This window comes from Variovorax sp. J22G73 (assembly GCF_030317035.1).
In the GTDB taxonomy this organism is placed as follows: domain Bacteria; phylum Pseudomonadota; class Gammaproteobacteria; order Burkholderiales; family Burkholderiaceae_C; genus Variovorax.
This window is the reverse complement of record NZ_JASZYK010000017.1, coordinates 56,839-111,762: the sequence shown is the minus strand read 5'-3', so window position 1 is coordinate 111,762 and position 54,924 is coordinate 56,839. Positions and strand designations below refer to the sequence as shown.

50 protein-coding genes (1 of these 50 only partly in view) are annotated in these 54,924 nt (G+C 68.1%); 27 read left to right on the top strand and 23 right to left on the bottom strand.

The genetic code is table 11. The features are described from left to right. Window positions 1-73: 73 nt before the first annotated feature. From pdxR (QTI51_RS35225) to QTI51_RS35210, 4 genes are all read left to right on the top strand, one after another. Window positions 74-1,522, top strand: a complete 1,449-nt coding sequence (gene pdxR / locus QTI51_RS35225; RefSeq protein WP_503011573.1) for a MocR-like pyridoxine biosynthesis transcription factor PdxR — start codon at window positions 74-76, stop codon at window positions 1,520-1,522. A gap of 108 nt (window positions 1,523-1,630) precedes the next feature. Further along, complete coding sequence (locus QTI51_RS35220; RefSeq protein WP_286517648.1) at window positions 1,631-3,301, top strand: OPT/YSL family transporter; 1,671 nt, start codon at window positions 1,631-1,633, stop codon at window positions 3,299-3,301. Window positions 3,302-3,342: 41 nt separating this feature from the next. Then, window positions 3,343-4,416 (top strand): S-methyl thiohydantoin desulfurase domain-containing protein, encoded by a 1,074-nt coding sequence (locus QTI51_RS35215; protein ID WP_116914249.1) that lies wholly within the window; start codon window positions 3,343-3,345, stop codon window positions 4,414-4,416. Window positions 4,417-4,444: 28 nt separating this feature from the next. Then, on the top strand, window positions 4,445-5,236 hold the full coding sequence (locus QTI51_RS35210; protein ID WP_286517647.1) for an aspartate/glutamate racemase family protein: 792 nt from the start codon (window positions 4,445-4,447) through the stop codon (window positions 5,234-5,236). Between the two features lie 54 nt (window positions 5,237-5,290). On the opposite strand, the gene QTI51_RS35205 is transcribed toward QTI51_RS35210, so the two are convergent. After that, a complete protein-coding gene (locus tag QTI51_RS35205; RefSeq protein ID WP_286517645.1) occupies window positions 5,291-7,591 on the bottom strand; it encodes an NADP-dependent malic enzyme in 2,301 nt (766 codons plus the stop codon). Between the two features lie 207 nt (window positions 7,592-7,798). Between QTI51_RS35205 and QTI51_RS35200 the strand changes: the two genes are divergently transcribed. After that, entirely contained in the window at window positions 7,799-9,145 is a 1,347-nt protein-coding gene (locus tag QTI51_RS35200; protein WP_116914252.1) for an NAD(P)/FAD-dependent oxidoreductase, read from the top strand. Between the two features lie 29 nt (window positions 9,146-9,174). Here the strand turns inward: QTI51_RS35200 and QTI51_RS35195 are convergent, their stop codons facing one another. The 3 genes from QTI51_RS35195 to gcl all read right to left on the bottom strand — a co-directional run bounded on the left by QTI51_RS35195 (window position 9,175) and on the right by gcl (window position 12,757). Continuing rightward, a complete protein-coding gene (locus tag QTI51_RS35195; protein WP_286517642.1) occupies window positions 9,175-10,083 on the bottom strand; it encodes a 2-hydroxy-3-oxopropionate reductase in 909 nt (302 codons plus the stop codon). A 20-nt stretch (window positions 10,084-10,103) separates the two neighbouring features. Continuing rightward, a complete protein-coding gene (hyi, locus tag QTI51_RS35190) occupies window positions 10,104-10,889 on the bottom strand; it encodes a hydroxypyruvate isomerase (RefSeq protein WP_116914254.1) in 786 nt (261 codons plus the stop codon). Between the two features lie 74 nt (window positions 10,890-10,963). Then, on the bottom strand, window positions 10,964-12,757 hold the full coding sequence (gene gcl, locus QTI51_RS35185) for a glyoxylate carboligase (RefSeq protein WP_286517640.1): 1,794 nt from the start codon (window positions 12,755-12,757) through the stop codon (window positions 10,964-10,966). Between the two features lie 111 nt (window positions 12,758-12,868). Between gcl and QTI51_RS35180 the strand changes: the two genes are divergently transcribed. Then, window positions 12,869-13,771, top strand: a complete 903-nt coding sequence (locus QTI51_RS35180; RefSeq protein ID WP_286517639.1) for a LysR family transcriptional regulator — start codon at window positions 12,869-12,871, stop codon at window positions 13,769-13,771. Window positions 13,772-13,774: 3 nt separating this feature from the next. Here QTI51_RS35180 and QTI51_RS35175 read toward each other — a convergent pair whose 3' ends face one another. Continuing rightward, window positions 13,775-14,641: a LysR substrate-binding domain-containing protein gene (locus QTI51_RS35175; RefSeq protein ID WP_286517638.1), complete on the bottom strand. Its 867-nt coding sequence runs from the start codon at window positions 14,639-14,641 to the stop codon at window positions 13,775-13,777. Window positions 14,642-14,824: 183 nt separating this feature from the next. Between QTI51_RS35175 and QTI51_RS35170 the strand changes: the two genes are divergently transcribed. Beyond that, the gene (locus QTI51_RS35170) at window positions 14,825-15,670 is read left to right on the top strand and encodes a DMT family transporter (RefSeq protein WP_286517707.1); all 846 of its coding nucleotides are present in this window, start codon (window positions 14,825-14,827) and stop codon (window positions 15,668-15,670) included. Between the two features lie 13 nt (window positions 15,671-15,683). Here the strand turns inward: QTI51_RS35170 and QTI51_RS35165 are convergent, their stop codons facing one another. From QTI51_RS35165 to QTI51_RS35135, 7 genes are all read right to left on the bottom strand, one after another. Beyond that, window positions 15,684-16,826 (bottom strand): AI-2E family transporter, encoded by a 1,143-nt coding sequence (locus QTI51_RS35165; protein ID WP_116914257.1) that lies wholly within the window; start codon window positions 16,824-16,826, stop codon window positions 15,684-15,686. 94 nt (window positions 16,827-16,920) lie between these two features. Beyond that, the gene (locus QTI51_RS35160) at window positions 16,921-17,628 is read right to left on the bottom strand and encodes a GntR family transcriptional regulator (protein ID WP_116914258.1); all 708 of its coding nucleotides are present in this window, start codon (window positions 17,626-17,628) and stop codon (window positions 16,921-16,923) included. Window positions 17,629-17,666: 38 nt separating this feature from the next. Beyond that, entirely contained in the window at window positions 17,667-19,019 is a 1,353-nt protein-coding gene (locus QTI51_RS35155) for a C4-dicarboxylate transporter DctA (RefSeq protein ID WP_286517636.1), read from the bottom strand. A gap of 243 nt (window positions 19,020-19,262) precedes the next feature. Continuing rightward, entirely contained in the window at window positions 19,263-19,772 is a 510-nt protein-coding gene (locus QTI51_RS35150; RefSeq protein WP_286517635.1) for a DUF1993 domain-containing protein, read from the bottom strand. Between the two features lie 201 nt (window positions 19,773-19,973). Next, the gene (locus tag QTI51_RS35145) at window positions 19,974-21,032 is read right to left on the bottom strand and encodes a beta-keto acid cleavage family enzyme (RefSeq protein WP_286517634.1); all 1,059 of its coding nucleotides are present in this window, start codon (window positions 21,030-21,032) and stop codon (window positions 19,974-19,976) included. A 54-nt stretch (window positions 21,033-21,086) separates the two neighbouring features. After that, a complete protein-coding gene (locus QTI51_RS35140) occupies window positions 21,087-21,929 on the bottom strand; it encodes a TauD/TfdA dioxygenase family protein (protein WP_286517633.1) in 843 nt (280 codons plus the stop codon). A gap of 3 nt (window positions 21,930-21,932) precedes the next feature. Further along, a complete protein-coding gene (locus tag QTI51_RS35135; protein ID WP_116914262.1) occupies window positions 21,933-22,901 on the bottom strand; it encodes a Bug family tripartite tricarboxylate transporter substrate binding protein in 969 nt (322 codons plus the stop codon). 159 nt (window positions 22,902-23,060) lie between these two features. Here QTI51_RS35135 and QTI51_RS35130 point away from each other — a divergent pair, with 159 nt between their 5' ends. Continuing rightward, a complete protein-coding gene (locus tag QTI51_RS35130) occupies window positions 23,061-24,101 on the top strand; it encodes an AraC family transcriptional regulator (protein ID WP_116914263.1) in 1,041 nt (346 codons plus the stop codon). A gap of 6 nt (window positions 24,102-24,107) precedes the next feature. Here the strand turns inward: QTI51_RS35130 and QTI51_RS35125 are convergent, their stop codons facing one another. Beyond that, window positions 24,108-25,166, bottom strand: coding sequence for a beta-keto acid cleavage family enzyme (locus QTI51_RS35125; protein ID WP_286517631.1), 1,059 nt, complete (start codon window positions 25,164-25,166; stop codon window positions 24,108-24,110). Between the two features lie 417 nt (window positions 25,167-25,583). Between QTI51_RS35125 and QTI51_RS35120 the strand changes: the two genes are divergently transcribed. The 4 genes from QTI51_RS35120 (at window position 25,584) to QTI51_RS35105 (ending at window position 29,769) form a co-directional block, all read left to right on the top strand. After that, window positions 25,584-26,462, top strand: a complete 879-nt coding sequence (locus tag QTI51_RS35120; protein ID WP_286547692.1) for a tripartite tricarboxylate transporter substrate binding protein — start codon at window positions 25,584-25,586, stop codon at window positions 26,460-26,462. A gap of 25 nt (window positions 26,463-26,487) precedes the next feature. Further along, complete coding sequence (locus QTI51_RS35115) at window positions 26,488-27,483, top strand: AraC family transcriptional regulator (protein ID WP_116914279.1); 996 nt, start codon at window positions 26,488-26,490, stop codon at window positions 27,481-27,483. Between the two features lie 130 nt (window positions 27,484-27,613). Then, window positions 27,614-28,585, top strand: coding sequence for a quinone oxidoreductase family protein (locus QTI51_RS35110; RefSeq protein ID WP_116914266.1), 972 nt, complete (start codon window positions 27,614-27,616; stop codon window positions 28,583-28,585). Then, window positions 28,582-29,769: an acetyl-CoA C-acyltransferase family protein gene (locus QTI51_RS35105; protein WP_286517627.1), complete on the top strand. Its 1,188-nt coding sequence runs from the start codon at window positions 28,582-28,584 to the stop codon at window positions 29,767-29,769. Before QTI51_RS35110 ends, QTI51_RS35105 begins: the two co-directional genes overlap by 4 nt. A 2-nt stretch (window positions 29,770-29,771) precedes the next feature. Here QTI51_RS35105 and QTI51_RS35100 read toward each other — a convergent pair whose 3' ends face one another. Beyond that, the gene (locus tag QTI51_RS35100; protein WP_286517626.1) at window positions 29,772-31,001 is read right to left on the bottom strand and encodes a porin; all 1,230 of its coding nucleotides are present in this window, start codon (window positions 30,999-31,001) and stop codon (window positions 29,772-29,774) included. A 43-nt stretch (window positions 31,002-31,044) separates the two neighbouring features. Continuing rightward, window positions 31,045-31,605 (bottom strand): RBBP9/YdeN family alpha/beta hydrolase, encoded by a 561-nt coding sequence (locus QTI51_RS35095; RefSeq protein WP_286517624.1) that lies wholly within the window; start codon window positions 31,603-31,605, stop codon window positions 31,045-31,047. Between the two features lie 94 nt (window positions 31,606-31,699). Between QTI51_RS35095 and QTI51_RS35090 the strand changes: the two genes are divergently transcribed. The 6 genes from QTI51_RS35090 to QTI51_RS35065 all read left to right on the top strand — a co-directional run bounded on the left by QTI51_RS35090 (window position 31,700) and on the right by QTI51_RS35065 (window position 39,514). Beyond that, window positions 31,700-32,740: an AraC family transcriptional regulator gene (locus QTI51_RS35090; RefSeq protein WP_286517622.1), complete on the top strand. Its 1,041-nt coding sequence runs from the start codon at window positions 31,700-31,702 to the stop codon at window positions 32,738-32,740. A 97-nt stretch (window positions 32,741-32,837) separates the two neighbouring features. Next, window positions 32,838-35,378, top strand: coding sequence for a winged helix-turn-helix domain-containing protein (locus QTI51_RS35085; RefSeq protein WP_286517621.1), 2,541 nt, complete (start codon window positions 32,838-32,840; stop codon window positions 35,376-35,378). A 109-nt stretch (window positions 35,379-35,487) separates the two neighbouring features. Then, a complete protein-coding gene (locus QTI51_RS35080) occupies window positions 35,488-36,336 on the top strand; it encodes a TauD/TfdA dioxygenase family protein (RefSeq protein WP_286517706.1) in 849 nt (282 codons plus the stop codon). A gap of 34 nt (window positions 36,337-36,370) precedes the next feature. Further along, window positions 36,371-37,429, top strand: coding sequence for a beta-keto acid cleavage family enzyme (locus tag QTI51_RS35075; protein WP_286517620.1), 1,059 nt, complete (start codon window positions 36,371-36,373; stop codon window positions 37,427-37,429). Window positions 37,430-37,436: 7 nt separating this feature from the next. Next, window positions 37,437-38,711, top strand: coding sequence for an MFS transporter (locus QTI51_RS35070; protein ID WP_286517618.1), 1,275 nt, complete (start codon window positions 37,437-37,439; stop codon window positions 38,709-38,711). A gap of 146 nt (window positions 38,712-38,857) precedes the next feature. After that, on the top strand, window positions 38,858-39,514 hold the full coding sequence (locus QTI51_RS35065; RefSeq protein WP_286517616.1) for a response regulator: 657 nt from the start codon (window positions 38,858-38,860) through the stop codon (window positions 39,512-39,514). On the opposite strand, the gene QTI51_RS35060 is transcribed toward QTI51_RS35065, so the two are convergent. Both QTI51_RS35060 and QTI51_RS35055 read right to left on the bottom strand, forming a co-directional pair. Beyond that, the gene (locus tag QTI51_RS35060; RefSeq protein WP_286517615.1) at window positions 39,507-40,865 is read right to left on the bottom strand and encodes an FAD-binding oxidoreductase; all 1,359 of its coding nucleotides are present in this window, start codon (window positions 40,863-40,865) and stop codon (window positions 39,507-39,509) included. The genes QTI51_RS35065 and QTI51_RS35060 overlap by 8 nt on opposite strands. Beyond that, the gene (locus tag QTI51_RS35055; protein ID WP_286517614.1) at window positions 40,856-42,976 is read right to left on the bottom strand and encodes a hybrid sensor histidine kinase/response regulator; all 2,121 of its coding nucleotides are present in this window, start codon (window positions 42,974-42,976) and stop codon (window positions 40,856-40,858) included. The genes QTI51_RS35060 and QTI51_RS35055 overlap by 10 nt, the downstream gene beginning before the upstream one ends. A 123-nt stretch (window positions 42,977-43,099) precedes the next feature. Between QTI51_RS35055 and QTI51_RS35050 the strand changes: the two genes are divergently transcribed. The 7 genes from QTI51_RS35050 to msrA all read left to right on the top strand — a co-directional run bounded on the left by QTI51_RS35050 (window position 43,100) and on the right by msrA (window position 47,138). Beyond that, on the top strand, window positions 43,100-43,828 hold the full coding sequence (locus QTI51_RS35050) for an adenylate/guanylate cyclase domain-containing protein (RefSeq protein WP_286517613.1): 729 nt from the start codon (window positions 43,100-43,102) through the stop codon (window positions 43,826-43,828). 12 nt (window positions 43,829-43,840) lie between these two features. Next, window positions 43,841-44,575, top strand: a complete 735-nt coding sequence (locus tag QTI51_RS35045) for a Crp/Fnr family transcriptional regulator (RefSeq protein WP_286517612.1) — start codon at window positions 43,841-43,843, stop codon at window positions 44,573-44,575. 87 nt (window positions 44,576-44,662) lie between these two features. After that, the gene (locus QTI51_RS35040) at window positions 44,663-45,133 is read left to right on the top strand and encodes a hypothetical protein (protein ID WP_286517610.1); all 471 of its coding nucleotides are present in this window, start codon (window positions 44,663-44,665) and stop codon (window positions 45,131-45,133) included. A 128-nt stretch (window positions 45,134-45,261) separates the two neighbouring features. Next, window positions 45,262-45,531 (top strand): hypothetical protein, encoded by a 270-nt coding sequence (locus QTI51_RS35035; RefSeq protein ID WP_286517609.1) that lies wholly within the window; start codon window positions 45,262-45,264, stop codon window positions 45,529-45,531. Between the two features lie 53 nt (window positions 45,532-45,584). Further along, window positions 45,585-46,049 carry a hypothetical protein gene (locus QTI51_RS35030; protein ID WP_286517607.1) on the top strand — a complete coding sequence of 155 codons (465 nt, stop codon included), beginning with the start codon at window positions 45,585-45,587 and terminating at the stop codon, window positions 46,047-46,049. A gap of 130 nt (window positions 46,050-46,179) precedes the next feature. After that, entirely contained in the window at window positions 46,180-46,629 is a 450-nt protein-coding gene (gene msrB, locus QTI51_RS35025; RefSeq protein ID WP_116913916.1) for a peptide-methionine (R)-S-oxide reductase MsrB, read from the top strand. Further along, complete coding sequence (gene msrA, locus QTI51_RS35020) at window positions 46,626-47,138, top strand: peptide-methionine (S)-S-oxide reductase MsrA (protein WP_116913915.1); 513 nt, start codon at window positions 46,626-46,628, stop codon at window positions 47,136-47,138. The genes msrB and msrA overlap by 4 nt, the downstream gene beginning before the upstream one ends. 54 nt (window positions 47,139-47,192) lie before the next feature. On the opposite strand, the gene QTI51_RS35015 is transcribed toward msrA, so the two are convergent. The 3 genes from QTI51_RS35015 to pdxR (QTI51_RS35005) all read right to left on the bottom strand — a co-directional run bounded on the left by QTI51_RS35015 (window position 47,193) and on the right by pdxR (QTI51_RS35005) (window position 49,831). After that, complete coding sequence (locus QTI51_RS35015) at window positions 47,193-47,834, bottom strand: FMN-dependent NADH-azoreductase (RefSeq protein WP_286517604.1); 642 nt, start codon at window positions 47,832-47,834, stop codon at window positions 47,193-47,195. Then, complete coding sequence (locus tag QTI51_RS35010) at window positions 47,831-48,298, bottom strand: GNAT family N-acetyltransferase (protein ID WP_286517603.1); 468 nt, start codon at window positions 48,296-48,298, stop codon at window positions 47,831-47,833. Before QTI51_RS35010 ends, QTI51_RS35015 begins: the two co-directional genes overlap by 4 nt. A gap of 132 nt (window positions 48,299-48,430) precedes the next feature. Continuing rightward, window positions 48,431-49,831 carry a MocR-like pyridoxine biosynthesis transcription factor PdxR gene (gene pdxR / locus QTI51_RS35005; RefSeq protein ID WP_286517601.1) on the bottom strand — a complete coding sequence of 467 codons (1,401 nt, stop codon included), beginning with the start codon at window positions 49,829-49,831 and terminating at the stop codon, window positions 48,431-48,433. 212 nt (window positions 49,832-50,043) lie between these two features. On the opposite strand from pdxR (QTI51_RS35005), the gene QTI51_RS35000 reads away from it, so the two are divergent. Then, a complete protein-coding gene (locus tag QTI51_RS35000; RefSeq protein ID WP_286517600.1) occupies window positions 50,044-51,057 on the top strand; it encodes a ferritin-like domain-containing protein in 1,014 nt (337 codons plus the stop codon). A 263-nt stretch (window positions 51,058-51,320) separates the two neighbouring features. Next, the gene (locus QTI51_RS34995; RefSeq protein WP_116913911.1) at window positions 51,321-51,731 is read left to right on the top strand and encodes a hypothetical protein; all 411 of its coding nucleotides are present in this window, start codon (window positions 51,321-51,323) and stop codon (window positions 51,729-51,731) included. Between the two features lie 116 nt (window positions 51,732-51,847). On the opposite strand, the gene QTI51_RS34990 is transcribed toward QTI51_RS34995, so the two are convergent. The 3 genes from QTI51_RS34990 to glgX form a co-directional block, all read right to left on the bottom strand. Next, window positions 51,848-52,972 (bottom strand): extracellular catalytic domain type 1 short-chain-length polyhydroxyalkanoate depolymerase, encoded by a 1,125-nt coding sequence (locus tag QTI51_RS34990; RefSeq protein ID WP_286517597.1) that lies wholly within the window; start codon window positions 52,970-52,972, stop codon window positions 51,848-51,850. Between the two features lie 40 nt (window positions 52,973-53,012). Continuing rightward, on the bottom strand, window positions 53,013-53,438 hold the full coding sequence (locus QTI51_RS34985) for a ribbon-helix-helix domain-containing protein (RefSeq protein ID WP_116913909.1): 426 nt from the start codon (window positions 53,436-53,438) through the stop codon (window positions 53,013-53,015). Between the two features lie 93 nt (window positions 53,439-53,531). Further along, window positions 53,532-54,924, bottom strand: the 3' portion of a protein-coding gene (gene glgX / locus QTI51_RS34980; RefSeq protein WP_286517595.1) for a glycogen debranching protein GlgX. Its footprint extends 752 nt past the window's final position; the window shows 1,393 of its 2,145 coding nt (coding positions 753-2,145); its start codon lies beyond the right edge, outside the window — the gene reads right to left on this strand; it ends in the stop codon at window positions 53,532-53,534.

Sequence of the window (54,924 nt, the reverse complement as noted above, 5' to 3'; positions counted from 1 at the left end):
GCCAGTCTTGTCAATCTCTTCACAAGCATCGGCCGGCGCCGGTCGCCGCGTGTACGAACTGCTGCGCGGGCAGATGGCCGACGGCTCGCTGCCGGCGGGCGCGCGCGTGCCGTCCACACGCGCGCTGGCCAGCGACCTGGGCATTTCGCGCACCACGGTGACCGCGGCCTTCGAGCAACTGGCCGCAGAAGGCTTCCTGCTGACCTCATCGGGGCGGGCCGCGCGTGTCGCTACGCCGCCGGTGGCAACGCCAGCCATTCGCCCTGTGCCGGGCCGGCGCGGCAAGGCGGGACGGTCCATGTCCCTGTCTGTGCCCCTGTCCGTGTCCTTGTCCGCATATGGCCGCCGCGTGGCCGCGACCGAGATGCCCGCCATTCCGGCGTCGCCCGCGGCGGCCATCGACTTCCGCTACGGCGCCGTGGCCTCGCGCGACTTTCCGACGCTGGTCTGGCGGCGCGCCTACCAGGCCGAACTGCTGCGCAGGCAACCCAGCCTGTTCTACGTGGCGCCCGAGGGCGAGGCGTCGTTGCGCCGCGCCTTGCAGGGCTACCTCCGGCGCGCGCGGGGGCTCGTCTGCGATGCGGAGCAGATCGTGGTCGTGCACGGTTCGCAGCAGGGCATCGACCTGTGCGCGCGCCTGCTGCTGGAGCCTGGCGACGACTTCGTCTTCGAGGACCCGGGCTACCTCATGGCACGCCGCGGTTTCGAAGCCGTGGGCGCCCGCATGGCGCCCGTGCGCGTGGACGCATACGGGCTGGACACGGCCAGCCTGCCACAGGACGGCCGCGCGCGGCTCGCGTTCGTCACGCCGTCGCACCAGTTTCCGCTGGGCGGCGTGCTGCCCGTGGCGCGCCGCATGGCGCTGCTGCAGTGGGCGCAGCGCAACCGCGCGTGGGTGGTGGAAGACGACTACGACGGCGAGTTCCGCTACGGCCAACGCCCCATCGATGCGCTGCAGTCCATCGACACCGACGGCCGCGTGATCTACATAGGCACCTTCTCGAAGGCGCTGTCGCCGCAGCTTCGGCTGGGCTACCTGGTGCTGCCGGTTGAACTGGTGCCCGTGTTCCGGCACGCCAAGCGCCTGGTCGACCGCCATGCGCCCGTGCTCGACCAGCGCGTGCTGGCATCGCTGATCGACAGCGGCGCTTACGAGCGGCACGTTCGGCGTGTGCGTCGAGAGAACGAGCGCCGGCGTGCCGAGTTGCTGGCCGCCGTGGCGCGCTACATGCCGCGCGATGCGCGTGTCGACGGCACGGCGGCGGGGCTGCATGTGGTGCTGTGGCTGCCGGGCCTGAAGGCTGTGGACGAGGGGGCCTTGGCAGATGCGGCTCGGCAGAAGGGGGTCGGCGTCTATCCGCTGTCGCCGCTGTTCGCGAGCCGCAAGGGAGCGAAGGCGCGGGCTGCGGGGTTCATTCTTGGGTATGCGGGGTTGACGGTGGCGGAGATCGACGAAGGGGTTTGCGCGCTGGGCCAGGTGACGAGCGACTTCATTTCGCGGCAGGTTGCTCGCAGGGTCTAGTTCGCCAGAAGGCTGGTGAAACCCGCCTTGACAGCCTTCACGCCGGTTCTATCATTCGTCCAAATATGTTGGATCAAGTTCCAAAATATGGAACCACAAGGAATGACCATGAACCACGAGGCAACCGGCGCCATGCCGCTGCAGGCCGACAACGCAGCCCCTGCGCAGCAGCCGTCGCCGCACGAGCTGCACCCGAAGGCATTGGCCCCGGCCAACCTCGTCCTCACCGTGGTGCTTAGCGTCTTCGGCGCCATCGTCGGCATCCAGATGCTCGCCAGCCTGGGCATCACGCCCAGCACCTCGCTCATCGGCGCGCTCGCGGCCATGACGCTGGCGCGCGTGCCGCTGGCCATGTTCCGGGGCTTTCGCTCGGTGCATGCGCAGAACCTGGCGCAGACCAGCATCTCGTCGGCCACCTTCGGCGCGGCCAACAGCCTGTTCCTGCCGATCGGCATTCCCTTTCTCTTCGGCCTGCCCGACATGGTGGTGCCGATGCTGGTGGGCGTGAGCCTGGCGATGCTGCTCGACGCCTGGCTGCTGTACCGCATGTTCGACACGCCCGCCTTTCCCGCGAAGAACCCATGGCCGCTGGGCATCGCGGCGGCCGAGGCCATCAAGGCGGGCGACGGGGGCGGCAAGCAGGCCTGGCTGCTGCTGGGCGGGCTGGCCACGGGCGTGGCGGGCGCGGTGTTCAAGCTGCCGATGTCGGCCTTCGGCGTGGCGCTGATCGGCGGGCTGGGCGCGATGATCGCCTTCGGCGTGGGGCTGCTGGTGCGCGGCTATTCGGCACCGCTGTTCGGGCTGGACATCGGGGCGCTCTATGTGCCGCATGGCATGATGATCGGCGCGGGCATCGTGGCGCTGGTGCAGGTGGGGCGCGTGGTGCTGAAGAAGCGCGGTGCCACGTCGGGCAGGCAGGACACTCCCGGCACGCCGGCCGCGCTCGCGGCGCAGGAAGCACGCGGCGCCACCGCGCTGGGCCGCTCGCTGCGACTGGGCAGCGTCGGCTACCTCGCCATCATGGTGCTGCTGGCCGTGGGCACCGGCGTGTACACGGGCATGTCGCCGGGCATGCTGGTGTGCTTCGTCGTCTACGGCACCTTCGCGGCCTTCGTGCACGAGCTGATCGTGGGCATCGCGGCCATGCACTCGGGTTGGTTCCCGGCGTTCGCGGTGGCGCTCATTTCGCTGCTCATCGGCATCCTCATCGGCTTTCCGTCGGAGGCGCTGGTGGTGCTGGCGGGCTTCTCGGCCGCCACCGGACCGGCCTTCGCCGACATGGGCTACGACCTGAAGGCTGGGCACATCCTGCGCGGCGAAACCTCGGGCACCCCTTTTGAAACCGAAGGCCGGCGCGAACAGATGATCGCGGGCATGGTCGGCTTCGCCGTGGCCATCGTGGTGGTCGCTTGCACCTACCGCATGTTCTTCGCCAACCACCAGACGGCGCCCATCAACGCGGCCTACGTGGCGGCCATCAAGGCCGGCATCTCGGGCGACACGGCGCGCAACCTGGCGCTGTGGGCGCTGCCTGGCGCGCTGCTGCAGATCGTGGGCGGCGCGCGCCAGCAGCTGGGCGTGCTGTTTGCCACCGGCCTGCTCATCGCCAGCCCCATGGCGGGCTGGATGGTCGCGGCCGGCATCGGGTGCCGGCTGGTGGCGCACCGCGTGCTCGGCGCGGCCGCGCGCGAACGGCTGGAGGTGTTCGCGGGAGGGGTGATTGCCGGCGACGCGCTCTACAGCTTCTTCTCGGGCGCGGTGAAAAGCCTTCGCAAGTAGCGCCTTCTCTTCTATTTCTTCATCCACAGGACAACGAACGCATGAAACGCAATCTGACAAGCGACGACCTCCGCGCGGCCATCTGGGGCGGCGCCATCCTGGGCGGCGGCGGCGGCGGGCTCATCGAGTCCGGCGAGCGCGCGGCGCGGCTGGCGCTGCAGGTGGGCACGCCGCAGCTGTGGAGCGTGGACGAGTTCGACCCGTCGGCGCTCACCGCCACCATGGCGCTGGTCGGCGCGCCGGCCGCGCCCGACCCGCACGTGCAGCCCGCGCACCTGCTGCGCACGCTCGAGCTGCTGCGCCGCGAACTGCCCGCGGGGCAGAAGCTGGTCGGCCTGCATGCCAACGAGAACGGCGCCGAGACCACGGTCAACGGCTGGTTCCACGCCGCCATGAGCGGGCTGCCGGTGATCGACCTGGCCTGCAACGGCCGCGCCCACCCTTCAAGCGTGATGGGCGCGCTGGGCCTGCACACCGAGCCCGACTACCTCTCGGTGCAGGCCTATTCGGGCGGCGAGCCGCACCGCTATGTCGAAGGCGTGGTGTCGGGCCGGCTGGAGCAGACCTCGGCCGTGGTGCGCCGTGCCTCTGTGGAAGCGGGCGGCCTGGTGGCGGTGGCGCGCAACCCGGTGAACGTGGGCTACGCGCGCCAGCACGGCGCGCCGGGCGCCATCAGCCACGCCATTTCGCTGGGCCAGGCCTACCTCGATGGCGGCGTCGATGCGGTGGTGAACTCGCTGCACGGCCGCATCGTGGCCGAAGGCACCGTGCGCACCTACCGCTGCGAGCAGCAAGAGGGGCTGGACGTGGGCATCGTCGAGCTCGACGACCCGGCGCGCACCACGCTGCGCTTCATCAACGAATACATGCTGCTGGAGCAGCAGGGCCGGCGCGTCGCGCGCTTCCCCGACCTGGTGATGACCTTCTCGGGCGACGGCAAGCCGGTGGTGTCGGCCCACGTGCGCCAGGGCGCCGCGCTGCGCGTGCTGGTGGCGCCGCGCGCGCGGCTGCTGCTGTCGCGCACCATGTTCATGCCCGAGCTGTACCGCCCGCTGGAGAAGTCGCTGGGCGAGGCCTTCGCGCCCGAAAGCGACGAAGCCGCGGCGCTGGCCTGAGCCGCGAGCCAACCCGGGAGCAACCGCCATGACACTGCGCGTGCGATGGATACGAACAGTCGGCAACGACACCTACAACGAGCGCTTCGCCCGTGAATTCGCCGAGGTGAAGAACCCCGGCACCGAGGTCGAGGTGGTCTCGCTGCGCAACGCCTCGGTGCGCCACCACGTGGAGTACCAGAGCTACGAGGCGCTGCTGGGCGCCGACATCGTGCGGGTGGTGCGCGACGCGGCCGTGCGGCGCTTCGACGCCGTGGTGCTGGGCTGCTTCTACGACCCGGTGCTGGTGGAGGCGCGCGAGATCTCGGGCGACACCGTGGTGGTGGCGCCCTGCCAGGCCTCGTTCGAGGTGGCCGCCAACCTGGCGCAGAAGGTGTCGGTGATCGTGGGGCGCCGCAAATGGGTGCCGCGCATCGAGTCGCGCGTGCGCGAGTACGGGCACGGCCACCTGCTGGCCTCGTGCCGCGCGCTGCAGCTGGGCGTGGAAGACTTCCAGCGCGACCGCGACGAAACCGTGCGCCGCATGGTCGAGCAGGGCCGCCGCGCCATCGACGAGGACGGCGCCGAGGCCCTTGTATTGGGATGCACGCTGGAGTTCGGCTTCTACCGCCAGCTGCAGGACGTGCTGGGCGTGCCGGTGATCGACTCGGCCCTGGCCGCCTTCAAGCGCGCCGAGGCGCTGGCCGACACCAGGCAGCGCTTCGGCTGGAAGCCCAGCCGCGTCGGCGGCTGCGAGCCGCCGCCTGAAAACGAAGAGCTGCTGGCATGGAAGGTGTTCGATCCGGCCGATGTGCCGCTGGCCTCGCCGTTCCATGCCTGAAGGCACGAGCTGCGCGGGCCCCCGCAGTCCCGGCAGCCCGCCGCAGCGCGCGCCTTACTTGTCGACCGTGACCTTCGCCACCGCCAGCGCCGTCATGTTGATGATGCGGCGCACCGTCGAAGATGGCGTGAGCACGTGCGCCGAGCCGGCTGCGCCCAGCAGCACCGGGCCCACCGTGATGCCGTTGGCGCCGGTCATCTTCAGCACGTTGTAGAGGATGTGCGCCGAATCCAGGTTCGGGCACACCAGCAGGTTGGCCTCGCCGCTGAGCGTGGTCTCGGGCAGGGCGGTGCGGCGGATGTCTTCGGACAGGGCCGCGTCGCCGTGCATTTCGCCGTCGCACTCGATGTCGGGCGCCATCTGCGCGAACAGGTCGCGCGCCAGGCGCATCTTGCGCGCCGAGCCGCGGCTGGAGGTGCCGTAGTTCGAGTGCGACAGGAAGGCGACCTTCGGCGGCAGGCCGAAGCGGCGCACCTCGTCGGCCGCCATCACCGCGATGCTGGCCAGCATCTCGGCGGTCGGGTCTTCGTTCACGTTGGTGTCGGTGATGAACACGGTGCGCTTGTCCAGCGTCAGCGCGTTCAGCGTGGCGAAGCCTGGCGCGCCGCGCTTCAGGCCGATCAGGTTGCGGATGTGCTCCAGGTGCACGTCGAAGCGGCCGACCAGGCCGCAGATCATGGCGTCGGCGTCTCCCAGGTGCAGCATCAGCGCGGCAATGGTGGTGTTCGAGCGGCGCACCATGGTCTTGGCGGCCTCCGGCGTCACGCCGCGGCGGCCCATGATCTTGTGGAAGCTCTCCCAGTAGGTGCGAAAGCGCGGATCGTCCTCGGGGTTGACGATCTCGAAGTCGGTGCCCACGCGGATGTGCAGGCCCGCCTTCTGGATGCGCGCCTCGATCACGGCCGGGCGGCCCACCAGGATGGGCTTGGCCAGGCCTTCGTCCACGGCCCACTGCGCGGCGCGCAGCACGCGCTCGTCTTCGCCTTCGGCATAGGCCACGCGCTTGGCGGTGGCGATCTTGGCGGCGCTGAACACCGGGCGCATGAACATGCCGGTCTGGTACACGAAGCGCGTCAGGTGCTGGCGGTAGGCCTCCATGTCCTCGATCGGGCGGGTCGCCACGCCCGAGGCGGCGGCCGCGCGGGCCACCGCCGGCGCGATGCGCAGGATCAGGCGCGAGTCGAAGGGCTTCGGAATGATGTAGTCGGGGCCGAAGGCCAGCTCCTGGCCGGCGTAGGCCGTGGCCACTTCTTCGCTGATGTCGGCCTTGGTCAGCTCGGCGATCTCGCGCACGCAGGCCAGCTTCATTTCTTCCGTGATCTTGGTGGCGCCGCAGTCGAGCGCGCCGCGGAAGATGTACGGAAAGCACAGCACGTTGTTGACCTGGTTCGGGTAGTCCGAACGGCCCGTGGCGATGATGCAGTCGGGCCGCACGGCCTTGGCCAGCTCGGGACGAATTTCGGGCTCGGGGTTGGCCAGCGCCAGGATGATGGGCTGCGTGCCCATGGTCTTGACCATCTCGGCGCTCATGACGCCGGGGGCCGAGCAGCCCAGGAACACATCGGCGTCCTTGACCACGTCGGCCAGGGTGCGGGCGCCGGTGTCTTGCTGGGCGTAGCGCGCCTTCGATTCGTCGAAACCGCCCGCGCGGCCTTCGTAGATCAGGCCCTTGGAGTCGCAGGCGTAGATGTTGGTGTGCTTGGCGCCCAGGCCGACCATCACGTCCAGGCAGGCGATGGCGGCGGCGCCCGCGCCCGAGACGGCGATCTTCACGTCCTCGATCTTCTTGCCCACCAGCTCCAGCCCGTTGATGAGGGCGGCCGCCGAGATGATGGCCGTGCCGTGCTGGTCGTCATGGAACACCGGAATGTTCATGCGCTCGCGCAGCTTCTTCTCGATGTAGAAGCACTCTGGCGCCTTGATGTCTTCGAGGTTGATGCCGCCCAGCGTGGGCTCCAGCGCCGCGATGATGTCGACCAGCTTGTCGGGGTCGTTCTCGGCCAGCTCGATGTCGAACACGTCGATGCCGGCGAATTTCTTGAACAGGCAGCCCTTGCCTTCCATCACCGGCTTGGAGGCCAGCGGGCCGATGTTGCCCAGGCCCAGCACGGCCGTGCCGTTGGTGATAACGCCCACCAGGTTGCCGCGGGCGGTGTATTCGGCCGCCAGCGAGGGGTCGGCCGCGATGTCCAGACAGGGATAGGCCACGCCCGGCGAATAGGCCAGCGACAGGTCGCGCTGGTTCAGCAGGGGCTTGGTCGGGGTGATCGAGATCTTGCCCTTGACGGGCGAGCGGTGGTATTCGCGCGCTGCCTCGCGAAGTGCTTCTTCTGCGGGGGAAAGGGGTGCAGCCATGAAAGTCTCCTTGTTTCAGACGGGCAATGAGGCTACCGCAAAAGTGCGGCGTGTTCTTGAAGGGGGGATGCCGAAAACGCCTGAACCCATAGCCTGGTGGGACAGGGCGGGCGGTTCGCTAAACTCCGCGGCTGTTAGCCATGGTTAAACAAGGTTAACAAAGCCAAGTCAACCCAACACCACAAAACGACAGCGGAGGGGCAGCGCATGAGCGGCACGAGCAACGGACCTTTCACCACCACCGACCCCGACGTCGTGGTCATCGGCGGCGGCCCTTCGGGCTCCACCGTGGCCGCGCTGCTGGCGGACAAGGGGCACGACGTGGTGCTGATAGAGAAGGCGCAGCACCCGCGCTTTCACATCGGCGAGTCGCTGCTGCCCATGAACATGCCGCTGTTCGACCGGCTGGGCGTGCGCACCGAGGTCGAGGCCATCGGCATCAAGAAGCACGGCGCCGAGTTCGTCTCGCCCTGGCACGACCACACCAGCCACTTCGACTTCGGCGAGGCCATGGACAAGAGCTTTCCGTACGCAGTGCACGTGCGCCGCTCGGAGTTCGACGAGCTGCTGTTCCGCCACGCCGGCAAGCGCGGCGCGCGCACCTTCGAGCAGCACCGCGTCACCGGCGTCGACATGGACGCCGGCAAGGGCACGCCGGACAACCGGCCGCTGGTGAAGGTCAAGGCCGACGACGGCACCGAGACCGCGTGGCGCCCGCGCTTCGTCATCGACGCCAGCGGGCGCGACACGCTGCTGTCGAACCAGTTCGACGTGAAGCGGCGCAACCGCAAGCACGCCAGCGCCGCGCTGTACGGCCACTTCGCCAATGCCGAGCGCCGGCCGGGCCGCTTCGAGGGCAACATCTCGCTGTTCTGGTTCGACCATGGGTGGTTCTGGTACATCCCGCTGAAAGACGGCACGGTGAGCGTGGGCGCGGTGGCGTCGCCCGCTTACTTCAAGCGCCGCAAGGGCTCGCTGGAAGACTTCCTGATGGAAACCATCGCGCTTGCGCCCAAGCTGGCCGCGCGCCTGAAGAACGCCACGCTGATGGAGGGCGCCACCTCCACCGGCAACTACGCCTACGACTCCGAGTTCTGCCGCGGCGACCGCTTCATGATGGTCGGCGACGCCTACGCCTTCGTCGACCCGATGTTCTCCTCGGGCGTGTACCTGGCGATGAACAGCGGCTTCGAGGCCGCCACCGCCGCCGACCACTGGCTCAAGGGCGAGGCGAAGGAGGCCGAGCGCGCCTTCCGCCACTACGAGAAGGTCATGAAGCACGGACCCAAGATGTTCTCGTGGTTCATCTATCGCATCACCTCGCCGGCCATCCGTCGCCTGTTCATGGCGCCGCGCAACATCTGGCGCATGCAGGAAGCGCTGCTGTCGATCCTGGCGGGCGACCTGTTCCGCGACACGCCCATCGGGCCGCGCTTCTGGGGCTTCAAAGTGACGTACTACGCGTCGTGCATCGGCATCCTGCCGCAGGCCATCAAGACCTGGGCATGGCGCCGGCGCAACCTGAAGGAGTCGCTCGAGGCTGCAAAGACCTGAGCGCGGCCTGATGTTCAGCCGGGCGATGGTCAGTCCGGCGTGACCGTGTGCTGCGCGAGCGCCTCGAGCGCGCGCACCAGCGCCGAGTGGTCCATCTGCCCGTAGCCCAGCGCCGCGCACGCGTTCATCAGCTGCGCCGCGCCCGCCGTCTGCGGCAGCGCCACGCCCAGCGTGCGCGCGCTCTGCATGGCCAGGTTCAGGTCCTTCTGGTGCAGCGAGATGCGAAAGCCCGGCGCGAAGGTGCGCTTGATCATGCGTTCGCCGTGCACTTCGAGAATGCGCGAGCTCGCGAAGCCGCCCATCAGCGCCTGGCGCACGCGCGCCGGGTCGGCGCCGGCCTTCGAGGCGAACACCAGCGCCTCGCTCACGGCCGCGATGTTCAGCGCCACGATGATCTGGTTGGCCACCTTGCAGACCTGGCCGTCGCCCACGCCGCCCACCAGCGTCACGTTCTTGCCCATCTTGTCGAGCAGCGGCTTCACGCGCTCGAAGGTGCCTTCGTCGCCGCCGCACATGATGGTCAGGCTCGCGGCCTTGGCGCCCACCTCGCCGCCGGAGACCGGCGCGTCGATGTAGCCGGCGCCGGTGGCGGCGATGCGGCGCGCGAAGTCCTTGGTGGCAATCGGGTCGACGGAGCTGCAGTCGACCACCACCTTGCCGCTCGCGCCCTTCAGGCCCGCGGCCACGCCTTCCTTGCCGGGCTCGCCGAACAGCACCTTCTCCACGTCGGGCGTGTCGGGCACCATGATGAAGACGATGTCCGCCTGGCGCGCCACGTCGGCCGCCGAGGCGCAGATGGTGGCCTTCGACACGAAGGGCTCGGGCGTGTTGCCGTGCGTGTTCACGAACAGCTGATGGCCCGCGTCGAGCAGGTGGCCCGCCATGGGCGCGCCCATGATGCCGAGGCCGATGAAACCGATCTTTTGTTGCGTCGTCATGTCTCTGAATCCTGTGTCGTTCATTGTTCTTGCGTGAGTGCCGTGCGCCAGCCGAGACCGTCCACCGTGTCGGTGCGCGGCTTGTATTCGCAGCCGATCCACCCGTCGTAGCCCAGCGCGTCGATGTGCCTCAACAGCCACGGGTAGTTGATTTCTCCCGTGCCCGGCTCGCCCCGGCCCGGGTTGTCGGCCAGCTGGATGTGGCCGATGCGCGCCAGGTGCCTGGTGAGCGTGTTGCCCAGCTCGCCCTCCATGCGCTGCGCGTGGTAGATGTCGTACTGCACGCGCAGGTTGGCCGAGCCCACCTCGTCGATCAGCGCCAGCGCCTGGTCGGTGCGCGTGAGAAAGAAGCCCGGAATGTCGAAGGTGTTGATGGGCTCGACCAGCAGCCGCAGCCCGGCGGATTCGAGCTCCCGCGCGGCGATGCGCAGGTTGCCCACCACCGCGCGGTGCGCCTCCGCCGCGCTCACGCCGGCCGGCACCTTGCCCACCAGGCAGTTCACCTGTGGGCAGCCGAGCGCGCTCGCGTACTCGATCGCCATGCCGATGCCCTCGATGAACTCGCCCGTGCGATCGGGGTGGCAGGCGATGCCGCGCTCGCCCTTGTCCCAGTCGCCCGCGGGCAGGTTGTGCAGCACCTGCTGCAGGCCGTTGGCACGCAGGGCGGCGGCCAGCTCCTTCTTGTCGAAGGCGTAGGGAAAGAGGTACTCCACGCCCTCGAAGCCCGCCTTGGCGGCGGCCTCGAAGCGTTGCATGAAGGGCAGCTCGGTGAAGAGCATCGTGAGGTTGGCTGCGAACTTGGGCATGTGCTTGCTTTCTCTCTGGCTTACTTTGCTTGTCTCTTTGCGTGTGTCTTTGCGTGTCTCTTCGCTTGTGTGTCTCAGTCGAGCATGGCCACCGCGAGGGCCGTGGGCGCGTCGGCCGTGCTCTCGGCCAGCGGCTCGAACTCGTTGATGGCGTCGATCTCGGTGCCCATCGCGATGTTGGTCACGCGCTCCAGCATCACCTCGATGACCACGGGCACGCTGAACTCGGCCATCAGCGCCTCGGCGCGGGCAATGGCGGGCGACATTTCTTCCTGCTTGCGCACGCGGATCGCCTTGCAGCCCAGGCCCTCGACCACCTTCAGGTGGTCCACGCCGTAGCTGCGCTCGATGCCGCTGTCGGGTGCTGCGTTGATGTTGTCGAACGCGAGCTGCACGCAGTAGTCCATCTCGAAGCCGCGCTGCGCCTGGCGGATGAGCCCGAGGTAGGAGTTGTTGACCACGATGTGCAGGTAAGGCAGCTTGAACTGCGCACCCACGGCCAGCTCTTCGATCATGAACTGGAAGTCGTAGTCGCCCGACAGCGCCACGATCTTGCGCGTGGGGTCCGCGGCGCGCACGCCCAGCGCGGCGGGAATGGTCCAGCCCAGCGGGCCGGCCTGGCCGCAGTTGATCCAGTGGCGCGGGTTGTACACGTGCAGGAACTGCGCCGCCGCGATCTGCGACAGCCCGATGGTGCTCACGTAGCAGGTGTCGCGCTCCAGGTGGTTGTTCATGCACTGGTACACGCGCTGCGGCTTCATCGGCACGTCGGCGAAGTTGGTCTTGCGCAGCATCGTCTTCTTGCGCTCGCGGCATTCGCCGGCCCAGGCGGAGCGAGACGGCAGCTTGCCCGCGGCCTTCATCTCCTCGGCCACTTCCACGAAGAGCTGCAGCGCGGCCTTGGCGTCGGACACGATGCCGAAGTCGGGCGTGAACACGCGGCCGATCTGCGTGGGCTCGATGTCCACGTGCACGAAGGTGCGGCCCTTGGTGTAGACCTCGACCGAGCCCGTGTGGCGGTTGGCCCAGCGGTTGCCGATGCCCAGCACGAAGTCGCTGGCCAGCAGCGTTGCGTTGCCGTAGCGGTGGCTGGTCTGCAGGCCGCACATGCCGGCCATGAGCGGGTGGTCGTCGGCAATGGCGCCCCAGGCCATCAGCGTGGGAATCACCGGCACGCCGGTGGCTTCGGCGAAGCGCACCAGCAGGTCGGCCGCGTCGGCGTTGATGACGCCGCCACCGGCCACGATGAGCGGGCGCTCGGCCGCGTTCAGCATGCCGATGGCCTTCTCGATCTGCGCCCGCGTGGCGGCGGGCTTGTAGGGGGTGAGCGGCTGGTAGGCGTCGATGTCGAACTCGATCTGCGCCATCTGCACGTCGAAGGGCAGGTCGATCAGCACCGGGCCCGGTCGGCCCGAGCGCATCAAATGAAAGGCCTGCTGGAACACCTGCGGCACCTGGCCGGGCTCGCGCACCGTGACCGACCACTTGGTGACGGGCTTGGAAATCGACTCGATGTCCACCGCCTGGAAGTCTTCCTTGTACAGCCGCGCGCGCGGCGCCTGGCCGGTGATGCACAGGATGGGAATGGAGTCGGCCCAGGCCGAGTACAGGCCCGTGATCATGTCGGTGCCCGCCGGGCCCGAGGTGCCGATGCACACGCCGATGTTGCCGGCAACGGCCCGCGTGTAGCCCTCGGCCATGTGCGAGGCCCCCTCCACGTGCCGCGCGAGGATGTGCGCGATGCTGCCGCGCTGGCGCAGCGCGGAATACAGCGGGTTGATCGCCGCGCCCGGCACGCCGAAGGCCTGCGTCACGCCTTCCTTTTCCATCACCAGCACCGCGGCCTGGACCGCTGTCATCTTTGCCATTTGCATGTCTCCTTGAGGTGGCCCCACTGTAGGAAGCGGGGCGTGTTCGAAGAAGACGGCTGCGGGCCATAAAACCTATTCCGCCATGGAATAAGTGACTACCATCCGCCCATGGACCGATTGTTGGCAATGGAAATGTTCGTGCGCGTGGTCGAGACAGGCAGCTTCTCGAAGGCCGCGCGCGAGTTCAACACCACGCAGCCCACCGTGACCAAGCAGGTCGCGGCCACCGAGGCGCGGCTGAAGGTGCGGCTGCTCAACCGCAACACGCGCGGCGTGAGCCTCACCGAGCCGGGTGCGCTGTACTACGAGAAGTGCAAGACCATCGTGCGCGAGGCGGAGGAGGCCGAGAGCATCGTGCAGCTGCGCCAGAACCAGGCGCAGGGCCTGCTGCGCGTGGGCACCTCGGTGGCCTTCGGGCGGCGCGTGGTGGTGCCGCTGGCGCTGGAGTACATGCGCAGGCACCCGCAGGTGCAGCTCGACCTGAGCTTCGAGGACCGCTACGTCGACCTCATCGCGCAGGGCATCGACATCGCCATCCGCATGGGCAAGCTGGCCGATTCGTCGCTGGGCGCGCGCTACCTGGGCGTGAACCCGTGGGTCATGGTGGCCTCGCCCGCCTACCTGAAGAAGCACGGCACGCCCAAGCGCGCGCAGGACCTGAGCGCGCACGTGGCGCTGATCTACAGCAGCGTGGTGGGCGACGAGTTCTGGCGCATGCACACGCCCAAGGGCGACGCGGTGACGGTGCCGGTGTCGGGGCGCTTTCGCTCCAACAACCTGTCGGCCGTGCTGGCGGCCACGCGCGACGGCCTGGGCATCGCGCTGATGCCGCGCTACGTGGCGAGCGAGTCGCTGGCCACGGGCAAGCTGCGCGAGGTGCTGGGCGACCATGCGCTGCCCGAGCAGGAGATCCACGCCGTGTTCCCGTCTCCGAAGCTGGTGCCGGGCAAGGTGTCGGGCTTCGTGGCGTTCCTGCAGGGGCGCTTTGCCGAGGGGTGGTGGGCAGCCTGAACTTCAGGCGCGGCGCTGGGCGTGGCGCAGGGTCTGCACGAGCATGTGGTGCAGGCTGTCGACCGCCTTCGAGCCGCGCGAGGCGGCGCTGCGGTACAGCGCCACCTGCATCGGCTCCAGCGGCCCGAGCCCGTGCTCGCTGCCCAGCACCCGCAGGTGCGCCGGCGCGCTGCACTGGGTGAGCGCCGCCACGGCCAGCCCGCTTTCCACCGCCGCGATCTGCCCGGCCAGGCTGGAGCTGTTGTAGACCACCCGGTAGGGCCGGCCCTGCAGCGCGAGCGAGTTGATGGCGGTGCGCCGCGCCAGGCTGGTTTCCTCGTACACGGCGATGGGCAGCGGGTTGCGGCTCCAGACATCGAACTGCGCGGCGCCCACCCACACCATCGGCTCGTGGAACAGCAACGTGCCGCGGCGCACGTGGTCGCGCGACACCAGCGCCAGGTCGAGCTCGCCGCGCGCCACGCGCGGAATCAGCGAGGTCGATTGCTCGCAATCGAGCTGGATCTCGACGCCGCCATGGCGCGGCGCGAAGCGCTTGAGCACGGGCGTGAGGTACTTGCTCGCGTAGTCGTCGGGCACGCCGAGCCGCACCAGGCCCGACACGCTTTCGCCGTGCAGCGAGGCCTGCGCCTCGGCATGCAGGTCGAGCATGCGGCGCGCGTAGCCCAGCAGCGTTTGCCCTTCGTGCGTGAGCTGCAGCTGCCGCGCGCCGCGCGCCAGCAGCCGGCACCCCGCGGCCGCCTCCAGCTTCTTCAGCTGCATGCTCATGGCCGACTGCGAGCGGTGCACTTCGGTGGCGGCGCCCGAGAGCGTGCCGGCATCGACCGCCGCCACGAAGCTCTTGAGCCAGTCGATCTGCAGGTCTCTCATGTATTCGATAAGCGGATGGGTGGCTGCAAAATTATGCGCTTTTCGTTTCGCATGGCGCGTCGCACAGTGCGCTGCATGAACTCTTTGACTTCCTTGCGCGGCGCCGCCCTTGCCCCTCTTGCCCCTCTTGCAGCCCCGCAGCAGGCGGCACCCGGGCCCATCGACGGCCGCGCCGTGGGTGTGATGACCCTGCTGTGCCTGGTGTGGAGCCTGCAGCAGATCTCGCTGAAGGCCGTGGCGGCGCAGGCCAGCCCGATGCTCATGGTGGCGCTGCGCTCGGGCGTGGCGCTGGTGTTGCTGGGGGTGCTGATGTGGCACCGCGGCGAGCGCCCGGCCGCCTTCCGCTGGAAGGCCGGCGCGCTCGCCGGGGCGCTCTTCGCGTTCGAGTACCTGCTGGTGGCGCAGGCGCTTCGCCTCACCGGCGCATCGCACGTCGTCGTCTTTCTCTACACCGCGCCGATCTTCGCCGCGCTGGGCCTGCACCTGCGGCTGCCGGCCGAGCGCCTGTCCGCGCCGCAGGTGGGCGGCATCGGGCTCGCGTTCGGCGGCATCGCGCTGGCCTTCCTGGGGGGCGACGGCATGGCCGGCGATGCGAGCGGCCACGCGTTGCTGGGCGACGCGCTGGCGCTGCTGGCCGGCGTGGCATGGGGCGCGACGACGGTGACCATCCGCTGCTCCAGCCTGGCCTCGGCGCCGGCCACCGAAACGCTGCTCTACCAACTGCTGGGCGCCTTCGTCGTGCTGCTGCCGGCGGCGTGGCTCACGGGGCAATGGCGCTTCGAGCCCACCGCGCTGGTGTGGGCGCACCTGGGTTTCCAGAGCGTCGTGGTGTCGTTCGCGAGCTTCCTGGCCTGGTGCTGGCTGCTCCGCCGCTACCTGGCGTCGCGGCTGGGCGTGTTCGCCTTTTTCACGCCGCTGTTCGGGGTGGTGCTGAGCGTGCGTCTGCTGGGGGAGCCGCTGGCGCTGCCGTTCGTGGCTGGCAGCGCGCTGGTGCTCGCGGGCATCGGGCTGGTGGCGCTGCGCCGGTGAGGGCGCGGCAGGCTTAGCCCAGCTTCTTCTTTTCTTCGCGTGCGGCCTGCACCGCGGGGTCGGCTGCCTCGGGCGTCTTCGGCGCGTCGATGGTCTCGTGCCCGTTGCCCACGTGGCCCGAGTCCGCGAACAGCCCCCACGCCGCCATGAACAGCGCCGCGATCACCGGCCCGATCACGAAGCCGTTGATGCCGAAGATCGCCATGCCGCCGATGGTCGACATCAGCACGATGTAGTCGGGCATCTGCGTGTCCTTGCCCACCAGCAGCGGGCGCAGGATGTTGTCGACCAGGCCGATCACGAACACGCCCACGAAGATCAGCACGCCGCCCTGCCAGAAGTGACCCGTGGCCAGGAAATAGATGGCCACCGGCCCCCAGATCAGCGCCGCGCCCACGGCCGGCAGCAGCGACAGGAAGGCCATCAGCACCGCCCACAGCAGCGCCCCCTGCACGCCCAGGAACCAGAAGGCCAGCCCGCCGATGGTGCCCTGCGCAATGGCCACGGCCACGTTGCCCTTCACTGTCGCGCGGATCACGGTGGTGAATTTGTTCAGCAGGTAGTGCGTGTGCGGCTTGGCCAGGGGCAGCGCGTCGCGCACCTTCTTCGACAGGTCGGCGCCGTCGCGCACCAGGAAGTACAGCAGGTACAGCATCACGAAGAAGCTGACCACGAAGTCGAAGGTGTTCTGCCCGATGGTGAGCGCCTGGCTCGCGATGATCTGGCTGGCCTGTCCCGCGGCGGCCGAGATGCGCGCCTGCCACGCGGCCATGTCGCCCAGGTTGAAGCGCTCCACCAGGTTCAGCAGCCACTGCGGCGCGGCATCGAGGATCTGCTGGAAGTAGGCCGCGAAGTTGATCTCGCCCGAGCGGATGTTCTGCGTGACCAGCGCCACCTCCTGCACCAGCGACACGCCCACCATGGCCAGCGGCAGGATCACGATGAACAGGCAGATCGCCAGCGTGGACAGCGCGGCCGCGTTGGGCTTGCGGCCCATCTTGCGCAGCAGCCATTTGTAGAGCGGCGTGAACAGGATTGCCAGCGCCACGCCCCACAGCACGGCCCCGAAGAACGGCAGCAGCACCCAGATGAAGGCACCAGTGACCGCGGCGAGAAGGGCGAGGAAGACGCCGCGCTGGAGTTGGGGAGAGTTCATACGTGACTCGGACTGTAGCCGAGGCGGTACGGGCCAACCTGTCAGCGGGCGCGCCCTTGTGGCGTCTGGTACGGGGCCGCCCGCGTGGGGTGTTTCAGCGCTTGGCGCGCGGCAGCGCCACCGGCGCCAGCGTGGCGCGCAGGCGGCTCGGCGCGTCGGGCTCGGCGGCGGCGTCGACCTCCAGCGCGCGCTCCACGTTGCCGATGTGCGCCAGCATCAGCTGGCGGGCCTGCTCGGTGTCGCCGGCCTCCAGCGCGGCCACGATGGCGCCATGCTCCGCGCAAGACTGCCCGGCCTCGTGCTTCGACTGGTAGAGCGTGGCCGCCAGCGTGGTGCGCGCCGTGAGGTCGCGCAGCACGTCGACCAGCAGCTGGTGGCCCATCTGCTCGGCCAGGCACACATGGAAGTCGGCCAGCAGGAAGGCGCGCGTGGCCGCGTCGGCGCCGTCGATGGCGCGCTGCTCGTCGGCGATGTGGTCGCGCAGCTTGCGGATCACCTTGGCCAGCGGGCGCCCCTCGCTGGCCGCGAGGATGCCGGCCTCCACGATGCGCCGCGCCGAGAACGCGTCGCGCGCCTCCTCGGCCGAAGGCTCCACCACGTACCAGCCGCGGCGCGACTGCACCTCCACGAAGCCGCGCGCCTGCAGCTGCATGAGCGCCTCGCGCACCATCGTGCGGCTCACCGAGAAGTTTTCGGCCAGCGCCTGCTCGCCGAGCCGCTCGCCCGGCGCGAGCTTCTGCGCCAGGATGGCCTCGACGACGCGTTCGGCAATGGCGGTGGGGCTGACGTCGGCGGCGGGCATGGGCGGCGTGGAGAAAAAAAGAAGTTGGAAAAAAAAGTTCAGTGAGCGCGGGACGCCGCGGTGATGCCCGGGTGTACCACGTGCACCGAGGGCTCGGCGCCTTCTTCGGCCAGCGGCTCGTCGTCGGGCGAATGGCGCCCGTCGAGCACCGCGTGCGCGCGCTCGCGGTCGATGTCGCCTTCCCATGCCGCGATGGCCACCGTGGCCACGCAGTTGCCGATCAGGTTGCCCAGCGCGCGGGCGATGCCCATGAACCAGTCCACCGACAGCACCAGCACCAGTCCGATGGCGGGAATGGCCGGAATGGCGTGCAGCGTGGCCGCCAGCACCACGATGGCCGAGCCCGGCACGCCGTGCGCCCCCTTGGAGGTGACCAGCGCGATCGCCAGGATGGTCAGCAGGTCGGCCATCGAGATCGGCGTGTTGGTGGCCTGCGCGATGAACACCGCCGCCAGCGTGATGTAGATCGAGAACGCGTCCAGGTTGAACGAGTAGCCCGTGGGAATCACCAGCCCCACCGTCGAGTCGCGGATGCCCATGCGGCGCAGCTTGGCCATCACCTGCGGCAGCACGCTGTCCGACGAGGTGGTGGCGAACACGATGGTGAGCTCTTCGCGCAGGTAGCGCAGCAGCTTGAACAGGCTGAAGCCCGACAGGCGCATCACCAGCCCCAGCACCACGAACACGAAGATCGCCACCGCCCCGTAGAACAGCGCCACCAGCATGCCCAGTTGCTTGAGCGAGCCGATGCCGTATTGGCCCACCGTGAACGCGATGGCGCCCAGCACGCCCAGCGGTGCCAGCTTGATGATGATGCCCATGATCTTGAACAGCACCAGCGAGGTCGCGTCAATCACCGCGGCCACCGGCTTGCCGCGCTCGCCCAGCAGTGTGAGCGCGCAGCCGAACAGCACCGCGAACAGCAGCACCTGCAGCACGTCGCCGGTGGCGAAGGCGTTCACCACCGTGGTGGGAATGAGCTTCATCAGGAACTCGACCGTGCCGCCGCTGGTGAGCTTGTCGGCGTTGGACGCGTAGGCGCTCATGGCGGCCGGGTCGAGCTTGGCCGGGTCCACGTTCATGCCCGCGCCGGGCTGGAACACGAAGGCCAGCACCAGGCCCATGGCCAGCGCGATGGTGGTGAGCACCTCGAAGTAGATGAGCGCCTTCACGCCGACCCGGCCCACGCGCTTCAGGTCGCCCGCGCCGGCGATGCCGTGCACCACCACGCAGAACACCAGCAGCGGAATGATCATCTTGATCAGCTTGATGAACCCGTCACCCAGCGGCTTGAGCTTGGCGGCGTACTCGGGGGCGAACAGCCCCGCGAGCACGCCCAGCACCAGCGCGATGACCACCTGACCGAAAAGCGATTTGGCGAAGCGAGGCATGGGAGCTCCTGTTGTCTGTCTTTGTCGATGTTGTCTGCATGTATGCAAGCAACGCCGTGTCTTGCATGCAAGAAATGTAGGCAAGAAGACTTCGAGGGGCGAAGAGGGTATTCCCGGGCTTCGATCAGAGGGAATGAGGTCCATCGCGTTGCGGATGGTGTTGCGAGACAAGCCTGTGCGCCGGGCTGTCTCTTGGATGGGCAGTTGCTCTCGCAGTGCCCAACGTCTCCTGTCTGTCTCGGGTCAGTAGGCGCCCATGTAGTCGCGCTTGCCGATCTCGATGCCGTTGTGCCGCAAGATGGCATAGGTGGTGGTCACGTGGAAGAAAAACTGCGGCAGTCCATAGTGCAGAAGATATGCGCCTGCGGTCAGCTTCTTTTCCTTGGGGGTGCCAGGGCGCAATACGATCTCGCGGGTCTCGCTTGAATCGAATTGCTCGGAATTGAAGGAGCCGACATGGGCCAAAGCTTTGGCGATCAACGCTTGCAGGTCGGCGAAGCTGACTTCGGTGTCGGACCAGGACGGCACCTCGGCACCAGCCAGACGGGAGGCAATGCCCTTGGAGAAGTCTGCGGCGATCTGCACCTGACGCACCAGCGGAAACATGTCAGGGAACAGCCGCGCCTGCAGCAGCGCATTGGGATCGATATTTTTTTGCGTTGCGTGGTCTTCGGCCTTCTTGAGCACGTCGGACAGGGCGCGCAGCATCTGCTGCAAGACGGGAACGGAGGCGTTGTACAGCGGGCTGGTCATGGTGATTTCACTTCTAAATTGGGCGCGATGGCCGGAGTTGGCGCGGCAGAGTTCCTGCCGACCATGTGAGGCTAACAGCACCGGTCGAACTGAATCTCCCCGGCTTTTGTGGCCAGCTTTTCTTCCCGCTGGCAGTCTGGGCAGCCGCCCATTTCATTGGCCCTCATACCGGAGGGCGTGGGAGATGGCGTCGACGAGGAGTCATGCAGCCTTGCGCAGAAATCCCTGGTTGCCGCCGTTGCGATTCGGGGCGAAGCCGTTTGCCAACAGCGATTCTTCGGTGGTCTGATAGAAAACACCGATCTTCGATATTTCGCGCGCCTGCCGCGCCGTCGCAATCGGCCGGCCGAATTCGCGCGAGATGCGCACCAGTTGCTCGATCTGCGCGACTGTACCGATCTTGGCAGAGCGCGTCTGGTTCCACAGCACGTCCTCGGTGCCGCAACGCACGTGCAATCCCATGGCCACGCCGAACATGTTCACGGGCAACACGTTGCGCACCGAGCTTTCGAGCGTGAGCACGGCGCCGTCAGGCACGGCGCGCACGAAGTTCGAAAGGTTGTAGATATTGGGCGCGTCCATGCCGCCGCTGATGGCGACCCAGTTCATCACCAGCGGGCCCTTGTAGACGCCCCGGCGCATCAGCCGCTCCACCGATTCGAAGCTGTTGATGTTGTAGCACTGGAATGCGCTCTGGATGCCCGCCGCAGTAAGGCGACGGATGTGCTCTTCGACCCAGCCGGGCTGCGCCGGCACCGTCATTTCCTTGTAGGCCTCGAAGATCGCGGGGTTCTCGCGCGAGGTGCCCTTGAAGTCGGCCAGCTCGGCGTGCTCTGTCACGTTCATCTGCGAGGTGTTGACGGTCACCGTGACCTGGTCGGGCGTGGGCTCCAGCTCGGCCAGCATGTGACGCGTGTCGTCGCTGAGCCACTTGGCGGCGGCGCCTTCGCTCTCGGGCGCGAAGCTGATCGAGCCGCCCACCTGGATGATCATCTCGGGCACCGCCTTGCGCACGCCCGCGATCAGTTCGTTGAATTTCGACAGCCGCTTGCTGCCCTTGCCGTCGAACTCGCGCACATGCAGGTGCAGCACCGTGGCGCCGGCGTTGTAGCAGTCGACCGCCTTCTGGATCTGCTCTTCCATGGTGACCGGGATTTCCCCCGGAAAGTCAGACGGAAGCCAACCCGGCGCGTAGGGGGCGGCGGTGATGATCAGAGGCTGCTGGTTCTCGGGGAACAGGTGGCCGTCGAGAAAGTTCATGTCGTTGCGTCTCGGGAATGGGATACGTGCGATGTGGATGGCTGAAAGGCACGCTCAGTACGGCACGTCGCCGACGATGCCGGCGCGCTCCATCTTTCGCGGTGCCGGCCAGTAGTCGTTCAACGCGTAGTGCTGCGTGCTGCGGTTGTCCCAGACGACCACGTCGCCGGGCTGCCACGACCAGCGCACCTGGTACTCGGGAATGGTGGCGCGGCTCAGCAGGTAGTTCAGCAGCAGCGCCGCACCGGGCGTCTTGTCGATGCCGTGGCGCACGTTGTCGGGCGTGCTGTAGTTGGCGAAGTGCGTAGTGAAGCTGCCAACGTACAACACCTTCTCCCCGGTCTCGGGGTGCGTTCGCACCACCGGGTGCTCCACGGGTGGGTGGTCTTGCCCCAGCTTCCTGCGTGCCTCGGGCGCCATCACGGCGCCGAACGAATGCTCGATGCTGGCCTTGGCGCGCAGGTTGGCGATCTTCTGCTTGACCTCTTCGGGCAGCTCTTCGTGCGCCTGCACCATGTTCACCCAGATGGTGTCGCCGCCGATCTCGGGGCACTCGATGCAGCGCAGCACCGCGCCCATGGCGGGCGCTTGACGCCACAGGCCGTCGCAGTGGTAGGTGTTCTCGTAGCTGTGCTTGTTGTCGCTGCGGTAGATGCGCACGAGGCCCGGATGCTCGGGGTCGCTGCCGACCACGGGGTGGTCTTCCAGCGGGCCGAAGCAGCCGGCGAAGGCGACGTGATCGGCACGCGTGATGTCCTGCCCGCGAAAAAAGAGCACCTTGTGTTTCAGCAGCGCGGTGCGGATCTGCGCGAAGGTGTCCGGATTGCGTGCGGCCTCGCCGAGATGCACGTCTGTGACTTGCGCGCCGATGGCCGGCGTGACGGGTCGTATGTTCATGGTTCAGTTCGCCTGGATGTGGTACTTCTTGACGATGGCGGCGTTGCGCTCCGACAGCGTGCGCGTCTCGGCAATCAGCGCGGGCGTGTCGACGCTGACTTCGGGCTCCAGCCCCACGTCGACGAGCTTCTGTTGCACCAGCGGCGACCTTGCCGCTTTGTCGATCGTGGCGTGCAGCCTGGCCATCACGTCGGGCGGCAGCTTGCTGGAGCCGATCACACCCACCCAGCCGCGGAACTGCAGGTCGGGAAAGCCGAGTTCGGTGGTGGTCGGAATGTCGGGCAGGTAGCGCGAGCGGACGTTGCCGGTGAACGCATAGGGGCGCAGCTTGCCACCGCGGATCAGCGGCATCGAGGTGACCATGCCGTCGAACATGAGATCGACCTGCCCGCCCAGGATGTCTTGCAGCGCCGGTGGCGATCCTGCGTAGCCCACGTGCTGCAGGTCGAGCCCGGCGCGGTCGCTGAGGATCAGCCCCGCGTACTGCGACGTGGTGCCAGGGCTGTAGCTCGCAAAGCTCGACTTGCCTTTGCGTGTCTTCAGCTGCGCGACCAGGCCGTCGAAGTCCTTGGCCGGGTAGGAGGCTGCCGTCACCAGCACGATGCCTGAGCGCGCCAGCGACGCGATGGGCACCACGTCCTTCAGCGGGTCGAACGGCATCTTCACGATCTGCGGCGTTTCGGCCAGCACGTTGCTGGCTGCGAGCACGATGGTGTTGCCGTCGGGCGCGGCCTGCAGCATGGCCTGCAGGCCGATCGATCCCCCGGCCCCTGGGCGGTTCTCGACAATCACGGGGCGTCCGATGTCGGTGGACATCTGCTGGCCGAGCACCCGGGCGACGATGTCCATCGTGCCGCCCGGCGGCGCGGGCACGATGAGCCGCACAGGCTTGTCGCCGAAGGCCCACACGCTGAGCGCCAACGACCATCCGGCCAGCGCCAGTGTGGCGCGCAAAAGCTGCTTGATCTTCATTTCTGTCTCCGGTTTTTGTGGTGCCGCACCCATGTGCGAACGCCTTCAGTATCTGGCGCAACGACCGCTGGTGACTTGCTTGTCGGGGACAGCAATTTGCCTTTGCGGGACAGCCGCGCGCCGCTGCCGCGTTCGCTGCGCGATGCCAGAATTGCGCGAATGAACGAGCCCTCGAGACCGATCTCCCGACTGATGCGCAGCGCCTCCTTGGGCGGCTACATCGAGTTGGTGGAGTCACTCGGCCGGGACCCTCACGTGTTCATGCGAACCGTGGGGCTGCACGCCAGGTTCCTGGAAGACCCCGAGACACTGATCCCCCGGGACGCCGCGCGCGAGTTGCTGGAAATCACGGCCCGCGCCACGCAAACCGAAGACTTGGCGCTGCGCCTTGCGGCAAGGCGCAAGCTTTCCGCGCTTGGGCCCATCAGCCTCGTGCTGAGAGAAGAGCCCACGCCCAGGGACGCCCTGGACACGCTGTGCCGCTACCTGAAGCTGGTGAACACCTCGCTCATCGTCCGGGTGGAAGACACGGCCAGCGTGGTCGTCATCCGGGAAGACTTGCTGCCGAGCCCCGGGCTCGCCATGCGGCAGTCGATGGAACTGGCGGTGGGCACCATGTTCCGCATGCTGTGCGACCTGATCGGGCCGCACTGGCAGCCGCTCGACGTGTGCTTCACGCACCGCCCGCCCAAGGAGGTCGGCGCGCATCGCGCGTTCTTCGGGCGCAGCGTCAAGTTCAATCAGGAGTTCAACGGACTGGTCTGCAGGGCGAGCGACCTGTCCAGCCCGCGTGAGGCCGCGGACCAGGTGTCGGCGGGGTTTGCGCGCAAGTACCTCGAGGCGGCCATGAAGGGCAGCACCGAAAGCACGCAGGAAAGCTGCCGCCAGATCATCCTGGCGTTGCTGCCCGGCGGCGCCTGCAGCGCACACGACGTCGCACGTCTTCTGCATGTCGACCGCCGCACGCTGCACCGCCAGCTTGATGCGGAGGGGCTCAGCTTCAGCCGACTGCTCGACGACGTGCGCTCAGACCTGGCCAGGCGCCATCTGCGCGAGAGCGACCTGCCGCTGAGCGAAGTGGCCGAGCGCCTGGGCTTTGCCAGGCTCAGCAGCTTCAGCCACTGGTTTCGCAACCTCTTCGGCTGCAGCGCCTCGCAATGGCGCAAGCAAGCCGAGGCGCCGGATTCCGCCGGTCGGTAGGGAACATCAGACCGGCTTGCGCAGGAAGCCCTGGTTGCCGCCGTTGCGATTGGGTGCGAAGCCGTTGGCTTGCAGCGTTTCTTCGGTCGTTTCGTAAAAGACGCCGATCTTCATGATCTCGCGCGCCTGTTGCGCCGTTGCGATGGGGCGGCCGAATTCGTTCGAGATGCGCACCAGCTGCTTGATCTGCTCGACGGAGCTCATCTTGCCCGTGCGTGTCTGGTTCCAGAGCACGTCTTCGATGCCGCAACGCACGTGAAGGCCCAGCGCGATGCCGATCATGTTCACGGGCAGCACGTTCAGCACCGAGCTCTCCACAGTGACCACCGAGCCGTCGGGCGCAGCGCGCAGGAAGTTGGCCAGGTTGTAGATGTTCGCCTGGTCCATGCCGCCGCTGATGGCCACCCAGTTCATGACCAGCGGGCCCTTGTACACGCCGCGGCGGATCATCCGCTCGATGGTTTCGAAGCTGTTGATGTTGTAGCACTGGAACTCGCTCTGGATGCCGGCGGCCGTCAGGCGCCGGATGTGCTCTTCCACCCAACTGGGGTTGGAGGGAACGATCATGTCCTTGTAGGTCGAATACAGGCACGGGTCCCCGCGCGACACGCCCTTGAAGTCGTCGAGGCCGGCGTGCTCCGTCACGTTCATCTGCGTGGTGTTGACGGTGACCGTGACCTGGTCCGGCTTCGGCATGAGTTCGGCCAGCATGTGCCGCGTGTCGTCGCTCAGCCACTTGGCCGCAGAGCCGTCGTCCTCGGGTGCGAAGCTGATGGAGCCGCCCACCTGGATGACCATTTCCGGCACGCGCGCACGCACCCCGGCAATCAGCTCGTTGAACATCGACAGGCGCTTGCTGCCCTTGCCATTGGCCTCGCGCACATGCAGGTGCAGCACGGTGGCACCGGCCTCGTAGCAGTCCACGGCCTTCTGAATCTGGTCTTCCATCGTGACCGGAATGTCCTCGGGGAAATCCGACGGGATCCAGCCCGGCGCATAGGGCGCGGCGGTGATGATCAGCGGTTGCTGGTTCTCGGGGTAAAGGTGTCCGTCGAGAAAATTCATGGCGATGGGTCTCCGAATGGAAAGTTGTTGTCTGTCGAGCGGGGTTGCGCGATTCCGAGCGCGCAACAGGACCAGGTTCAGTGTCCGGCGCACGTTTGATCGAGGCTTGCCAATCCGGGACATGCATTTGTCAATTTGGGGCGGGCCGCCGCGCCTCGGTGACGGACCGGCGCCGAATGCGCCAGCCATGTCGCGCAAAGCCAAGTGGGCGACGCCCGCCGGCAAGCGGCCCATGGCCCAAATCCAGAAGATGCATGTGTCCTGCATCACGCAGGTGGTCCAAGACGACGGAGACTCACGCAAGCCATGCTCATTCATCGACGGAAACTTTCCCTGATCGCTCTGGCAACCCTGTGCGCCCTGGCTGCGGCGCCTGCGTTGGCACAGCAGTGGCCCACCAAGCCCATAAGGTTGGTGGTGCCCGCACCGCCTGGCGGCGTCACCGATGCGTCGGCGCGCCTGCTCGCCGAGCAGTTGCGCTCCCAGCTCGGCCAGCCCGTGCTCGTGGAAAACAAGCCGGGCGGCTCCGCCGTGATCGCCGAGCGGGCGGTGATGGCCGCAGCGCCCGACGGCTACACCCTGATGGTGGCGCCGTCGAGCGTCATGTCCGACATTCCGCTCGCGGTGAAGACGCCCTACGATCCGCTGAAGACCTTCACCTTCATCGCAGAAGTCTCCGGCATGGACCATGTGCTGGTGGCCAACACGGCCTTTCCCGCGAACAGCGTGAAAGATCTGCTGGCCTACGCCAGGCAGCACCCGAAGTCCGTCAGCGTGGCCAACCTGAGCACCGGCACACGCTCGAACCTGCTTGGCGAAATGCTGCGCGAGCGCAGCGGCAACGACATCCTGGTGGTGCCTTACAAGGGCTCGACGCCCGCATTGGTCGACCTCATGGGCAACCAGGTGCAGTTGACCTTCGAAGTGACGAGCAACGTGAGTTCGCTGGTGCGCAGCGGCAAGGTAAAGGCACTGGCGGTGGCGTCGGCCAACCGCTCGCGCTTCCTGCCCGACGTGCCGAGCTTCGGCGAACTGGGCCTGCCGGATTTCGTGATGCCCGATGCGAGCATCGGCGTCTTCGTGCTGAGCAGCATGCCCAGGGCGCTGCAGGACAGGCTGCACGCCGAGGTGGCCAGGGCCGTCGACGCGCCCAGGTTCCGCGAGGCGCTGATTGCGCAGAATCTTGATTCGCCGCGCGCCGCGTCGATGGAGCAGCTGCGCCAGACACTGGAGGCCACCACAGCCCACAATAAGGCCATCATCGAGAAACTGGAACTGAAGATCCGCCCCGAATGAACACATGGGGCGCACCAACGCCCCCATGAAACCCGTCGGCCGATTGATACGCAGTGCCAGCCTCAGCGGTTACGTCGAGCTGGTGAAGTCGCTTGGCCGCGACCCCCACGCGTTCATGCGAACCGTGGGGCTGCGCGCCAAGCTGCTCGAAGAGCCCGAGACCATGATCCCGGAAGACGCGGTGCGGGAGCTACTCGAAATCACCGCGCGCGCCACCCGCACCGAAGACCTGGCGCTGCGTCTGGCGGCACAGCGCAAGCTCTCGCACCTCGGCCCCATCAGCCTGGTGCTTCGCGAAGAGCCCACGCCACGCGACGCGCTCGACACCCTGTGCCGCTACCTCAAGCTCGTGAATGCCTCGCTCATCACGCGGGTGGAAGACACAGGCAGCGTGGTCGTCATCCGCGAGGACCTGCTGCCCAGCCCGGGCCTGCCGATGCGCCAGGCGGTGGAACTGGCCGTGGGCATCATCTTTCGCATGCTGCGCGAGCTCATCGATCCGCAATGGCGGCCGCTGCAGGTGTGCTTCACGCACCGCCCGCCGGCGGACGTGTCGCCGCACCGTGCCTTCTTCGGCCGCAACGTGAAGTTCAATGAGGAATTCAACGGCCTCGTCTGCGTGGCCGCCGACCTGGCCAAGCCGCGCGAAATTGCCGACGAAGGCTCCGCGCGGTTGGCGCGCAAGTACCTCGAGGCCGGCCTGCGCGACCGTGACGAGACCATGCAGGAAACCTGCCGAGAACTCATCCTCGCGCTGCTGCCCGGCGGCACGTGCACGGTGCAGGAGGTCGCGCGACACCTGCGCGTGGACCGCCGCACGCTGCACCGCCGGCTCGATGCCGAAGGGCTCACCTTCAGCCACATGCTCGACCAGGTGCGCGGCGACCTCGTCAAGCGCCATCTGCGCGACAGCGATCTGCCGCTCGGCGAGGTGGCCGAGCTGCTGGGGTTTTCCGGCCCCAGCAGTTTCAGCCACTGGTTCCGCAGGAAGTTCGGATGCAGCGCTTCCGCGTGGCGTTGAGCGACGACGTCTTCATTGCTTATCGGGGACATTGATTTGTTGATCCGGGACATCGCGAAGCCCGTGCTTCCCGTCCCGGCGGCTCCTCGCAAGAATCCTGGCTCCCTATGCATTCATCAGGAGACAGACCATGACCCAGGCCATCCGCTTTCACGAAACCGGGGGCGCCGATGTCCTGAAGCTGGAGGATGTCGAAGTTGGTGAGCCGGGCGCGGGCGAGGCCCGCGTGCGCCACAGCTACATCGCCGTCAACTTCATCGACATCTACTTCCGCACCGGCCGCTATCCGCTGGCGCTGCCCAACGGCCTGGGCTCCGACGCGGTCGGCGTCGTGGAGGCCGTGGGGCCCGGTGTGACCGACATCCGCGTGGGCGACCGCGTGGGCTATCTCATCGGGCCGCAGGGGGCCTACTCGCAGGTGCGCGTGATGCCGGCCGACGTGCTGATCCCGCTGCCCGACGGCATCAGCGACCGCACGGCCGCCACGCTCATGATGAAGGGCATGACGGCGCAGTACCTGTTCCGCCAGGTCTACCCGCTCCAGGGCGGCGAGACCATTCTTTATCACGCGGCTGCGGGCGGCGTGGGCCTTGTTGCCTGCCAGTGGGCGCGGGCCATGGGCGTGACCATGATCGGCACCGTCAGCACCGACGAGAAGGCCGCCGTCGCCAAGGCCAACGGCTGCGCGCACACCATCGTCACGTCGCGCGAGAACATCGCCCAGCGCGTGAGGGAGATCACCGAAGGCAAGGGCGTGCCCGTGGTCTTCGACTCGGTGGGCAAGGACACGCTCGAAGCCTCGCTCGATTGCCTGCAGCCGCGCGGCTCGCTGGTGAGCAACGGCACCTCTTCGGGCGCCGTGGTCATCGACACCAAGGTGCTCGCGGGCAAGGGCTCGATCTGGCTCACGCGGCCGGCAATGGTTCACTACATCCACCCGCGGGCGCACATGCTCGACATGGCTCGCGAGCTGTTCGACCACGTGCTGGCAGGGCGCATCGTCAGCGAGCCGCAGCAGGTCTTCGCACTGGCCGATGCGGCCGAAGCGCATCGCGCGCTCGAAGGCCGCAAGACCACCGGTGCAACGGTGCTCGTGCCATGAGGCAGGACGACATCTTCGTGGTCGGCACCGCCCGCACCGCCATCGGCACCTTCGGCGGCGCGCTGAAGGACGTGCCCAACACCCAGCTGGCCACCACCGCCGTCAAGGCCGCCATCGAGCGCAGCGGCGTGGCCGCCGACGCCATCGGCCACGTGGTGATGGGCAACGTGATTCCCACCGACGTGAAGGACGCCTACCTGAGCCGCGTGGCGGCCATCGACGCGGGCTGCCCCATCGAGACGCCGGCCTTCAATGTGAACCGCCTGTGCGGCTCGGGCCTGCAGGCCATCGTGTCGGCGGCGCAGGCTATTGCGCTGGGCGACTGCGACATCGCCATCGGCGGCGGCTCGGAGTCGATGAGCCGCGGCCCCTACTTCGACACCTCGGCACGCTACGGCGCGCGCATGGGCGACGCGGTGCTGGTCGACTACATGCTGGGCATCCTGCACGACCCGTGGGAGAAGATCCACATGGGCATCACCGCCGAGAACGTGGCCGCGCGCTACGGCATCACGCGCGAGCAGATGGACGAACTGGCCGTGGCCAGCCAGCAGCGCGCGGCGGCCGCCATTGCCGCGGGCCGCTTCAAGGAGCAGATCGTTCCGGTCGAGGTCAAGACGCGCAAGGGCGTGGTGCTGTTCGACACCGACGAGCACGTGCGCGCCGACACCACCGTCGACACACTGGCGAAGATGAAGCCCGCCTTCAAGAAGGACGGCCTGGTCACCGCCGGCAATGCCTCGGGCATCAACGACGGCGCCGCCGCCGTGGTGCTGGCCGAAGGCGGCCGCGTGAAGGCGCTGGGCCTGAAGCCGCTGGCGCGCCTGGTGGGCTATGCGCACGCGGGCGTGGAGCCGGCGTACATGGGCATCGGCCCGGTGCCGGCCACGCGCAAGGTGCTGGAGCGCACCGGGCTGAAGGTGAGCGACTTCGACGTGATCGAGTCGAACGAAGCCTTCGCGGCGCAGGCCTGCGCGGTCATCAAGGAGCTGGGGTTCGACCCGGCCAAGGTGAACCCGAACGGCTCGGGCATTTCGCTGGGCCACCCGGTGGGCGCGACGGGCGCGATCATCACCACCAAGGCCATTGCCGAGCTGCACCGCACCGGCGGGCGATACGCGCTGGTGACGATGTGCATCGGCGGCGGGCAGGGCATTGCCGCCGTGTTCGAGCGCTGGTTCTGACCTCAGAACGCGTGACGGATGCCGAAGTCGTAGCCCACGGCACTCTTCGGCTCGAACCCGCCGGTGGTGATGTAGCTCGGCTGCGGAAAGATGGCGGGCAGGCTCAGCACCAGCGGCGTCACGCCCATCACGGCCGGATTGTTGTGCGCGTCGCGCAGTCGCATGCGCGCCACCGACGCGTAGAGCGCCGTGCGCTTCGACAGGTTGTGCACATAGCTCAGCGCGAGCTTGCTGGTGCTCGCGTCGGCGTCGGTTGCGTTGGAGCCGCTGTCGAATTTCACGTTGGCATAGGACACGCGGATCAGGCCGGGGCCGACCGGCACGGTGACACCGAACATGACGCCGTTGTACCTGTCTACCAGGCGAGCGCCTGCGAAGCGGTTCATGTCGTCCTTCACGCGAGAGAGCTCGCCGAAGAGCTTCGCCGGCCCGAAGTCGTAGGAGGCGCCGAGATTGATCGTCTTGATCACCTCCTTGTAGGCCGCCGTGTCGGCCACGGTGCTCTCACCGTACGCCAGCGCCACGTCGACCGGGCCGTTCGTCCATCCGCCGCGCGTGCCGACATAACGCCCGCGTTGCCCCGCGCTCTCGGCAGCGGACAGGCCCTTGATGTTCTCCGGGAACGCATATTGCACCTGCCCGTAGAAGCCGCCGAGGTTCGGCGGCAGAAAGTAGCCGATCGAATTGCTGGTGCGCAGGTAGCTGTCGGTCCCTGCGGAAAGTCCGCCGTTCAACAGGCCGCCCGTGGCGAGTGCGCGCGAAGCCGCGATGTTGCTGTTGATCACGGCGATGAGATTGGTGCCCACGCCGTTGACGGTCATCGGGTCGAACACCGCGTCGCTCCAGAACGATGCGGTGTAGTCGCGCCCCAGGCGAACTTCGCCGAACGGGCCGCTGAAGCTCAGCGTGGAGCGGCGTCCGAAGTTCGAGACGCCGCCGCCCGTGTCGTTGCTCAACGGCGCTTCGAGCCAGAAGCTCGCGGCCAGGCCGCCGCCCAGGTCTTCGGTGCCGCGAAAACCCAGTCGGCTCGAACTCAACCCCGAAGGCGAAAGCACCGTCTGGCTCTGTTGCGCGGAGCCGGGGTTGAGCAGCTTCGCGGCCCCGTAGGTCGCACTCCATGTTGCGTAGTGGCTGACTTCCGCGTCCATGACGCCGAAGACCGTGATGGACGATTGGGCGCCTGCGCTGGTCACGCAAACAGATCCGGCAAGAAGAACGAATTTTTTTAGCACGCCTGGTGTCTCCGATGGCTGGTCATGAAAAATTGGGCTCAGCTCAGCTGAGCTCGCGAATCAACGCTTCGGCGCGCGGCCATTCGCCGAAGCCCGAACTCGGGTTCAGGTGGCCGACGGTGCCCAGTTCGACCAGGCGGCTGCCCCAGCACCGCGCCAGTTCGCGTGCGCGATCCAGGCGTGCGAGCGGGTCGTTGCTGCTGGCCGCGACGATGCTGGGGAACGGCAGCTCGGCGCGCGGAAGCGGCAGCCAGCCGTGGCTGGCGAGCACTTCGGTGGTGGGGTAGCCCGCAGGCATGGGGGTCTCCAGGTCCGCTGGCGCGGCGAGCAGCGCGCCGCGAACGCGGTGCGTGCTGTGCGCCCCGGCCCAGTGCGCCACCATCACCGCGCCCGCGCTGTGCGCGACGATGACGACAGGCCCTTCGATGTCCTGCAGCGCGCGGTCGATGGCGCTCACGCGCGCCGCGCAACTGAGCTTGTCGTGCTCGAGCGGCGGCACGCTGCGCACCTTGGCCAGCTTCGCCGCGAGCAGCGTCTGCCAGTGATCGGCCACGTGGTCCCGCAGGCCGGGAACGATGAGAACGGTGGGGGTCGTGCTGTTCATGATGCGGCGGATTCTGTGCGGGGCCGTGTTCTCCCGATTGACTTTGCGTGCCACGCACTTACCCTTCGATGCCACTCTGCAGCCCGGGCTTTCGATGTCATCCTTGGTACGCGCCGCCAGTCTCACCAACTTCAACGAGGTTGCTCGCGCGAGCGGGCTCGACCCGGCGCGCATGCTGCTCGATGCGGGGCTGAGCCCGAACGTCCTGCGCGAGCCCGACCTCATGATTCCGGTCGAGAACGTCGCGCTGTTGCTGCGGGCATCGGCCGCGCAGTCGGGCAACGAGAGCTTCGGCCTGTGCATGGCGGAGCAGCGGCTGTTGTCCAACCTTGGCGCGGTCGGCATGCTGATCCGCGACCAGCCGACCTTGCGCGATTCGCTCAACGTGCTGATGCGTTACCAGACGCAGCTCAATGGTTCGCTGTCTCTGATGATCGAGGAGTTTGGCGACGTGGTCGTGATCCGCGAAGAGGTCAGGCCGGGCCACGGGCGGCAGCCGACGCGGCAACGCATCGAACTGGCGCTGGGCGTGATGCTGCGGCTGGTGCGGCAGTTTCTCGGCGAGGAATGGCAACCGAAGCGCGTGTGCCTCTCGCACGCTGCGCCGCGCGACCTGGGCGCGCACCGCCGGCTCATGGGCCGCACCATCGAGTTCGATCACGACTTCAATTGCATCGTCTGCGCCCGCCGCGACCTCGACGCGCGAAACCCATGGGCCGACCCCGCCATGGCACGCTATGCGCAGCAGATGCTGGACGCATCGGCCCACACAACGGGCGCACCGGTGCTCGGCGACGTGCGGCGCGCGGTGCTGCTGTTGCTGCCGAGCGGGCGTTGCACCATCCAGCAGGTGGCGCAATACCTCGGCGTGGTGTGCCGCACTGTGCAGCGCCGTCTGGCCGAGCACGGACAGACCTATTCGTCTGTGGTGAACGACATTCGCAAGGAGCTGGCGACGCGCCATGTGCTGGAGGGCGACCGCCCGCTGGCCGAAGTTGCGGGCCTGCTGGGCTTCTCGGCGCCCAGCGGCCTGTCGCGCTGGTTTCACCATGAGTTCGGCTGCAGCGCCAAGCACAGCCGCGCCATGCGCAGCGCCGAGCGCCGCGGGGCGCACGCTGCACCCAAGCGGAAATGACGCATTGATTCCCCAGGACCTGGTTCTCAAGATCGCACCGCCGCGCGTGCAGCGCCACGTGGTCTCGCGCGGCCGGCTGCTTTCGGCCGCCGATGCGTTGCGCGACGCCGCGGCGCTGGTGGTGCGCGCGCCCGCCGGCACGGGAAAGACGTCGCTGCTGGCGCAGTGGCGGCTGGAACAGCTCGGCCTGGGCGTGCCAGTCGCATGGGTCGGCGCGCAAGCCATCGACGACGCGCACAGGCTCGCGCAGAGCCTGGCCCTGTCGCTGCGCAATGCAATGGCGCGTCCCGCCTTCGGCCGCACCGTCCTGGAGGACGATGGGCCCGGCACCCTCGCGGGCATGACCGCGCTGCTTGCGGAACTGGCGCAGTCGGGCGCGAGCGTGGTGCTCATCGTCGACGAGGTCGACCGGCTGTGCGCCGATTCGCGCGCCGCGCTCGCCTATCTGTTGCGCAACGCGCCGCCCAACGTGCGCATCTTCATGGCTGCACGGCCCGACGGCCAGCTCGACATCGACGATCTGATTGCCTACGGCGAGTGCGTGGAGATCGGCGCGGCCCAGCTCGGGTTCACTCTCCAAGAGACTTTGCAGCTGGTGCAGGCGCGCTTCGGTACGCGCGTCGGCCGCGACATGGCCGCACAGCTGCATGCGCTCACCGAAGGCTGGCCGCTGGGCCTGCAACTGGCGATGAGCATCCTGTCGCGCGGCGCTGATGCGGGCAACACCATCGCGGGCCTCGGCGCGGCGGGCGGCACATTGCAGGGCGAACTGGTCGGACTGTTGCTGGCCGGCATGGATTCGGCAGACCTCGACTTTCTCGTGCGCGTGTCGGTGCTCGAATTGCTGCACCCCGCGCTGTGCCGCGCCGTCGCCGGCGTCCCTGACGCGGCTGCGCGACTCACGCGGCTGGCCAACGACACACCGGTTTTCGCCGCGACGGAAGGGGGTGAATGGCTGCGCATGCATGCGCTCCTGCGCGACGCGTTGCGCGGGCGATTCAACGAATTGGACAAGGCCGAGCAGGTCCGTGCGCACGCCCATGCCGCGCAATGGCTGGCCGCACACGGCTTGCCCGACGAAGCCGCGCGCCACGCCTGGAGCGCTGGCCAGCACCAGCAGGCCTATGCGCTGGCAGAGCGCAGCCTCTACGAATCGCTCATGCGCCACGGCCGCCTGGGGGCGGTGCTCGAATGGCTGGCGCAATTGCCGGCCGAAGAGCTGGACCAACGGCCGCGCTTGCTGCTGGCGGTCGCGTGGACGCTGGCCTCCAGCGAGCGGCACGAAGAGGCCGCGCGTTTCGTCGCGCGCATCCTCGCGCAACCCGAGGCGGGCGATGCGCTGCGCTGCGAGTGCGCGCTGATCCTCGGTGGCGCAGCCGTGTTCGCGGACGACCCCGACCGCTTTGTCGCATTGCATGCGCCGTGGGCCGACGCAGTGCCGCTGACCGATCCGCTGCTGTTGCGCTCGCATGCCAATCGCATGGCGTACTGCGCGTTGCTCGAAGGTGAGCCCGCGCTAGCGCGGTTGCGCGAGCAGCAAGCCGCGCGCGGCCATGCCGGTCTCGGCACCGACTACATCCGGCGCTGGAGCGATCTGGTCGTCGGCTTGAGCTATGTGTGGGAAGGCCAGGCCTTGCTGGCCGAGCCGTACCTGCGCAGCGCCGTGGCCAGCGCCGAAGCGCAACTGGGCCGACGCCACCGCTTCAGCTGCAATCTGGCCGCGTTGCTGGCGGCGACGGCATGGGAGCGCAACCTCCCGGGCGATGCCTCGGCCTTGCTTGCGGATCGGCTCGACGTGCTGGAACAGAGCGGGTTGCCGGAGTCGCTGATGCTGGCCTATCTCACCGCGTCACGCATGGCCGTCGCGGAAGGCGCGGAGCATCGCGCGCTGGAGTTGCTTGCCGCGCTGGATGCAGCGGGCGCGGCACGCCGGCTGGCGCGCCTGCGTATTGCGAGCCTCGTGGAGCAGGTGCGGGTGCATGCGCGCCGCCATCGCGCGCAGACCTGCAGCGAGCTCTGCAACCGCATCGACCAGCATCTGGCCGACCCGGCGGTGCCGCAAGGACCGCTGTGGCGCCGCGGCGCCGACATGCTGCGCGACGTGGCACAAGCCTACGAATCCATCGCCGCGCGCGAATGGCAGGGCGCGCTCGCGCCGCTGGAGCGTGCCGACACACGGGCGCGCGCGCTGAGACAGGGCGGCCTCCACATCGAACTGCTGGGGCTGCGCGCTCTGGCGCTGGAGCGCTGCGGTCAGCCGGCCGTCGCGCTCATCCGCGAGGCGGTCGACCTGGCGCGCGCGCTCGGGCTGCAACGTGTTTTCGCCGATGCGCATCCCGAGCTGGGCGCGTGGGTCGAAAGCCTTGCGGCGAGCAACGAAAAGCCGGCCGTCGCAGCGCCTCCCGAGGCGCCCGCGGCGTTCCTCACCGCCAGCGCCGTGCTCACGCCCAAGGAGCGCGAGGTGCTCGCGCTGCTGGCCCGCAACCTGTCGAACAAGGAGATCGGGCGCGCCATGCAGGCCGGAGAGACCACCATCAAGTGGCACGTCAAGAACCTGTTCGCCAAGCTGGACGCGGGCACGCGGGCGCAGGTCGTGCAGCGCGCGCGCGTCCTGGGCCTGCTGGGCGGTCAATACTGAGCACGCCCCCCCTCCCGCAAGGAGGGGGCGCGGGAAAGGCCCGCGACCTATTCTTTGTCCAGGAGACAAAGACATGATTTCGATGACGACCCCTTCGGCGGCGCATGGCATCGAGGTGCGCCCGATCACCTGCGCCATCGGCGCGGAACTGCGCAACGTCAGCCTCGCAGAGGCCTCGCGCAACGCCGGCCTGGTGGCGGAGATTCGCGCGCTGCTGGTCAAGCACCGGGTGCTGTTCTTTCGCCACCAGAACATCACGCGCGCCGAGCACGTCGCCTTCGCGCGCCATTTCGGCGAGCTCGAAGATCACCCCGTGGCCGGCAGCGACCCCGAGCACCCGGGCCTGGTGCAGATCTACAAGACCCCTGACAATCCGCCCGAGCGCTACGAGAACGCCTGGCACACCGACGGCACCTGGCGCGACGCGCCGGCCATGGGCTGCGTGCTGCGCTGCGTGGAGTGCCCGTCCGTAGGCGGTGACACCATGTGGGCCAACATGGCGCTGGCCTACGAGCGGCTGCCGCGGCACATCAAGGACCGCATTGCAACGCTGCGTGCTCGGCACAGCATCGAGGCCAGCTTCGGCGCGGCCATGCCGACCGAGAAGCGCCTGGCGTTGAGGGCGCAGTACCCCGATGCCGAACACCCCGTGGTGCGCACGCACCCCGACACGGGCGAGAAGATCTTGTTCGTGAACGGCTTCACCACGCACTTCACCAACTTCCACACACCGTCGAACGTGCGTTGCGGGCAGGACAACAACCCCGGTGCGGCGATGCTGCTCGCCTACCTTGTCGGCCAGTCGCAGATCCCCGAATACCAGGTCCGCTGGCGCTGGCAGCCCGACGATGTGGTGATGTGGGACAACCGCAGCACACAGCACTACGCGGTGATGGACTACCCGCCCTGCCACCGCAAGATGGAGCGCGCCGGCATCGTCGGCGAGGCGACGTACTGAGCGGCTCTTTTTCTTTTTCAACAAGGCCCACGCCATGCACTTTCTCGACGGACACCTGTACCCCGAAAACCAGCAGACGCTGATCATCACCGCCGCGCCCTATGCGCCGTCGTGGGTGCCGGCCGACTTTCCCGAAGATATTCCGCTCACCATGGAAGAGCAGATCCAGAAGGCGGTCGACTGCTACAACGCCGGCGCCACGGTGCTGCATCTGCACGTGCGCGAACTCGACGGCAAGGGCAGCAAGCGATTGTCCAAGTTCAACGAGCTCATTGCCGGCGTGCGCAAGGCGGTGCCCGAGATGATCATCCAGGTGGGCGGCTCGATCAGCTTCGCGCCCGAGAGCGAAGGCGCCGCCGCCAAGTGGCTCAGCGACGACACGCGTCACATGCTGGCCGAGCTGGAGCCCACGCCCGACCAGGTCACCGTGACCATCAACACATCGCAGATGAACGTGGTCGAGCACTGGGAAGACGCGGACATCCGCGGCACGTCGATGGAAGACCCGGAGGTCTACAAGGCCTACAAGGAAATGACCGTGCCGGCGCAGCCAGGCTGGGCCGAAGAGCACATCCGCCGCCTTAACAAGGCGGGCATTCAAAGTGCGTTCCAGTGCTACAACATCAACAGCTTCGAGTCTGTCGAACGGCTGATGCGCCGGGGCATCTACAAGGGCCCGCTGGTAATGAACTGGGTGGCCATTGGCGGCGGCATGGATGCACCGAACATCTACAGCTTCGCGAACTTCGTGCGCGCGGTGCCTGACGGCGCGGTGCTCACCGTCGAAAGCTCCATGCGCAACGTGCTGCCCGTGAACATGATGGGCATCGCGATGGGCCTGCACGTGCGCTGCGGCATCGAGGACAACCTTTGGAACCAGTCGCGCACCGCGAAGCTGGGAACGGTCGCGCAGGTCGAACAGCTCGTGCGCATCGCGCGCGAGTTCGGCCGCCCCATTGCCACGGCGCGGCAGGCACGCGAGATCTCGAAGATCGGCGTGTTCTACGAAACGACGGAAGAATCGCTGCTGGCCAACGGCTTCGCAGCGAACCGCAACGGGGCCCAGCAAGGCTACCTGCGCAAGGCGGCCTGACACGGTCATGAAGACCTACCTCATCGGCCCGCGCGAGGCCTGGTTCGCCTTTGCCATGACCTGCGGGCTGATGCTGTTCGACTACATCGACCGGCAGGTCATCGTGTCGCTGTTCCCGCACCTGAAACAGGAGTGGGGGCTGTCCGACAAGCAACTCGGCGCGCTGGCCTCGGTGGTGTCGGTGACGGTGGCGCTGGCGGGCATTCCGGTGGCGCTGGCGGCCGACCGGTTCAGCCGCGTGAAGAGCATCGCGTGGATGGCGCTCGTCTGGAGCATGGCATCCATCTCTTGCATGTTCAGCCGCAACTACATGCAGCTTCTGAGTGCGCGCGCAGTGGTCGGACTGGGCGAGGCCGGCTACGGGTCGGTGGGCACGGCGTTGATCGCCGGCCACTTTCCGATGCGCATGCGCGGGACCGTGCTTGCGGTGTTCTTCTCGTGCGCATCGGTGGGGTCGGTGCTGGGCGTGGTGCTTGGCGGCGTCATTGCGGCCCACTGGGGGTGGCGTGCCGCGTTCGGCGTGGTGGGCGTGCCGGGGCTGGTGCTGGCACTGCTCTACCTCAAGGTGCGCGACTACGACACGGTTCCAGTCGACGCCGGCGGTGCCGCTGCAGGCCACGGCAGCTTGCGTGGCGCGGTGAAGCTGCTGGCCAATGTGCCGACGCTGCTCTGGATCTGCGTCGCAGCGCCGGCGCAGGTCGTGCTTATCTCCGCCGTTTGGGCCTGGCTGCCGAGCTACCTGAACCGCGTCAGCGGCCTCGCGCCCGAACAGGCGGCGCTGCGCGCGGCACTGGTGGTGTTGTGCGGTGCGGCAGGCGCCGTGGTGTGGGGCGCCGCGGCCGATCGCGCCGGTGTGTTGCGCGCGAGCGCCAAGCTCCAGGTCACGGCGCTGCTGTGCCTTGTTTCCGCGGCGGTGCTGGGCTTTGCGTTCGGTGCGGCGCGCCTTGGCGTCGTGCTCACCCCACAGGTGCAGTTCAGCGTCATCGCGCTGGGCGGCTTCTTCATGACCTGCCAGGCGGGCGTGGTGGCGGCGGTGGTGATGGACGTGGTGCATCCCGGCGTGCGCTCGACGGGTGCGTCGGTGTTGTCGCTGGCGCAGAACCTGCTGGGCCTGGCCGCGGGGCCGTTCATTGCGGGGTGGATCTCGGACGCCTGGTCGTTGGAAGCCGCGTTGGCCGTGATGCCGGTCTTCGGCGTGCTGGCCGCTGGTCTTTTCATGGTGGCTGCGCGCGGCTACGAGCGCGACGTGTCTCGCGCGGCCGTGCCGCCTGGGGCGTATTGACCGGTGTGTTGGATTCTGCCGATCTCCGACCCTGGGGATCAATTTTCGGTAGCAACAAAACACCCGCTCACACATTGAAGCCAAAGTTGCTGCCCCGTCACTTCAGAGTGTGGAGAATTCGCCCGTAAACCTGAAGCGGTCAGAGCATGCGCATCCTCCTCATCGACGATCACCGATTGTTTCGCGAGGCCATCGCTCATGTGCTCACGGCCTTCGACGACAAGGCCGTGCTGCTGGAGGCCGGCACCGCCGAAGAGGCCATCGACATGGCCACGCACTACCACGACCTCGACCTGATCCTGCTCGACCTGAACATGCCGGGCATGGGTGGGCTGCCAGGGCTCCCCAAGCTGCTTGCCAGCGCGCCGACCGTGCCCATCGTCGTGGTGTCGGGCTCCGCCAACCCCAACGACGTGTGCGACGTGATCCAGGCCGGTGCTGCGGGGTTCATTCCCAAGACCTCGAGCGGGCGCGAGATGTCGGAGGCGCTGCGGCTGGTGCTGAGCGGCGACATCTACGTGCCGCCGGCCCTGCTGGCCGTCATCGCCGCCGGCAGGGAAACGCAGGCGCCGGACGCGCAGGGCATCGACATGCCGCTGACCCCGCGCCAGCTCGAAGTGCTGCTGCTGCTCGGCGAAGGGCTGTCGAACAAGAGCATTGCGCGTCGGCTGTCGCTCAGCGAAGGCACGGTCAAGCTGCATGTGAACGCGGTGCTGCGCGGGCTCAATGCGCGCAACCGGACGGGGGCGGTCATCGAGGCCAATCGGCGTGGACTGCTGCCGCGCAACCAACCGGCTACTTGAGCAAGTCGGCGAAGTACGCGTTCAGCATCCGGTCTTGCGGGTCGTACTGGCGGCGCAGCGCCTTGAATGCATCCAGGCGCTGTCCGTAAGCCCGCCGTAGATGCTGGCTTGTGAGATGCGGCGTCTGGTTGAGCAGCGGCGAGCCGTTGTGCTGGCTGCACAAGGTGTTGAACGCACTCAGAAAGTCGGGCCAGCGTGCGTCGTCGCCGGGCGATGCCGGGTCCAGCGTCCACACGTTCGAGTCGTACGAATAGGAGAGCAACGAGCTGGTGTCCTGCGCGATGTGATAGCTGACGTCGGGCAATCGGTTCGCCACGCCCTTTCTCGCCCATTTTTCGCAAAGGTCGAAGTAGTCGGGCAGCACGTCGAAGAAGTGCTCGCTGGGAAACGCCCACATGCTGAAGGTGAACCGGCGCGCGGCCTGCTCGAAATCCACGATCTGGTCGACGGCGCTGACATGCTGGTAGCGAAGGCGCTTCAGGAAGTGGAAGGTCAGCCAGTCTTCCAGCCCCCCCGTGAACGAAGCCAGGCCCAGGCCGCGGCGCCACACCAGGTTCCTGAGCCTGAGGCCGGCGGCGCACCCGGAGGTGCCCCAACCCTTGCGCTTGACCGCCGCCACGATGCGCCCGCGCGAGGGAAACAGGTACAGAAACACCGCGGCCCCGCTCGCGAGCCATGCCGGGCTCCTTCTGGCCAGCTCGCTGATGTTGACATCGAAGTGTTCGACGGACACCTGCTCCGCGGGAACGACCTCGAAGGTCACGTTGGTGACCACGCCGAACAGGCCGAAGCTGCACCGCAACGCATGAAAGTCGGGGTGGCTCGCGCTCACGTTGCAGACCGTGCCGTTCGGCAGCACCAGCTCCATCGCCACGGCATGCGAGCTCATCTGTCCGAACTCGGCGCCGAACGACGACTGCTTGGTGGCGGCGCACGCGGCCGCGCCCATGGTCAGGCTGCCGAACTCGGAAATCATCGGGAACTGTAGGCCGTGCCGGTCTCGCAGCTCGTGCGACACCTCGAAGAGCTTGCGGCTCGCGGGCACGGTCACCGTCTGCCTGTTGGCGCTGACCTGTATCGCCTGCCCGCGGCCGAGCTGTGTCGTGTCGATGGCGGTGCCGTACGCCGCTGACGGCACCGCGCCGGCAGCAACCGTCGCGGCCGTCATGCACGCGGTGACCGAGTGGCGCGAGCCCATCGGCCGCACCGGCGACGGATGGCGCACCGGGTTGCGCAGGATGCTGGCCAGCTCCTGCGTCGTGCGCGGCACGAGCACCCGCTGGTCATGGCAGCGGATGTTCCGGTGCCAGGTCATGAACCGCGCATCGTCCGGGTCGGTGATCACTTCCATGATGGCTCTCCAGGTGGTTGAAGCAGCTGTCTCATCGCAGTGCGCAACTTCGCAGGCTTGACCGGCTTGTGCAACAGGGGGTAGCCACTGCGTTGCGCCTCGCGCAGGCGTTCGGGCGCGGTGTCGCCGGTGATCACCAATGCAGGCACCGCATGCCCGCACAGCGCGTGCAGCCGCGCGACCGATTCGATGCCCGAGGCGTGCTGCCGCAGCCGGTAGTCGACGATGAGCAGCTCCGGCAGCCGCCCCGGCCGGGTGACGAGCGCCTCCGCTTCTTCGTGCGATGCCGCGGTGCTCACCTCGCAGCCCCAGCGCTCCAGCATGCTGCGCATGGCGACCCGCACCGCAGCGTCGTCGTCGAGCACCAGCACGCGGCGGCCCTGCAGCTCCAGCCCCAGTTCGAAAGGCGTCGTCGGCGCTTCGGTGCTTGCCGGGCTTTCACCGGCGAGCGGCAGCGTCACTGAAAACCGCGAGCCCCGGCCGGGCACCGACTTCACCGCCAGCGCGTGACCCAGCAGCGTGCACAGCCGCTTGACGATGGCCAGCCCCAGCCCCAGGCCCTGCTTCTGGTCGCGCTCGGGGTTGCCGAGCTGGTGGAACTCCACGAACACTTCTTCCAGCGAGGCGGCCGGAATGCCAATGCCGCTGTCGCACACGTCGATGCGCACCGCGCCGCCGAGCCGGCGCACGCCCACCAGCACGCGGCCGTTGCGCGTGTAGCGCAGCGCATTGGCAATCAGGTTGTCCAGGATGCGCTGCAGCATCGCAGGGTCGGTCTTTACAGCGACCTCGCTGGCGCGAACGCGCAGGCGGTTGCCCGACGATTGCGCCAGCGGCTGGAAGGTGCCGTCCAGCCGCGCCAGCAGCGCGGCAAGGTCCACGGCCAGCAGGTGCGGCTGCATCACGCCCGCGTCGAGCTTGGAAATGTCGAGCAGGCTGTTGAGCATCGAGTCGACCGCCTCGATCGCGTTGTCGATCGGCACCAGCAAACGCCGCGCCTCCTCGTCGCGCACGCGCTCGGCCAGCGAGCCGAACAGCAGCCCGAGCGCATGGATCGGTTGCCGCAAGTCATGGCTGGCGGAGGCAAGGAAGCGGGTCTTGGCCGCGTTGGCCTGCTCGGCGGTGCGCTTGGCCGTTTCCAGCGCGGTCTCGCGGGTCTTCAGGTCAGTGATGTCCGCATAGGTCACCACGCGGCCGCCATCGGGCATGGCGTTCTGCGCCATCTCGACCACCGCGCCGTCTTCGCGCCGGTACTCGGAGCGCGACGCGTCGCCCGCGTCGATGGGCGGGCGCGCGGTCTTCAGCACGGCCTCGAGCCGGTCGCCTTCGGCGAGCTGAAGCTGCGACAGGCCCAGCAGGTCGAGAAACTGCGGGTTCCACATGCGCAGCCGGCCCTCGGGGTCGGACAGGCTGATGCCCTGGCCCATGTTGTGCAGGGTCGCTTCGAGCAGCGTCGTCTTCTCTTCCGCGTCGCGGCGCAGCGCGAGGTTCTCGAAGCCGAGCTCCAGCGAGGCCTTCAGCAGCTTGTGCACGTTGCGCGCCCCGACGATGTACGCCAGCGAGGCGATGGCCGCGAGCACCGCCACCGTGGTGCTGGCCGTGTCGCCGTACCAGAACAGCAGGCCGACCAGCGCCCCCATCGAAGGCCCGACCACGCCCGCGAACGAGGGGAGGTACGACGCGAGGTTGACCACCGAGCCGGCGCTCATGCCCATCAGGATCACCGTGAGCGTGATCAGGCTCATGGGGTGCGCCGGGTCCAGGAAGAGAAAGCACGCCAGCGCCCATGTGCCCCCGACCAGCGACGAGCCCGCCGCCGACAGCACCGCCCACCGGTGGCTGTTCTCCTTGGTGGGCGCGCGCCACTTGAAGGCCGCGATCTGCGCGAAGCGCACGGCGCTCACCACCGCCAGCAGGCCCAGCCACGCGAGCATCGCGTCGTGCGCCACCAGGTCCCACAGCACGTAGGCCATGATCATGCCCACCGTGAGCAGCACCAGGATCGACGACGGCGCCTGCCGGTACAGGTACCGCACGAGCTCCAGGTCGACGTCCTTGCGGAAGATCACGGCACGCGGATGCGGCGCGCCGGCGGGGTTCGGAACTGGCATGGGCTGTCTCCGACGATCCAGGTGGGCAAAGGATAGACCTGGCCACCGCCGCGGCCCATAGAACCCTTGGCTAGATCGACGTCCGTATGGACGGTGGCCTGGCCGGCTCCTACGCTGCGGTGCATGAAAAACCCTTCTTGCGCCTTGTTCGACCCGGGCTCGCCGCCTGGCGGGGTGCGCGAGGGCCCAGCCGGCGTGCAGCCGCTGCACGTTGCGGGCCGCCCCGGCCCTGAAAGCCGCGCGGCAGGCAGGGGGCGGCGCTGGCGCTACATCACCATCCTGTTCTCCGACCTCTGCGGCTCTGTCGCGCTCGGCGAGGCGCTGGATGCGCCCGACTACGTCAGGGCCGTGCAGCACCTGCGCGCGGTCACGCGGCGCGTGGTCGCGGCCGGCGGCGGCACCATCGCCCGCCTGCAGGGCGACGGCGTGCTGGTGTTTTTCCACGGCGACGCAGGCCCGCAAGAAGACGCGCGCCGCGCCATGGCGTGCGCGCTGGCCCTGCATGCCGCCGTGCGGGCGCGCGCGGGCGGGTGGCCGCTGGCGCTGCATTCCGGCATCCATGCGGGCGTCACCTACCTGGACGACGGCGACATCGAACGCGGCCGCTACGACCTGATCGGCTGCACGCCCAACATCGCGGCGCGCCTGGCGGCGCTGGCCGGGCGCGACCAGATCCTTGCGAGCGACGTGGTGCTGCGCGGCCACGCGGCGTCGTTCCTCACGCAGGGCATGAAACCCGTGCGGCTGCGTGGCTGCGCGCAACCCTTGCCCACCTGCGAGGTCGTCGGCTTCGGCCATGGCGACTGCGCAGGCGTCGGGTGGGGCGATGCGCCCGCGCGCCTGCATGCCTGACGGGAGGCCACGATGGACCTGCACCCCGCATCGGTCGCCGCGCTGGGCGACTTCCCGCTGTTCGAAGGCTTGTCCAGGCAGCGGCTTGACGCCGTGGCCGCGCAGATGCACTGGCACGCCGTCGACGCGCGACAGGCGTTCATCGGCCGCCTCGCCGTGCCGGGCGACGTGTACTTCCTGATTTCCGGCCGGGTGCGCGTGACCGCGTGTTCGGCGGGCGGGCGGCAGGTCAACTTTCGCGATGTGGCCGCGGGCCACTATTTCGGCGAGCTGGCCGCCATCGACGGCAAGCCCCGCGCGGCCGACGTGGTGGCCCTGGTGCCGAGCCGCATCGCCGCCTTGGGCCACGCCGATTTCGCGCGCCTGCTGCGCGAGGAGCCCTGCGTGGCCATGCGGCTGCTGCACGACCTGGCCCGCTCGGTGCGCGCGTTGTCGGAGCGCGTGTTCGAGCTCAGCACCATGGAGGTCGGCCAGCGACTGGAGGCTGAGCTGCTTCGCCGCTTCCGCGCGTCGCAATCACCGGGCACCCGCGGTGCGCGGCTGGAGCCCGCGCCCACGCACGAGGCGCTGGCCGGGCAAGTCAGCACCGGGCGCGAGCAGGTGACGCGCGCGCTGAACGCGTTGATCCGCCAGGGCGTGCTGGCGAAGGAGCGGGGTGCGCTGGTCGCGCCCGACGTGGAGCGGCTGGAGCGCAGCGCGAGCGTGGGTGCCGGTGCGGGTGCAAGTGCGCATCGCACTGTGAGCTGACGCACATCCACGCAGGCGCTGCGTTCGCACACTGCCCATGCGGCCTCGATTTCCGCGGTCGTGAACCAGAAACCACTGGAGAGCATCATGAAATTCATCGCACTCGCGCCCAGCCTGGCGCTCACCCTGATCTTCAACAACCCCGCATCGGCCCAGACCGTTCCGGCGGAACTGTGGGTGGGGCCGCCCATCGCCACCACCGCCAGCCAGCACACGCGGGCGGACGTCGTCGCCGCCATGGAGCGCGCCGCCGCGGTGGCGCAGGCACCGCAGCAGCAATGGGCCGGCAGCGCGGAGTCGGCAGGCGTGTCGGTCGGGGCGCTCACGCGCTCGCAGGTGCAGGCGGATTTCAACCTCTTCGCGCGTGCCGGCCTGGGCAACTACGACACCGAGTACGGCGCGCGCGATCACTTCGAGCCGTTCAGCGCCGAGCGCGCCCAGCGCACGGCCCTGTATGCGCGCCTGCGCAGCGGGCCGGAATACGGCGCGGAAGTGTCCCGGCTGGACGGGGTACCGCGCGTGGCGGATGCATCGGCGGCCGATGCGAGCGCGGAATAGGCGCCGGGAAGCGGGCCAAAAACGTCCCAAAACGTGAAAAAGCGCGGAAAAGCGCGTGAAAGCACCACCAAGAACCGCCAAAGCCCGTAGGCACCGCCCCCAGCGCTGGCGGTGGCGGTGCTCAGGGCGTGAACTTTCGCACGCTTTTGAGCCTTAGTACTACCCCAAGAACGTTAAAAAGTAGTACCTTGGTGTGCATGAATGTTAAAAAACCGGACAATCTGAGCGCGATTCGAAACAAGTTCGGCGTACCTGCAAGGCGGGGCGGTGCGGTCGAAATCAACGGCCACCCGGGCGTCATCACCGGCATGAGCGGTGACTTCGTCAGGGTCAAGTTGAATGGGATGGCGGCGGGCCTGCCATTTCATCCCCACGAAATCGTGTACTCGCAAGATTGAAGGCCTGGATTCCCACCCGACACACCCCGCCGCGGCGGCTTCGAGGAAACAGCATGATCAGCAAGAGCGACGTTCAACAGCGCAGCACCACCGACACCAGCGCCAGCACCGGCGCGAACGTTGGCGCCGGGTACGGCCCCTGGGTGCGTTCGGTTGCCCGCACCGTCGTTGCGCTGCGGCACCGCCGCCGCGCACTGGCCGCTCGCTCTGCCCCCTCGTCAGCTGCCTTGCCTTCGGCGCCGGGGGCTGAAACGCCTGTGTCGCCACAGGAATCCGCGTTGCGCGGCCTGATGGCGAAGCCGATGAACTTCCTGCGGCGCATCGAGAAGGCGTCGTTCCCCGTCACCATCCACGACGACACCGACATCCGCAACGCCAAGGCGCTGGCCGCGGCCTCGCTGGTCGAAGCGAACCTACCGGAGCGCGGCGCCGGAGAGGGCCGCAGCGGCGTCATCATGTGGATCACGCCGAGCGGTTGGGCGGAGCTGGAGCGGCCCGAGAAAGACTGCAAGGGCTAGACACTGGCGAAGCGGTTCTCCGCTTTGAGGGCAGGGGCATAGGGCGGTTGAATAACGCCGGGTCGGGCGCAATTGGCAAGAATCCTCGCAAGAATCTTCGCAAGAATCCCCCCAACCCCGGAAGGACCCCATGCCCGACTACCGCAAAGACCCCGACGCCATCGCCAGGCTCAACCCCGAGCAATTCCGCGTCACCCAGCAAAGCGGCACCGAACGCCCCGGCACCGGCGAATACCTGGACAACAAGGAAGTGGGCATCTACGTCGACATCGTCTCCGGCGAGCCCCTGTTCGCTTCGTCGGACAAATACGAGTCCGGCTGCGGCTGGCCCAGCTTCACCCGCCCCATCGAGCATGCCAACGTTGAGGAACTGCGCGACGCCAGCCTAGGCATGGTGCGCACCGAGGTGCGCTCCAAGCACGGTGACAGCCACCTGGGCCATGTGTTTCCCGACGGCCCCAAGGCGCAGGGCGGGCTGCGCTATTGCATCAACTCGGCCTCGCTGCGCTTCGTTCCGCGGGAACGCATGGCGCAAGAGGGCTACGAAGCGTATCTGGACCAAGTCAAGGAGATCTCATGAGTCAAGAACGGGCGGTGCTCGCCGGCGGTTGCTTCTGGGGCATGCAGCAGCTTTTCAGGCGCTACGACGGCGTGCTTTCCACCCGCGTGGGCTACTCGGGCGGCGATGTGCCCAATGCCACGTACCGCAACCACGGGACGCACGCCGAGGCCATCGAAATCATCTTCGACCCCGAGCGCATCAGCTTCCGCCAACTGCTCGAGTTCTTCTTCCAGCTGCACGACCCGAGCACGAAGAACCGCCAGGGCAATGACGTGGGCCTGAGCTACCGCTCGGCCATCTTCTACACGAGCGACGAGCAGCGCCGCGTGGCGCTCGACACCATCGCCGACGTCGACGCCTCGGGCCTGTGGCCCGGCAAGGTGGTGACCGAGGTGGCCGCCGCGGGTGACTTCTGGCAGGCCGAGCCTGAGCACCAGGACTACCTGGAGCACCGGCCCGACGGCTACACCTGCCACTTCATCCGCCCGGGCTGGGTGCTGCCGAAGCGGGCCAAGGTCGCGGGCTGAAGGCAGCAGGGCAGCGGGGCAGGGGCCTCATGCCCTCATGCCCTCTGCTTAGCTTCAAACCGTCGCCAGGGTCATCGGCGACGGCAGCTTCTGTTCCAGCAAGTCTTCCACCCCGCGAAGCGCCTGCGCCACCGCCGCGTCGCCCATCACCGTGCGCTGCAGCGAGAAGAAGTGCAGGTCGCGAATGCCGATGGTCGCGAACACCGCTTCCAGGTACGGGGTAAGAAAGTCGGGCTGCCGGGCGCCTTCGCCTGTGTAGCCGCCGCCCGAGGCCACCGCCACATACACCGGCCGGTCGGCCAGCAGCCCCACCTTGCCTTCGGCCGAGAAGCCGAAGCTGCGGTGCGCGCGCAGCACATGGTCGATCCAGGCCTTCAACACCGAGGGCACGGTGTAGTTGTGCATCGGCGTGCCGATAACCACCGCGTCGGCCGCCTCCAGCTCGCAAATGAGCCGCTCCGACTGCGCCAGCGAGCCCGGTCGTTCATACGCATCGGGCTGCTGCGGCCACGAGCCGGCCAGCGTGTGGCCGTAGGTTTCGTCGATGTGCGGCAGGCCGATGGTGCCGAAGTCGCGCCGCACGACGATGGCACCGGGTGTGCGCTCGCGCAGTCGCTCGACGATGCGCTCCGAGAAATTGACGCTGAACGAGGCCTTTCCGCGCGGGCTGGCCGTGATGTGAAGGATGTTGCTCATCGCGCCGCGCTCCCCAGCAGCTTGCTGAAGCGCATCGAGCCGGTCAGCAGCCCCTGGCGGAAATAGAAGCGCTGGGCCAGCGCGTTGGTCAGCCCGGTGTCGAGCACCAGCTTCGCGCAGCCCGCTTCCTCGGCGATGCGCGTGGTCTCGTCGAGCAGCCGTGCGCCCCATTGGCCGCCGCGCTTGCCCTCGAGGGTGACGAGGTCGTCGACGTACAGGAAGCGCCCGTACACCAGGTTTTCTTGCAGCCGGTAGCCGGCGAGCGCGATCGCTTCCTCGCCTTGCCACACGGCCAGCACGCGGTAGCTGTGCTCGCGCATGCGCTGCATGCGCTTGGCCATGTCCTGCGCGTCGCGCAGGTGCGGGCGCAGCTGGTGCATCACGGGCCAGCAGGCATCCAGGTCGGCGGCGCTGTCTGCGTGGCGAATGGCGAAGCCCTCAGGCATCGCGAGGGTCGGGGTCATGTCGGTGTCCTTCATCGGTTCTGGGTGCATGAAGGAATTCTGTGGATTGCGGCCCTCGGGCGGTAGACCCAAGAATTGCGTTGCGCACTGGACCATGCGGGTCGATGCGAAGCGCAGCGCAATGCAGTCGCCTCAGGCGTGCCGCGCGATCAATCGCGTCAGCCGCTCGCAGGTGGCGCGGGCGTGGTCTTCGTGCAGGTTGGTCACGCCCAGCACCAGGCCCGCGTGCGCGGCATCGGGCCGCGCGTACCAAGGCGAAAGCGGTGACGGCGACATGTCGAGTGCCCGCGCCGCCTGGACCAGCGCCACGTCGTCGTGCAGCCCCGGCGGCAGCCGCAGCAGCACCGACAGGCCCGATGCCACGTACGTGGCCGACACCGCGTCCAGCGCGACCACCAGCGCGTTGCGTCGCGCCAGGTACAGCCGCTTCATGCGCCGCAGATGGCGCAGGTAGTGGCCCTCGCGCATGAACGCCGACAGCGCCAACTGCGTGAGCGGCGACGCCGCGGGCGACAGCACCGCCGCCGCCCGCGTGAAGCGCGCCACCTCGCCCGGCGGCACCACCAGGAAGCCCAGCCGCAACGTGGGGCTCAACGTCTTGCTGAAGGTACCGATGTGCAGCACGCGCGCTTCGGGGTGGCGCGCGCCCAGTGCCGGCACGGCGCGGCCTTGCAGCTGCAGCTCGCTGAGGTAGTCGTCTTCGACGACCCAGCCCTGCGAGCGCGCGGCCCAGTCGAGCAGCGCCGCGCGCCGCCGCGGCGACAGCGCCACGCCCAGCGGCGCCTGTTGCCCGGGCGTGACCAGCGCCAGCGCGGCGTGCGGTGCGCGCCCGATACCGCACGCCACGTCGAGACCTTCGCGGTCGACCGGCACCGGCACCGCATCGACCCCCAGCAGGCCCAGCGCGCTGCGCGAGCGCGGGTAGCCCGGGTCTTCCACCCAGGCCGCGCTGCCCGCCGCGCCCAGCGCGTGCACCACCAGCGCCAAGGCGCTGGCATAGCCCGAAGTCACGAACACCTGCGCCGGCTGGCAGGCGAGCCCACGCGCAATGGCCAAATGCGCGGCGATTTCCGCGCGCAGCTCGGGCAGGCCGCGTGGGTCGGGGTACACCAGCGGCGCGCCGGCCGCGGCGCGCACCGCGCGCGCCATGGTGCGCGACCACACCTGCGCCGGAAACGCGTCCTGCGCGGGCACGCCCATCTGGAACACCGACACGGCCGTAACAAAGCTGGCGAAGTCGTCGGCCACGGCGGACTCCGAGGAGGGCTGCGGCGGCGCGGCGGGCGGGCGTTGCACGACGCGCGTGCCGGCCGCGCCCAGCGCCACCACCAGCCCCTCGTCGATCAGCCTTTCATAGGCCTGGCGCACCGTGCCGCGCGCCACCCCCAGCTGCGCCGCAAAGTCGCGCCACGACGGCAGGCGCGCACCCGGCGCCAGACGCCCGTCGCGCATGGCCGCGCGCAGGCCCGCGCTGATCTGCGCGGCAATCGGCTCGCGCGCATCGCGCTGTAGCGGGATTTGCAGGTTCGGCATGCGGGAGATGGTATCGGCGCGCCGGGCGACGGTATGGACTACAGCGCGCCGCGCCGGTCGCCGACCTCGTGCCACCAGCAAGTGGCCAAGTATGAACCGCACCGTCGCACACAACAGCCGCACACAACAAGCAAAGCCGACCGGCGACAAGCGACCAGGTCCCCCATCCATTCCTGTTTATTTCCGTTTCATTCCACCTGCAAGGAACCACCATGACCTCCATCAAGACCCCCGCCGACCGCGACGACCTCCACCTCGACCCCCTCACCGGTGAGCCGGGCATGCATCCCGTGGGCACCGGCGCGGGTGCGGCAGGCGGCGCAGTGGCCGGTGCGGCCGTCGGCGCCATCGGCGGCCCGGCCGGCGCCGTGGCTGGCATGCTCGTGGGCGCCGTCGTCGGCGGCATGGGCGGCAAGGCCGTGGCCGAGCGCATCAACCCCACCGCCGAACACAGCCACTGGCAAAACGAGTTCACCCGCGAGCCCTATTACGAGCCGGGCCTGAGCTACGACCACTACGCGCCAGCCTACGAACTCGGGTGGAGCCGCCGCGCCACCGTGGACGACGAATTCGCGGCCGTCGAACCCTCGCTGGCGCAGGAATGGGAGGCGCGCCGCGGCGCCTCGTCGCTCACGTGGGAGCAGGCCCGCCCTGCGTCGCATGCTGCATGGGAGCGTGCCGACCGGCTGTACATGCGTGAGGAAGACATGTCGTTCCCCGCAACATCGGCCGACGCGTTGGGGGCAGCAGAAGGCGAGGGCGATGCCCTGTCGAACGACGACGTGGTCGACGTGCTGAACGACGTGCTCGAGAACACCCGCGACGGCGAAGCCGGCTTTCGCACCTGCGCGGAAGAAGTGGAGACCGCGAACCTGAAAGCGCTGTTCGCCACGCGAGCCGCGCAATGCCGCGAAGCTGCAGCGCAGCTCTCGCAGATCGTCGTCACCTATGGTGGCAAGCCCGCTGAAGGTGGCACGGCCTCCGGCGCGCTTCACCGCGGCTGGGTGCAGCTCAAGGCCGCCGTGGGCGCCAACAGCGAGCTGTCGATCCTGGAGGAATGCGAGCGCGGCGAAGACACAGCCGTCGCGCGCTATCGCAAGGCGCTCAAGCAGCGCCTGCCACTGGGCGTGCGCCAGGTGTTGCAGTCGCAGGCACAAGCCGCGCAGCGCAACCATGACCAGATCCGCGACCTGCGAAACGCGGCGCGCATGGCGGCTCGCACCTGATTGCAACGTGGGTGCGAGGTGAGCGCGGATGAAGCTTTGCATCCCTGGACGCAGGCGTTGGAAGGGGCGCGCTTCGGGGCGAAACGCCGCGTGCGTCCGCGCCTTCTCGGTGTCTCCTTTTTGCCTCCCTCCGCTTGTGCCTGCCGCCTAGGCGGCGCATGGGCGCCGTCCTACTCGCGGGGGAACCCGGTGTTCATACATTGCATTCACTGGAGCCGCAAAGGGTGGTTCCGCAGATCAATCAACTCCATGAGGGACTTCCCATGAAAAAGCATCTTCTCGTTCTCGCCATCGCTTCCAGCTGCTTCGCCATGACCGCCGCCAACGCGGCCGACGGCATGACCAAGGACCAGTACAAGGTCGCCAAGGAAAAAATCTCTGCCGACTACAAGGTCGCCAAGGCCAAGTGCGACACGCTGAAGGACAACGCCAAGGACGTGTGCGACAAGGAAGCCAAGGGCACCGAAAACGTCGCCAAGGCCCAGCTGGAGCAAGACTACAAGCCCACCGCCGGCCACGCCAAGAAGGTCGCCGAAGAAACCGCCACCATGAACTACAACGTGGCCAAGGAAAAGTGCGACGACCAATCGGGCGACGCCAAGAGCGCTTGCGTGAATCAGGCCAAGGCCGACCACGACAAGGCCAAGGCCGACATCAAGGCCATGAAGGGCTGAGCCGCTTCATGAGCAAAGAGGGCGCCCGCGGGCGCCCTTTTTTTATGCCTTGCTTTCGCCTCGCCTTTGCTCTTTCAGGAAGAGGCGTGCAGACAGAGGCGTTCACGCAGAGGCGTTCAAGCAGGGGCGTCCAGCCGATGGGCCAGGAAGAAGCGCAGCATTTCCTTGCTCGCGTCGACGCCGTCGGGCAGCGTGTAGCTGCCTTGTGCGCTGCCGCCCGACCAGGCATGGCCCGCGGCATGCACCCGCCAGTGCTCTGCGTCGCCGCGAGCCGCTGACGCTGCATACCGTGTGCGCGTGAAGCGGCGGCCTGAAGTCGATTGCCCATCGCTTGTCTCGCAGGGCGCAGAGCCCGCGACGATGGCCAGCCCGTTGTTCGCATGCACGGTCGTGTCGGCATCGCCGTGGAACACGATGGTCGGCGGCACGACAGCGGAGGTGGCGGTGGCCGCACGCGAAACGGGCGCGCCGGTCCGCATCGCATTCAGCGCAGACATCATGTCGTGCGCCGCGCCGTGCGGCAGTCCCGAATGCACGCCGACCGCCGCATACACGTCCGGATAGCAATGGCCCAGCACATCGGCCATCGCGCCGCCTGCCGACAGGCCCGCCACGTAGACACGCGATGCGTCCGCATGCTGCTGCGCGACGATGTGCTGCGTGAGCGCGGCCAGCAACGCCGGCTCGCCGCGCCCGCGCTGCTGGTGCGGTGTCTTGAACCAGTTCCAGCATTTCTGGCCATGCGCGCGCAGCGGCTGCTCGGGGTAGAGCACGATGGCGCCGCACGCGCGCGCGTGTTCGTTCATGCGCGTGCCGGCCGCGAAGTCGGCCGCGTCCTGCGTGCAGCCGTGCAGCATCACGACCAGCGGCCTGGGTGACGCGGGCTGCGACGTATTGCTCGCAGGAACGAAGAGCATGTAGTCGATGTCGCGGCCCTGGTGCGTGAAGCTCGCGCGGGTCCAGCTGTCGGTGGCGGCGTCGGGCTCGCGCGGCGGGGGCGACTGCTGCGCGTCGTCTGCCTTGCGATCGGTTTCGATCACGCGTGCCTCGATGTCGATCACATCGGCGTCGGCATCAGTGTTGGCGCTGGGCGATGCAGGGGCCGATGCATTCGGCGATGCGGCATGCGCCCCGGCACTGCCGCGCAGCGCGCGCTGTATCGCATCGGTGGCATCGGTCAGGCGGCCGGTGCGCGTGAGGTGGGCCGCCTCTTTCATCAGCCCCGCGAAAAGTGGATTCATGGGAAGGGCCCTGGTGGTGGATTTGATTGATTGGGTCGGTTCAGCGGATGCGCCCGGCCAGCGCGGTCTTCACGTCCGGCGAGGCGTGCAGCACGCCGAGCACGGTGAGCGAATCGATGGTGGCGGTGGCCAGCGCGGCGCTCACGTCCGGCGCAATCACGGCCAGGCCGAGCACGCGGATCTGCAGCGTCTCGCCCGCGGCGCGCACGGCCTCGAGATCCGCGGCCGAGAAGGTCTGCAGCCCCAGCACCAGCATCTTGCGAGACACGGCCTGGCGCAGCACGTCGGCATGGGAGGCGAGGTGCGTGCGGATGGCCGTGCGAATGAAGTCGGTGCGGTTCGAGTAGAAGCCCTCGGCCACCAGCAGGTCGACATGGCCCAGGTCGACGAAGCCCATGTTGATGGTGATTTTCTCGGACTCGGGTGTCTTGACGAGGGCGGGCGCTGGATGGTTCTTGGCAGGCATGCGCCATCCTATCACCATCTGTATGGATGGTAATGGGATGGCATAGAGATGGTTTTGTAAGACTTTGCGGCGCGGGTTTCGCTGACCCGCTGCTTACTGGCTGGTGAACACCAATACCGAGCGCCCGGTGACCAGGTACTCGTCCCTGGTCACCGCCTCGTCTTCCGTGCCCAGCGCCGCATCGGCCGTGTCCACCTTCAACGTCCATGCGCCGGCGGGCGGCGGGGGGAGCGTGAAGGGCACCGCGTCGTGCCAGGCGTTGAACACCAGCAGCACGCTCGCGTCGTGCGCCGCCACCGGAATGGCCGAGGCCGGCGCGCGGCCGTCGAGCAGCAGCGCGAAGGAGCGCGTTTGCGGGTCTTCCCACTGCGGCGCCTGCATTTCTTCACCCGCGGGCGTGTACCAGGTCGAGTCCTTGGCGCCGATGTCTTCGAAGAAGGCGCCGGCGAGGAAGCGGTTGCGCCGCAGCACCGGCAGGTCGCGGCGTAAGGCCAGCAGCCGCGCAGAGAACGCGGCCAGCGCGCGTCCGGCGTCGTTGCCCGCGGTGCCCCAGTCGACCCACGAGATCTCGTTGTCCTGGCAGTACGCGTTGTTGTTGCCCTGCTGCGTGCGGCCGAACTCGTCGCCGGCCAGCAGCATGGGCGTGCCCTGCGAGAGCAGCAGCGTGGCCAGCAGGTTGCGCTGCTGGCGCGCGCGCAGGGCGAGCACCGCTTCGTCGTCGCTGGGCCCTTCGACACCGCAGTTCCACGAGCGGTTGTCGGAGTGGCCGTCGCGGTTGTCCTCGCCGTTGGCCTCGTTGTGCTTGTCGTTGTAGCTCACCGTGTCGGCCAGCGTGAAGCCGTCGTGCGCGCTGATGAAGTTGACGCTGGCCCATGGCCTGCGCCCACGCTGGTTGAAGCGCTCGCCGCTCGCGGTGAGGCACTGGGCCAGCTTGCCCGCCATGCCTTCCGCGCCCTTCCAGTAGGCGCGCACGGTGTCGCGGAACTGGTCGTTCCACTCGGCCCAGCCCGGCGGAAAACCGCCGACCTGGTAGCCGCCGGGGCCGATGTCCCAGGGCTCGGCAACCAGCTTCACGCTGGAGAGCACCGGGTCTTGCCGGCAGCTCTTGAGAAAGCCGCCGCCTTCGTCGAAGCCGTGCGGCTCGCGCGCCAGGATGGTCGCCAGGTCGAAGCGGAAACCGTCGACGCGCATCTCCGTCACCCAGTAGCGCAAGCTGTCCATCACCATCTGCAGCACGCGCGGGTGGCTCAGGTTGACTGTGTTGCCGGTGCCCGTGTCGTTGATGTAGTAGCGCGGCCCCGGCCCGTCGCCGTCGGGCATCAGGCGGTAGTAGCTGGCGTTGTCGATGCCCTTGAAGGAAATGGTCGGCCCGAGCTCGTTGCCCTCGGGCGTGTGGTTGTAGACCACGTCCAGGATCACCTCGAGCCCGTGCGCATGGAAGCGGTCGACCATGTGCTTGAACTCGTCGATGTGCGGGCCGTCCATG

What these genes read in the sequence shown, in the direction of transcription:
- pdxR (WP_503011573.1), top strand. Translation starts at nt 74, where the DNA reads ATGGCCGACGGCTCGCTGCCGGCGGGCGCGCGCGTGCCGTCCACACGC.
- QTI51_RS35220 (WP_286517648.1), top strand. Translation starts at nt 1,631, where the DNA reads ATGAACCACGAGGCAACCGGCGCCATGCCGCTGCAGGCCGACAACGCA.
- QTI51_RS35215 (WP_116914249.1), top strand. Translation starts at nt 3,343, where the DNA reads ATGAAACGCAATCTGACAAGCGACGACCTCCGCGCGGCCATCTGGGGC.
- QTI51_RS35210 (WP_286517647.1), top strand. Translation starts at nt 4,445, where the DNA reads ATGACACTGCGCGTGCGATGGATACGAACAGTCGGCAACGACACCTAC.
- QTI51_RS35205 (WP_286517645.1), bottom strand. Translation starts at nt 7,591, where the DNA reads ATGGCTGCACCCCTTTCCCCCGCAGAAGAAGCACTTCGCGAGGCAGCG.
- QTI51_RS35200 (WP_116914252.1), top strand. Translation starts at nt 7,799, where the DNA reads ATGAGCGGCACGAGCAACGGACCTTTCACCACCACCGACCCCGACGTC.
- QTI51_RS35195 (WP_286517642.1), bottom strand. Translation starts at nt 10,083, where the DNA reads ATGACGACGCAACAAAAGATCGGTTTCATCGGCCTCGGCATCATGGGC.
- hyi (WP_116914254.1), bottom strand. Translation starts at nt 10,889, where the DNA reads ATGCCCAAGTTCGCAGCCAACCTCACGATGCTCTTCACCGAGCTGCCC.
- gcl (WP_286517640.1), bottom strand. Translation starts at nt 12,757, where the DNA reads ATGGCAAAGATGACAGCGGTCCAGGCCGCGGTGCTGGTGATGGAAAAG.
- QTI51_RS35180 (WP_286517639.1), top strand. Translation starts at nt 12,869, where the DNA reads ATGGACCGATTGTTGGCAATGGAAATGTTCGTGCGCGTGGTCGAGACA.
- QTI51_RS35175 (WP_286517638.1), bottom strand. Translation starts at nt 14,641, where the DNA reads ATGAGAGACCTGCAGATCGACTGGCTCAAGAGCTTCGTGGCGGCGGTC.
- QTI51_RS35170 (WP_286517707.1), top strand. Translation starts at nt 14,825, where the DNA reads ATGACCCTGCTGTGCCTGGTGTGGAGCCTGCAGCAGATCTCGCTGAAG.
- QTI51_RS35165 (WP_116914257.1), bottom strand. Translation starts at nt 16,826, where the DNA reads ATGAACTCTCCCCAACTCCAGCGCGGCGTCTTCCTCGCCCTTCTCGCC.
- QTI51_RS35160 (WP_116914258.1), bottom strand. Translation starts at nt 17,628, where the DNA reads ATGCCCGCCGCCGACGTCAGCCCCACCGCCATTGCCGAACGCGTCGTC.
- QTI51_RS35155 (WP_286517636.1), bottom strand. Translation starts at nt 19,019, where the DNA reads ATGCCTCGCTTCGCCAAATCGCTTTTCGGTCAGGTGGTCATCGCGCTG.
- QTI51_RS35150 (WP_286517635.1), bottom strand. Translation starts at nt 19,772, where the DNA reads ATGACCAGCCCGCTGTACAACGCCTCCGTTCCCGTCTTGCAGCAGATG.
- QTI51_RS35145 (WP_286517634.1), bottom strand. Translation starts at nt 21,032, where the DNA reads ATGAACTTTCTCGACGGCCACCTGTTCCCCGAGAACCAGCAGCCTCTG.
- QTI51_RS35140 (WP_286517633.1), bottom strand. Translation starts at nt 21,929, where the DNA reads ATGAACATACGACCCGTCACGCCGGCCATCGGCGCGCAAGTCACAGAC.
- QTI51_RS35135 (WP_116914262.1), bottom strand. Translation starts at nt 22,901, where the DNA reads ATGAAGATCAAGCAGCTTTTGCGCGCCACACTGGCGCTGGCCGGATGG.
- QTI51_RS35130 (WP_116914263.1), top strand. Translation starts at nt 23,061, where the DNA reads ATGAACGAGCCCTCGAGACCGATCTCCCGACTGATGCGCAGCGCCTCC.
- QTI51_RS35125 (WP_286517631.1), bottom strand. Translation starts at nt 25,166, where the DNA reads ATGAATTTTCTCGACGGACACCTTTACCCCGAGAACCAGCAACCGCTG.
- QTI51_RS35115 (WP_116914279.1), top strand. Translation starts at nt 26,488, where the DNA reads ATGAAACCCGTCGGCCGATTGATACGCAGTGCCAGCCTCAGCGGTTAC.
- QTI51_RS35110 (WP_116914266.1), top strand. Translation starts at nt 27,614, where the DNA reads ATGACCCAGGCCATCCGCTTTCACGAAACCGGGGGCGCCGATGTCCTG.
- QTI51_RS35105 (WP_286517627.1), top strand. Translation starts at nt 28,582, where the DNA reads ATGAGGCAGGACGACATCTTCGTGGTCGGCACCGCCCGCACCGCCATC.
- QTI51_RS35095 (WP_286517624.1), bottom strand. Translation starts at nt 31,605, where the DNA reads ATGAACAGCACGACCCCCACCGTTCTCATCGTTCCCGGCCTGCGGGAC.
- QTI51_RS35090 (WP_286517622.1), top strand. Translation starts at nt 31,700, where the DNA reads ATGTCATCCTTGGTACGCGCCGCCAGTCTCACCAACTTCAACGAGGTT.
- QTI51_RS35075 (WP_286517620.1), top strand. Translation starts at nt 36,371, where the DNA reads ATGCACTTTCTCGACGGACACCTGTACCCCGAAAACCAGCAGACGCTG.
- QTI51_RS35070 (WP_286517618.1), top strand. Translation starts at nt 37,437, where the DNA reads ATGAAGACCTACCTCATCGGCCCGCGCGAGGCCTGGTTCGCCTTTGCC.
- QTI51_RS35065 (WP_286517616.1), top strand. Translation starts at nt 38,858, where the DNA reads ATGCGCATCCTCCTCATCGACGATCACCGATTGTTTCGCGAGGCCATC.
- QTI51_RS35060 (WP_286517615.1), bottom strand. Translation starts at nt 40,865, where the DNA reads ATGGAAGTGATCACCGACCCGGACGATGCGCGGTTCATGACCTGGCAC.
- QTI51_RS35055 (WP_286517614.1), bottom strand. Translation starts at nt 42,976, where the DNA reads ATGCCAGTTCCGAACCCCGCCGGCGCGCCGCATCCGCGTGCCGTGATC.
- QTI51_RS35050 (WP_286517613.1), top strand. Translation starts at nt 43,100, where the DNA reads ATGAAAAACCCTTCTTGCGCCTTGTTCGACCCGGGCTCGCCGCCTGGC.
- QTI51_RS35045 (WP_286517612.1), top strand. Translation starts at nt 43,841, where the DNA reads ATGGACCTGCACCCCGCATCGGTCGCCGCGCTGGGCGACTTCCCGCTG.
- QTI51_RS35040 (WP_286517610.1), top strand. Translation starts at nt 44,663, where the DNA reads ATGAAATTCATCGCACTCGCGCCCAGCCTGGCGCTCACCCTGATCTTC.
- QTI51_RS35030 (WP_286517607.1), top strand. Translation starts at nt 45,585, where the DNA reads ATGATCAGCAAGAGCGACGTTCAACAGCGCAGCACCACCGACACCAGC.
- msrB (WP_116913916.1), top strand. Translation starts at nt 46,180, where the DNA reads ATGCCCGACTACCGCAAAGACCCCGACGCCATCGCCAGGCTCAACCCC.
- msrA (WP_116913915.1), top strand. Translation starts at nt 46,626, where the DNA reads ATGAGTCAAGAACGGGCGGTGCTCGCCGGCGGTTGCTTCTGGGGCATG.
- QTI51_RS35015 (WP_286517604.1), bottom strand. Translation starts at nt 47,834, where the DNA reads ATGAGCAACATCCTTCACATCACGGCCAGCCCGCGCGGAAAGGCCTCG.
- QTI51_RS35010 (WP_286517603.1), bottom strand. Translation starts at nt 48,298, where the DNA reads ATGACCCCGACCCTCGCGATGCCTGAGGGCTTCGCCATTCGCCACGCA.
- pdxR (WP_286517601.1), bottom strand. Translation starts at nt 49,831, where the DNA reads ATGCCGAACCTGCAAATCCCGCTACAGCGCGATGCGCGCGAGCCGATT.
- QTI51_RS35000 (WP_286517600.1), top strand. Translation starts at nt 50,044, where the DNA reads ATGACCTCCATCAAGACCCCCGCCGACCGCGACGACCTCCACCTCGAC.
- QTI51_RS34995 (WP_116913911.1), top strand. Translation starts at nt 51,321, where the DNA reads ATGAAAAAGCATCTTCTCGTTCTCGCCATCGCTTCCAGCTGCTTCGCC.
- QTI51_RS34990 (WP_286517597.1), bottom strand. Translation starts at nt 52,972, where the DNA reads ATGAATCCACTTTTCGCGGGGCTGATGAAAGAGGCGGCCCACCTCACG.
- QTI51_RS34985 (WP_116913909.1), bottom strand. Translation starts at nt 53,438, where the DNA reads ATGCCTGCCAAGAACCATCCAGCGCCCGCCCTCGTCAAGACACCCGAG.